Source organism: Citrobacter amalonaticus, assembly GCF_018323885.1.
Lineage (GTDB): Bacteria > Pseudomonadota > Gammaproteobacteria > Enterobacterales > Enterobacteriaceae > Citrobacter_A > Citrobacter_A amalonaticus.
Genome location: NZ_AP024585.1, coordinates 4,549,289 through 4,606,959 on the forward strand (window position 1 = coordinate 4,549,289; position 57,671 = coordinate 4,606,959).

General features: G+C 53.7%; 51 protein-coding genes, 2 tRNA genes, 3 rRNA genes and 1 pseudogene (2 of these 57 running past the window's edge). 14 read left to right on the forward strand and 43 right to left on the reverse strand.

Going from position 1 to position 57,671, the window contains the following annotated elements; genetic code table 11:
* Both yihI and KI228_RS24540 read right to left on the reverse strand, forming a co-directional pair.
* Window positions 1–145 carry the beginning of a Der GTPase-activating protein YihI gene (yihI, locus tag KI228_RS21475; protein WP_061069443.1) on the reverse strand. It extends 365 nt beyond the left edge of the window, so only the first 145 of its 510 coding nucleotides appear in the window; the start codon lies at window positions 143–145; the stop codon falls past the left edge of the window.
* Window positions 146–248: 103 nt separating this feature from the next.
* Window positions 249–510, reverse strand: a pseudogene (locus KI228_RS24540) (hypothetical protein).
* A 213-nt stretch (window positions 511–723) separates the two neighbouring features.
* Between KI228_RS24540 and yihA the strand changes: the two are divergent.
* Window positions 724–1,356 carry a ribosome biogenesis GTP-binding protein YihA/YsxC gene (gene yihA, locus KI228_RS21480; RefSeq protein WP_042998843.1) on the forward strand — a complete coding sequence of 211 codons (633 nt, stop codon included), beginning with the start codon at window positions 724–726 and terminating at the stop codon, window positions 1,354–1,356.
* 119 nt (window positions 1,357–1,475) lie between these two features.
* Here yihA and spfP read toward each other — a convergent pair whose 3' ends face one another.
* Window positions 1,476–1,523 (reverse strand): small protein SpfP, encoded by a 48-nt coding sequence (spfP, locus tag KI228_RS24680; protein WP_071892919.1) that lies wholly within the window; start codon window positions 1,521–1,523, stop codon window positions 1,476–1,478.
* 166 nt (window positions 1,524–1,689) lie between these two features.
* Entirely contained in the window at window positions 1,690–4,476 is a 2,787-nt protein-coding gene (polA, locus tag KI228_RS21485; protein WP_042998842.1) for a DNA polymerase I, read from the reverse strand.
* Window positions 4,477–4,840: 364 nt separating this feature from the next.
* Between polA and yihG the strand changes: the two genes are divergently transcribed.
* Entirely contained in the window at window positions 4,841–5,776 is a 936-nt protein-coding gene (gene yihG / locus KI228_RS21490) for a 1-acylglycerol-3-phosphate O-acyltransferase, YihG family (protein WP_043001789.1), read from the forward strand.
* Between the two features lie 12 nt (window positions 5,777–5,788).
* On the opposite strand, the gene dsbA is transcribed toward yihG, so the two are convergent.
* From dsbA to KI228_RS21505, 3 genes are all read right to left on the reverse strand, one after another.
* The gene (dsbA, locus tag KI228_RS21495; RefSeq protein ID WP_042325410.1) at window positions 5,789–6,412 is read right to left on the reverse strand and encodes a thiol:disulfide interchange protein DsbA; all 624 of its coding nucleotides are present in this window, start codon (window positions 6,410–6,412) and stop codon (window positions 5,789–5,791) included.
* A 14-nt stretch (window positions 6,413–6,426) separates the two neighbouring features.
* Window positions 6,427–7,413, reverse strand: coding sequence for a serine/threonine protein kinase (locus tag KI228_RS21500; RefSeq protein WP_044265132.1), 987 nt, complete (start codon window positions 7,411–7,413; stop codon window positions 6,427–6,429).
* A gap of 76 nt (window positions 7,414–7,489) precedes the next feature.
* Complete coding sequence (locus tag KI228_RS21505) at window positions 7,490–7,759, reverse strand: YihD family protein (RefSeq protein ID WP_042325406.1); 270 nt, start codon at window positions 7,757–7,759, stop codon at window positions 7,490–7,492.
* A 69-nt stretch (window positions 7,760–7,828) separates the two neighbouring features.
* On the opposite strand from KI228_RS21505, the gene mobA reads away from it, so the two are divergent.
* Window positions 7,829–8,413 carry a molybdenum cofactor guanylyltransferase MobA gene (mobA, locus tag KI228_RS21510; protein ID WP_071888352.1) on the forward strand — a complete coding sequence of 195 codons (585 nt, stop codon included), beginning with the start codon at window positions 7,829–7,831 and terminating at the stop codon, window positions 8,411–8,413.
* Window positions 8,410–8,913: a molybdopterin-guanine dinucleotide biosynthesis protein MobB gene (gene mobB, locus KI228_RS21515; RefSeq protein ID WP_071888351.1), complete on the forward strand. Its 504-nt coding sequence runs from the start codon at window positions 8,410–8,412 to the stop codon at window positions 8,911–8,913. The genes mobA and mobB overlap by 4 nt, the downstream gene beginning before the upstream one ends.
* 102 nt (window positions 8,914–9,015) lie before the next feature.
* On the opposite strand, the gene rrf is transcribed toward mobB, so the two are convergent.
* From rrf to pepQ, 9 genes are all read right to left on the reverse strand, one after another.
* A 5S ribosomal RNA gene (rrf, locus tag KI228_RS21520) occupies window positions 9,016–9,131 on the reverse strand.
* Window positions 9,132–9,228: 97 nt separating this feature from the next.
* Window positions 9,229–12,135: ribosomal RNA gene (locus KI228_RS21525) — 23S ribosomal RNA — on the reverse strand.
* Between the two features lie 181 nt (window positions 12,136–12,316).
* Window positions 12,317–12,392 (reverse strand) — tRNA-Ala (locus KI228_RS21530).
* A 114-nt stretch (window positions 12,393–12,506) separates the two neighbouring features.
* Window positions 12,507–12,583: transfer RNA gene (locus KI228_RS21535), tRNA-Ile, on the reverse strand.
* A gap of 69 nt (window positions 12,584–12,652) precedes the next feature.
* Window positions 12,653–14,194 (reverse strand): 16S ribosomal RNA (locus tag KI228_RS21540).
* Together the 16S, 23S and 5S rRNA genes with 2 tRNA genes alongside form the textbook arrangement of a ribosomal RNA operon.
* A 391-nt stretch (window positions 14,195–14,585) precedes the next feature.
* Window positions 14,586–15,131 (reverse strand): menaquinone-dependent protoporphyrinogen IX dehydrogenase, encoded by a 546-nt coding sequence (hemG, locus tag KI228_RS21545; RefSeq protein WP_042998838.1) that lies wholly within the window; start codon window positions 15,129–15,131, stop codon window positions 14,586–14,588.
* A gap of 11 nt (window positions 15,132–15,142) precedes the next feature.
* Entirely contained in the window at window positions 15,143–16,594 is a 1,452-nt protein-coding gene (gene trkH, locus KI228_RS21550) for a Trk system potassium transporter TrkH (RefSeq protein ID WP_141227675.1), read from the reverse strand.
* Window positions 16,595–16,632: 38 nt separating this feature from the next.
* The gene (locus KI228_RS21555; protein WP_042998836.1) at window positions 16,633–17,247 is read right to left on the reverse strand and encodes an IMPACT family protein; all 615 of its coding nucleotides are present in this window, start codon (window positions 17,245–17,247) and stop codon (window positions 16,633–16,635) included.
* A complete protein-coding gene (gene pepQ / locus KI228_RS21560) occupies window positions 17,247–18,578 on the reverse strand; it encodes a Xaa-Pro dipeptidase (RefSeq protein WP_042998835.1) in 1,332 nt (443 codons plus the stop codon). The genes KI228_RS21555 and pepQ overlap by 1 nt, the downstream gene beginning before the upstream one ends.
* A 190-nt stretch (window positions 18,579–18,768) precedes the next feature.
* Here pepQ and fadB point away from each other — a divergent pair, with 190 nt between their 5' ends.
* Window positions 18,769–20,958: a fatty acid oxidation complex subunit alpha FadB gene (fadB, locus tag KI228_RS21565; RefSeq protein ID WP_044258318.1), complete on the forward strand. Its 2,190-nt coding sequence runs from the start codon at window positions 18,769–18,771 to the stop codon at window positions 20,956–20,958.
* A gap of 9 nt (window positions 20,959–20,967) precedes the next feature.
* Complete coding sequence (gene fadA / locus KI228_RS21570; RefSeq protein ID WP_046402115.1) at window positions 20,968–22,131, forward strand: acetyl-CoA C-acyltransferase FadA; 1,164 nt, start codon at window positions 20,968–20,970, stop codon at window positions 22,129–22,131.
* A 169-nt stretch (window positions 22,132–22,300) separates the two neighbouring features.
* On the opposite strand, the gene fre is transcribed toward fadA, so the two are convergent.
* Window positions 22,301–23,002, reverse strand: a complete 702-nt coding sequence (fre, locus tag KI228_RS21575; RefSeq protein WP_044258316.1) for an NAD(P)H-flavin reductase — start codon at window positions 23,000–23,002, stop codon at window positions 22,301–22,303.
* A gap of 38 nt (window positions 23,003–23,040) precedes the next feature.
* Window positions 23,041–24,534 (reverse strand): 4-hydroxy-3-polyprenylbenzoate decarboxylase, encoded by a 1,494-nt coding sequence (ubiD, locus tag KI228_RS21580; protein ID WP_071888349.1) that lies wholly within the window; start codon window positions 24,532–24,534, stop codon window positions 23,041–23,043.
* A gap of 168 nt (window positions 24,535–24,702) precedes the next feature.
* Between ubiD and rfaH the strand changes: the two genes are divergently transcribed.
* Entirely contained in the window at window positions 24,703–25,191 is a 489-nt protein-coding gene (gene rfaH, locus KI228_RS21585) for a transcription/translation regulatory transformer protein RfaH (RefSeq protein WP_042998831.1), read from the forward strand.
* A gap of 7 nt (window positions 25,192–25,198) precedes the next feature.
* Here rfaH and tatD read toward each other — a convergent pair whose 3' ends face one another.
* The 9 genes from tatD to udp form a co-directional block, all read right to left on the reverse strand.
* The gene (gene tatD, locus KI228_RS21590) at window positions 25,199–25,981 is read right to left on the reverse strand and encodes a 3'-5' ssDNA/RNA exonuclease TatD (protein ID WP_061069439.1); all 783 of its coding nucleotides are present in this window, start codon (window positions 25,979–25,981) and stop codon (window positions 25,199–25,201) included.
* Window positions 25,982–26,022: 41 nt separating this feature from the next.
* Window positions 26,023–26,814 carry a Sec-independent protein translocase subunit TatC gene (tatC, locus tag KI228_RS21595; RefSeq protein ID WP_042998829.1) on the reverse strand — a complete coding sequence of 264 codons (792 nt, stop codon included), beginning with the start codon at window positions 26,812–26,814 and terminating at the stop codon, window positions 26,023–26,025.
* 2 nt (window positions 26,815–26,816) lie between these two features.
* Window positions 26,817–27,347 carry a Sec-independent protein translocase protein TatB gene (tatB, locus tag KI228_RS21600; protein WP_042998828.1) on the reverse strand — a complete coding sequence of 177 codons (531 nt, stop codon included), beginning with the start codon at window positions 27,345–27,347 and terminating at the stop codon, window positions 26,817–26,819.
* Between the two features lie 3 nt (window positions 27,348–27,350).
* Entirely contained in the window at window positions 27,351–27,620 is a 270-nt protein-coding gene (gene tatA, locus KI228_RS21605; protein WP_042998827.1) for a Sec-independent protein translocase subunit TatA, read from the reverse strand.
* A gap of 78 nt (window positions 27,621–27,698) precedes the next feature.
* Window positions 27,699–29,339: a ubiquinone biosynthesis regulatory protein kinase UbiB gene (gene ubiB, locus KI228_RS21610; RefSeq protein ID WP_061069438.1), complete on the reverse strand. Its 1,641-nt coding sequence runs from the start codon at window positions 29,337–29,339 to the stop codon at window positions 27,699–27,701.
* Window positions 29,336–29,941, reverse strand: coding sequence for a ubiquinone biosynthesis protein UbiJ (gene ubiJ, locus KI228_RS21615; RefSeq protein ID WP_042998825.1), 606 nt, complete (start codon window positions 29,939–29,941; stop codon window positions 29,336–29,338). The genes ubiB and ubiJ overlap by 4 nt, the downstream gene beginning before the upstream one ends.
* A gap of 13 nt (window positions 29,942–29,954) precedes the next feature.
* Entirely contained in the window at window positions 29,955–30,710 is a 756-nt protein-coding gene (ubiE, locus tag KI228_RS21620) for a bifunctional demethylmenaquinone methyltransferase/2-methoxy-6-polyprenyl-1,4-benzoquinol methylase UbiE (RefSeq protein WP_042326162.1), read from the reverse strand.
* 94 nt (window positions 30,711–30,804) lie between these two features.
* Window positions 30,805–32,232 carry a DNA recombination protein RmuC gene (rmuC, locus tag KI228_RS21625; RefSeq protein WP_044267347.1) on the reverse strand — a complete coding sequence of 476 codons (1,428 nt, stop codon included), beginning with the start codon at window positions 32,230–32,232 and terminating at the stop codon, window positions 30,805–30,807.
* Window positions 32,233–32,385: 153 nt separating this feature from the next.
* The gene (udp, locus tag KI228_RS21630) at window positions 32,386–33,147 is read right to left on the reverse strand and encodes a uridine phosphorylase (protein WP_042998824.1); all 762 of its coding nucleotides are present in this window, start codon (window positions 33,145–33,147) and stop codon (window positions 32,386–32,388) included.
* Between the two features lie 260 nt (window positions 33,148–33,407).
* Here udp and KI228_RS21635 point away from each other — a divergent pair, with 260 nt between their 5' ends.
* Complete coding sequence (locus KI228_RS21635) at window positions 33,408–34,217, forward strand: dienelactone hydrolase family protein (RefSeq protein WP_061069437.1); 810 nt, start codon at window positions 33,408–33,410, stop codon at window positions 34,215–34,217.
* Window positions 34,218–34,283: 66 nt separating this feature from the next.
* On the opposite strand, the gene metE is transcribed toward KI228_RS21635, so the two are convergent.
* Window positions 34,284–36,545 carry a 5-methyltetrahydropteroyltriglutamate--homocysteine S-methyltransferase gene (gene metE / locus KI228_RS21640; protein WP_141227676.1) on the reverse strand — a complete coding sequence of 754 codons (2,262 nt, stop codon included), beginning with the start codon at window positions 36,543–36,545 and terminating at the stop codon, window positions 34,284–34,286.
* A 235-nt stretch (window positions 36,546–36,780) separates the two neighbouring features.
* On the opposite strand from metE, the gene metR reads away from it, so the two are divergent.
* Window positions 36,781–37,734 (forward strand): HTH-type transcriptional regulator MetR, encoded by a 954-nt coding sequence (metR, locus tag KI228_RS21645; protein WP_042998821.1) that lies wholly within the window; start codon window positions 36,781–36,783, stop codon window positions 37,732–37,734.
* On the opposite strand, the gene bioP is transcribed toward metR, so the two are convergent.
* The 3 genes from bioP to pldB form a co-directional block, all read right to left on the reverse strand.
* Window positions 37,622–38,521: a biotin transporter gene (gene bioP, locus KI228_RS21650; protein WP_044327195.1), complete on the reverse strand. Its 900-nt coding sequence runs from the start codon at window positions 38,519–38,521 to the stop codon at window positions 37,622–37,624. The genes metR and bioP overlap by 113 nt on opposite strands.
* A gap of 80 nt (window positions 38,522–38,601) precedes the next feature.
* Window positions 38,602–39,402, reverse strand: a complete 801-nt coding sequence (yigL, locus tag KI228_RS21655; protein ID WP_042998819.1) for a sugar/pyridoxal phosphate phosphatase YigL — start codon at window positions 39,400–39,402, stop codon at window positions 38,602–38,604.
* Window positions 39,403–39,410: 8 nt separating this feature from the next.
* Complete coding sequence (gene pldB / locus KI228_RS21660) at window positions 39,411–40,433, reverse strand: lysophospholipase L2 (protein WP_042998818.1); 1,023 nt, start codon at window positions 40,431–40,433, stop codon at window positions 39,411–39,413.
* 236 nt (window positions 40,434–40,669) lie between these two features.
* On the opposite strand from pldB, the gene rhtB reads away from it, so the two are divergent.
* Entirely contained in the window at window positions 40,670–41,290 is a 621-nt protein-coding gene (gene rhtB / locus KI228_RS21665) for a homoserine/homoserine lactone efflux protein (protein ID WP_042998817.1), read from the forward strand.
* A gap of 42 nt (window positions 41,291–41,332) precedes the next feature.
* Here rhtB and rhtC read toward each other — a convergent pair whose 3' ends face one another.
* From rhtC to pldA, 3 genes are all read right to left on the reverse strand, one after another.
* Window positions 41,333–41,953 (reverse strand): threonine export protein RhtC, encoded by a 621-nt coding sequence (rhtC, locus tag KI228_RS21670; protein ID WP_042998816.1) that lies wholly within the window; start codon window positions 41,951–41,953, stop codon window positions 41,333–41,335.
* Between the two features lie 66 nt (window positions 41,954–42,019).
* Window positions 42,020–43,849 carry an ATP-dependent DNA helicase RecQ gene (gene recQ, locus KI228_RS21675; protein WP_042998815.1) on the reverse strand — a complete coding sequence of 610 codons (1,830 nt, stop codon included), beginning with the start codon at window positions 43,847–43,849 and terminating at the stop codon, window positions 42,020–42,022.
* Between the two features lie 84 nt (window positions 43,850–43,933).
* A complete protein-coding gene (gene pldA / locus KI228_RS21680; RefSeq protein WP_042998814.1) occupies window positions 43,934–44,803 on the reverse strand; it encodes a phospholipase A in 870 nt (289 codons plus the stop codon).
* A 164-nt stretch (window positions 44,804–44,967) separates the two neighbouring features.
* Between pldA and yigI the strand changes: the two genes are divergently transcribed.
* Window positions 44,968–45,435 (forward strand): acyl-CoA thioesterase YigI, encoded by a 468-nt coding sequence (gene yigI / locus KI228_RS21685; RefSeq protein ID WP_042998813.1) that lies wholly within the window; start codon window positions 44,968–44,970, stop codon window positions 45,433–45,435.
* A 43-nt stretch (window positions 45,436–45,478) separates the two neighbouring features.
* Window positions 45,479–46,372, forward strand: coding sequence for an EamA family transporter RarD (gene rarD, locus KI228_RS21690; protein ID WP_042998812.1), 894 nt, complete (start codon window positions 45,479–45,481; stop codon window positions 46,370–46,372).
* Between the two features lie 91 nt (window positions 46,373–46,463).
* On the opposite strand, the gene corA is transcribed toward rarD, so the two are convergent.
* The 8 genes from corA to lptM form a co-directional block, all read right to left on the reverse strand.
* Window positions 46,464–47,414 (reverse strand): magnesium/cobalt transporter CorA, encoded by a 951-nt coding sequence (corA, locus tag KI228_RS21695; RefSeq protein WP_042326126.1) that lies wholly within the window; start codon window positions 47,412–47,414, stop codon window positions 46,464–46,466.
* A 154-nt stretch (window positions 47,415–47,568) separates the two neighbouring features.
* Window positions 47,569–47,625: a YsgD/CorL family protein gene (ysgD, locus tag KI228_RS21700; RefSeq protein WP_212723238.1), complete on the reverse strand. Its 57-nt coding sequence runs from the start codon at window positions 47,623–47,625 to the stop codon at window positions 47,569–47,571.
* A gap of 148 nt (window positions 47,626–47,773) precedes the next feature.
* Window positions 47,774–49,936 carry a DNA helicase II gene (gene uvrD, locus KI228_RS21705; RefSeq protein WP_044258300.1) on the reverse strand — a complete coding sequence of 721 codons (2,163 nt, stop codon included), beginning with the start codon at window positions 49,934–49,936 and terminating at the stop codon, window positions 47,774–47,776.
* 86 nt (window positions 49,937–50,022) lie between these two features.
* Entirely contained in the window at window positions 50,023–50,739 is a 717-nt protein-coding gene (gene yigB, locus KI228_RS21710; protein WP_042998810.1) for a 5-amino-6-(5-phospho-D-ribitylamino)uracil phosphatase YigB, read from the reverse strand.
* Window positions 50,739–51,635 carry a tyrosine recombinase XerC gene (gene xerC / locus KI228_RS21715; protein ID WP_141227677.1) on the reverse strand — a complete coding sequence of 299 codons (897 nt, stop codon included), beginning with the start codon at window positions 51,633–51,635 and terminating at the stop codon, window positions 50,739–50,741. Before xerC ends, yigB begins: the two co-directional genes overlap by 1 nt.
* Window positions 51,632–52,339 carry a DUF484 domain-containing protein gene (locus KI228_RS21720; protein ID WP_042998808.1) on the reverse strand — a complete coding sequence of 236 codons (708 nt, stop codon included), beginning with the start codon at window positions 52,337–52,339 and terminating at the stop codon, window positions 51,632–51,634. The genes xerC and KI228_RS21720 overlap by 4 nt, the downstream gene beginning before the upstream one ends.
* Entirely contained in the window at window positions 52,336–53,160 is an 825-nt protein-coding gene (dapF, locus tag KI228_RS21725) for a diaminopimelate epimerase (RefSeq protein ID WP_042998807.1), read from the reverse strand. The genes KI228_RS21720 and dapF overlap by 4 nt, the downstream gene beginning before the upstream one ends.
* Window positions 53,161–53,196: 36 nt before the next feature.
* Complete coding sequence (lptM, locus tag KI228_RS21730; RefSeq protein WP_042326113.1) at window positions 53,197–53,400, reverse strand: LPS translocon maturation chaperone LptM; 204 nt, start codon at window positions 53,398–53,400, stop codon at window positions 53,197–53,199.
* A 138-nt stretch (window positions 53,401–53,538) separates the two neighbouring features.
* Between lptM and cyaY the strand changes: the two genes are divergently transcribed.
* A complete protein-coding gene (cyaY, locus tag KI228_RS21735; RefSeq protein ID WP_061069433.1) occupies window positions 53,539–53,859 on the forward strand; it encodes an iron donor protein CyaY in 321 nt (106 codons plus the stop codon).
* Between the two features lie 33 nt (window positions 53,860–53,892).
* Here the strand turns inward: cyaY and cyaA are convergent, their stop codons facing one another.
* Entirely contained in the window at window positions 53,893–56,439 is a 2,547-nt protein-coding gene (cyaA, locus tag KI228_RS21740; protein WP_042998805.1) for a class I adenylate cyclase, read from the reverse strand.
* A gap of 390 nt (window positions 56,440–56,829) precedes the next feature.
* On the opposite strand from cyaA, the gene hemC reads away from it, so the two are divergent.
* Window positions 56,830–57,671: the 5' portion of a hydroxymethylbilane synthase gene (gene hemC, locus KI228_RS21745; protein ID WP_042998804.1), read on the forward strand. The gene runs 100 nt beyond the window's last position; only the first 842 of its 942 coding nucleotides appear in the window; the start codon lies at window positions 56,830–56,832; its stop codon lies off the right edge, out of view.

The window sequence follows — 57,671 nt, forward strand, 5'->3', positions numbered from 1 at the left end:
CACCACCGGTCGCACGGCTACCCGCCGCGTGTCCACGGTGTTTTTTCTGACGCTTGCGGTCACGAGCTTCCTGATTCAGCTCTTCGCGGGTTTTACGGCGTGCCTTTGCAGGGCCTTTGCCGCGTGGTGTAGAAGTGGATTTCATAGTGATTCGTCTTTGGCTGTTTTATTCAGTATATAATTGCGCCGGAATCTAGCAGAAATAAAGAAAAAAGGCGACAGATTGCTCTGTCGCCTTTTCACCTTACTCACAACCCTGAACGGGTCCTACATTCCCTGTCGGCTATCAACGCACCCTGTTTTTCCGTCAGCCTGGAACATTCCGTGTCTTTTCCGTTTCCGTATACCAACGTCTCCGAACGCCTGTCATCCTGACAATCCTGTGTCTTCGCCTCCTGGCGCTCCTGACCCTCATCCTGAGTCGTCTTCCTGTACAGCTATCCTCGCTATGGGGGTTACTCTACTCTTTTGGAGTAAAGTAACAAGTCGTTGGCCGCACAGTTCAGCCATTTTCAGAATATTACATACCTTTTAATAGTATGATTTAGTTGATTTATTTAATTATTTTCTCTGCAATTACTCTGAAATTTCGTATAAGAACAATCGGCAATGTCTCACAATATGCAGGGTTTTTACTCACAACAGACCCATGTCGAAAAATCAGTCTTTTGCTCCTGTTCAGGTATAATCGCGGCAAAGCTTTGACTGACGGAGACGACCGCTTTGATTAACCTGAATTATCAACAGACGCACTTTGTGATGAGCGCGCCTGATATTCGCCATTTACCTTCCGATACGGGGATTGAAGTGGCATTTGCTGGCCGTTCCAACGCAGGTAAGTCCAGCGCGCTGAATACGCTGACCAATCAGAAGAGCCTGGCGCGGACTTCGAAAACGCCTGGCCGCACTCAATTGATTAACCTGTTTGAAGTGGTCGACGGCAAACGCCTTGTTGACCTGCCCGGCTATGGTTACGCCGAAGTGCCGGAAGAGATGAAGCGCAAGTGGCAACGCGCGCTGGGTGAATATCTGGAAAAACGCCAGAGCCTGCAGGGACTGGTGGTGCTGATGGATATTCGCCACCCGCTAAAAGATCTCGACCAGCAGATGGTCCAGTGGGCCGTCGAGAGCAACATCCAGGTTCTGGTGCTGCTGACGAAAGCGGACAAACTGGCGAGCGGGGCGCGTAAGGCCCAACTGAATATGGTCCGTGAAGCAGTATTAGCCTTTAACGGCGATGTGCAGGTTGAGACCTTCTCATCGCTGAAAAAGCAGGGCGTGGATAAATTACGGCAGAAGCTGGACAGTTGGTTTAACGAACTGGCGCCGGTGGAAGAGGATCAGGGCGGGGAGTAATTCATCGCGACGCCGGATAGCGACGCGGTGCGTCTTATCCGGTTTGGCACGCCGACCCTATCTTTCTTTCGCCCATAAAAAACGCCCCAGTCAGAAACTGACTGGGGCGGCTAAAATATTCAGCCAAATCCGATTACGTGAAGTAAAAGGTCTGAAAGATAGAACATCTTACCTCTGTACCCTACGCGAATAACTTTACTCTTTTTTGAGCAGCTCAGAAAGCACTTTTTGTAATTTTTTTTCATTCTTTACATAGGGAATTCCAATACCCATCACAAAAATCGCGCACTTATGTTGCTTAATTACGAAAAAAGCGCGTTATCTCGCGAGCACTTAGTGCGCCTGATCCCAGTTTTCACCACTTCCAACTTCCACCAGCAGCGGTACATCAATGCGTGTGCAGTTCTCCATCAACTGATGGATCTTTTTCGCTACCGTGTCCAGGTCGTCTTTGTGTACTTCAAACACCAGTTCATCGTGTACCTGCATGATCATACGCACGCGCGGTTTTTCCATTTCCAGCCAGCCATCGACCGCAATCATCGCCCGTTTGATAATATCGGCAGCGGTTCCTTGCATCGGGGCGTTAATCGCCGCACGCTCCGCACCCGCTCGACGCGCGCCGTTGCTGGATTTAATATCCGGCAGATAGAGACGACGGCCTTCCAGCGTTTCAACGTAGCCCTGCTCTTTCGCCTGAGCGCGAGTGCGTTCCATATACTCCAGCACGCCGGGATAACGTTCAAAATAGAGGTCCATGTATTTCTGCGCTTCTTTACGCGGAATGTTCAACTGGCGCGCCAGACCGAACGCACTCATACCGTAGATCAGACCAAAGTTGATCGCTTTCGCGCTGCGACGCTGTTCGCTGGTCACGGTCTCCAGCGGCAGACCAAACACTTCGGCGGCGGTGGCACGGTGAATGTCCTTCCCTTCGGCAAACGCCGTCAGCAGCCCTTTGTCGCGTGAAAGGTGCGCCATAATACGCAATTCAATCTGCGAATAGTCCGCAGAAACAATCAGGTAATCCTTCGGCGGGATAAATGCCTGGCGGATACGACGCCCTTCTTCATTACGTACCGGAATGTTTTGCAGGTTCGGATCGGTCGATGACAAACGGCCCGTCGCGGTCACGGCCTGATGATAAGAGGTGTGCACACGCCCGGTTTTCGGGTTAATCATCAGCGGGAGTTTGTCGGTGTAGGTCGATTTCAGCTTCGCCAGACCGCGATACTCAAGAATCACTTTAGGTAGCGGGTAATCCAGCGCCAGTTCTTCCAGCACTTCTTCAGAGGTTGACGGCGCGCCGCCTGGGGTTTTCTTCAGCGGCTTAATGCCCTGTTTTTCGAATAGGATCGTCTGCAACTGCTTGGTTGAAGAAAGGTTAAATACTTCTCCTGCAATCTCATGGGCTTTCTGTTCCAGCTCCGCCAGACGGAGCGTGATCTCCTCGGAGTGCTTGTGCAGCACCGCGGGGTCGATCTTCACACCGTTACGCTCTACACGAGATAACACCGGTACCAGTGGCATTTCGATGTTTTCAAAGACGTTCAGCGGCCCTTTGTGCTGCTGCAGCTCTGGCCACATTTTCAGATGCAGCTGTAAGGTGACATCGGCATCTTCTGCCGCGTAACGTCCCGCCTCTTCCAGCGCAATCTGATTAAAGGTTAGTTGGTTCTTCCCTTTACCCGCAATCTCTTCAAAAGTGATGGTTTTATGTTTCAGCCAGCGATCGGACAAACTGTCCATATCGTGACGTCCGGCAACGCTGTTCAGAATGTACGACTCGAGCATGGTATCAAAAGCGATGCCGCGCAGTTCGATACCATAATTCGCCAGAATGCCGCGATCGTACTTGAGATTTTGCCCGACCTTACGCGCGTTTTCATCTTCCAGGAGCGGCTTGAGCATCGCCAGCGCACGGTCGCGGGAGATTTGATCCGGCGCATCCAGATAGTCATGCGCCACTGGCACATAAGCCGCCACTCCCGGCTCAATAGCGAATGAGAGCCCTACCAGGTTGGCGGAGATGTTATCCAGACTGTCGGTTTCGGTATCGAAGGCAAACACTGGCGCTTTTTTCAGCTTCGCAATCCACGTTTCCAGCGTCGCTTCATCGAGAATGGTCACGTAATTCTCATAAGAAAGTACGACAGCGGCTTCTTCCGGGGCTTCATCAATGACAATCGTTTCCTGCGGTTTTACCGCCGGTTTTGCCCCTTTTGCTTGTAACCACTTGCCCGCTTCGACATCAGCGGTCCAGCGCTTGAATTCATACTTTTTAAACAGCCCAACCAGTTCGTCAGCCTGGGGTTGTTGCACTTCCAGTTGTTCGCAGGTCAGTTCCAGCTCAACGTCTGTTTTGATCGTCGCCAGTTTATAGGAGAGGTATGCCACCTCTTTGTTTTGCTCAAGTTTACCCGCCATAGTTTTCGCACCACGGAACGTCAACCCGGCAATTTTATCGGACTCAGCATAAAGAGTATCCAGGCCGCCCAGCCCCTGTAGCAATGCCTGCGCGGTCTTTTCCCCGACCCCCGGTACGCCCGGAATGTTATCGGAGGAATCGCCCATTAGCGCCAGGAAATCGATGATCAGTTCCGGCGGCACGCCGTATTTTGTCACCACCTCATCCGGACCAAGAATGGTGTTAGTCATAGTATTGATGAGTGTGATATTTGGCGTGACCAGTTGGGCCATGTCTTTATCGCCAGTACTGATCAGCACCGGGCGCCCCATTTTTTCTGCCTCACGCGCCAGGGTACCAATAACATCGTCCGCCTCCACGCCAGATACAGCCAGCAGCGGTAGCCCCATCGCCTTCACCATGGCATGCAGCGGTTCGATCTGCGCCCGCAGATCGTCCGGCATCGGCGGGCGATGCGATTTGTAATGCTCGAATAATTCGTCACGGAAGGTTTTACCCTTGGCATCAAATACCACTGCGGCATGCGTTGGCTGATATTGCATGATCAGGCTGCGCAGCATATTGAGGACACCGTACATCGCGCCTGTCGGTTCGCCTGCGCTGTTGGTCAGCGGCGGAAACGCATGGTATGCGCGATAGAGATAAGAGGAGCCATCTACAAGGATAAGTGGGTTTTCTGGGATCTGAACCATAATGTCCGTGCCTGTTTATCAGATTATGGATAAAGGATGCCACAGACAGGATGAAAACATGAGTTTTTCACCACATTTGTCGTAATTCTTTTGCAGATCTTCTGGATCGCTCGCAAAGCCGCCTGTGGATAACTTTGTGAATAATTAATTTTCATCGCATTAATTTCAAAACGATGCGTTAACCATCATTTATAATATTCTTTAAATTCAATTAATTATAAAAACGACAGAATAAACCCTTTATGTTTTCATTGAATTACTGAATGTGGATAGATATGGCGTGTTTTTCTCTGTCGCGAAGAACCGTCATTTGAGTCATTTTCTGATAAAATCAGCCCCCTTGCGCGACTTTAGCGTACTGTTTATGGCTAATCCTTTGAATAATTTAATCATGGCGAGATTACTCGCTACAGTCACCCTGTTGCTGAGCATTGCATTGACCATTGTGGTCACAATTTTGTGCTCCGTACCGATCATTCTGGCCGGACTGGTAAAGCTCCTGCTGCCCGTTCCGTTCGTCTGGCGCAAGGTATCTCTGTTTTGTAATTTCATGATGTATTGCTGGTGTGAAGGCCTCGCCCTGCTGTTGCATCTCAATCCATGGCTGAAATGGGATGTGCAGGGCCTGGAAGGACTGAGCAAGAAAAACTGGTATCTGCTGGTGTGTAATCATCACAGCTGGGCGGACATCGTGGTACTGTGCGTACTCTTTCGCAAGCACATTCCTATGAACAAGTACTTCCTTAAGCAACAGTTGGCCTGGGTACCTTTTATCGGCCTCGCCTGCTGGGCACTGGATATGCCATTTATGAAGCGCTATTCGCGCGCTTATCTCCTGCGCCACCCGGAACGCCGCGGTAAAGATGTCGAGACTACCCGTCGGTCCTGCGAGAAATTCCGCGCGCATCCCACCACGATCGTTAATTTCGTCGAGGGCTCCCGCTTTACCGAAGAAAAACGTCAGCAGACCCGCTCGCCATATCAACACCTGTTGCCACCAAAGGCGGCGGGCATTGCGATGGCGCTGAATGTGTTAGGTTCGCAGTTCGATAAATTACTTAATGTTACGCTGTGCTATCCGGAAAACGACCGTACGCCCTTCTTCGATATGCTGAGCGGAAAACTAACGCGCATAGTGGTTCGCGTGGACATGCAACCCATTCAGGAAGAACTGCACGGCGACTACGTTAACGATAAAGGATTTAAGCGTCGTTTCCAGCTATGGCTGAATACGCTATGGAGCGAAAAAGACGTGTTAATAGAAGAGATTAAAGCGACAACTAAAAACGCCGGTCACTGACCGGCGCTGCTTTTATTTCTTACCGACCAGGTATTTCACCGTGTCAGCATATTGCTGAACAAAGATATCCATGCTGCTGGTATCCATGCCCTGCGGATTCACCTGATATTTACCGTTAACAAACATCGCCGGCACGCCCTGCAGTTGCAGATCGGCAGCAGCTTTTTCCTGCTGCGCAACCAGTGATTTCACGACAAAGCTGTTCCACGCGGCATCGTAATCTTCGCCTTTAATACCGGCATCCACGAACACTTTACGGATATCTGCAACGCTCTGCACGGTCTGGGTTTTCTGTACCCCTTCAAACATCGGCACAGTCACTTTATCTTCTACGCCCAGTGCCATCGCGACGGCCCACGCTTGCGTCAGATCCTTGCCCAACGGGCCCAGGAACTCAACGTGGTATTTGGTCATTTTGACGCCTTCAGGAAGTTTTTTCTTCACATTCTCAGAAACATGAAGGACTTCTTCAAACTGGTAGCAGTGTGGGCAATAGAATGAGAAGAACTCCAGCACCTGCGGTTCACCGGCAACGGGCTTTTCCAGGGTGGTATACTGCTTACCATCCTCGAATTGCGCTGCCGATGCGCTAAAAGCTAAAACCATACCAGCCAGCGCCAGCCAAATCTTTTTCATGATTACGTCTCCGATTAATACATGGGTGTTAATTGTAAGGGGGGTTCTTGCAGGACTTTTGCCTGCTCGATAAATGTCGCGGTCTGTCGTTGCCAGTAATCTTCCCCAGTTAACCACGGGAAGTTTTTAGGAAACGCAGGATCGTCCCAACGACGCATCAGCCAGGCAAGATAATAAACCAAACGCATAGCACGTAAAGGTTCAATCAGTTCAATTTCAGATGTTTCGAACTCACTAACTTCTTCATAAGCTTCAATAATCGTTTCAAGCTGCATACGTTGCTCAGCTTTATCACCATTAAGAAGCATCCACAGATCCTGAATGGCAGGACCGTTGCGGGAATCATCTAAATCGACAAACAGCGGCCCCTCGCGCCAGAGGATATTTCCAGCGTGGCAGTCGCCATGTAGACGAAGGCTGTCAAAATTTGTATGCCACCGCTCAGTGACGGCCGCAATCAGCGTATCCGTCGCTTTCAGAAATGCGGCCTTTTGTGCGGACGGAATGAGTTGGGCATGCTCGAAGAGTTTACGCGGCTCGACGAGGTATTCGTCCAGCCCGATGGTCGGTCGCCAGGTAAATGGCTGCTTACGGCCGGTCTGATGAAGACGCCCCAGATAACGGCCCACCGCTTCCATTTGATCGATATTGTCCGCTTCGAACTGTCGACCGCCTACACTTGGAAAAATCGCGTAGTGGAACCCCTGATGCGATAATAGCGTCTGACCATTAAAAGCCAACGGCGCAGCAACCGGGACTTCATCCTCAAGCAGCTCAATCGCAAACTGATGCTCTTCCAGGATCTGATCAACTGACCAGCGCTCAGGGCGATAAAATTTAACGACAAAACGCCGACGGTCTTCATCCTGGAACTGATAGACACGGTTTTCATAGCTATTAAGCGGGGTAAGACCAGAATCCACCCGGATCCCCTGCTCAAACAGCGCATCCATGATGGTATCCGGGTGTAATGTCTGGAAATTGAAAGTGTTGTTATTCATCCCATCATCCGGAAAATACGTCGAATGATTCAGGATATCATTTCATAACAGCTTCGGTGGCCCCGCTTACAAGCTTTTACTCTTTAATTACGCCACGAGCGCGCAACAGCGCCGTCTTGAAATCTTCCTCGTAATCTTTCTGAATACCGGGAATAACCGCGTCTTTTGCAGAGTCGCGCATTTTCAGGTGATAGATCAGAATGTCGTCGGTTAAATCCGCCAGTTCACCGTCAAAACCTGACTCTTTCGCCAGTTTCTGCAAAAATTGCATCAGGTTAAGGTCGGGCTCTTTTTGCCAGGCTGGCTGGAGGAGTTCAATAACTTCATTCAGGCGTTTACATTTCATGGTCATGCTCCTTACTCTTGAGACAGACACGTTAGCAGGGTCAATCCCACAATAAAAGAGGCGATATCAGTGAATCAGGATAGTGCAATAACAGGGGTTGTACTGGCTGGCGGAAAGGCCAGGCGAATGGGGGGCATTGATAAAGGCTTGCTTGAGCTTAAAGGGAAACCGCTGTGGAAACATGTCGCCGATACGCTGTTATCCCAACTGGAAACGGTGGTTGTGAATGCCAATCGGCATCAGGAAATTTATCGCTCGGGTGGCCTGAAAGTCATTTCAGATGTGATGGCGGATTTTCCCGGCCCGTTGGCGGGCATGCTTTCTGTTTTCCAACAGGAGGCGGGCGACTGGTTTCTGTTCTGCCCCTGTGATACCCCTTTTATCCCGCAAACGCTGGCTGCCCGCTTACGTGCCCGGTGCAATCATGCACCGGTGGTATGGGTGCATGATGGAGAGCGCGATCATCCCACCATTGCGCTGGTTCACCGTTCAGTCCAGCCATTTTTGCAGCGCTATTTACAGTCTGGCGAGCGACGGGTCATGGTTTTTATGCGTCAGGCAGGTGGGCATGCCGTTGACTTCAGCGACCGCAAGGAAGCGTTTGTGAATGTGAATACCCTTGAGGAGCTTGATAAATGGCAGGAAAAACCATGATCCCTCTACTGGCTATCGCCGCGTGGAGCGGAACGGGAAAAACGACGCTGCTCAGGAAGCTAATCCCGGCGCTGTGCGCCGCCGGGATCCGCCCCGGACTTATCAAACATACGCATCATGATATGGATGTGGATAAGCCAGGCAAAGACAGCTACGAGCTACGCAAAGCAGGAGCGGCGCAAACGCTGGTCGCCAGTCAGCAACGTTGGGCATTAATGACTGAGACACCTGAAGAACCCGAACTGAATCTGGCGTACCTGGTCAGCAGGATGGATTATGCCACGCTGGATCTGGTGCTGGTTGAGGGATTTAAGCATGAGGCCGTGCCTAAGATCCTGCTGTTCAGAAGCGATGCCGGGCATGATTTCAGCGAATTAACGCTGGATGAGCATGTGATTGCGGTAGCCAGTGATGTTGTATTGCCGCTTGAAGTTCCGGTGCTGGATTTAAATGATGTGGATGTGATTGCGAAGTTTATTGTGGAGTGGAGTGCGATCTGACGACTTGCCGGGTGGCGGTTTCGCCTTACCCGGCCTACAAAATTCGGTGATCCAGAAAAGCAAAAAGCCCATCCGTCAGGATGGGCTCTTCACTTGTTTGATGCCTGGCAGTTCCCTACTCTCGCATGGGGAGACCCCACACTACCATCGGCGCTACGGCGTTTCACTTCTGAGTTCGGCATGGAGTCAGGTGGGACCACCGCGCTACAGCCGCCAGGCAAATTCTGTTTATTAACCCGCCTTTCGCCGGTTAATCTAATCTGTAATCACGCTGAAAATTTTCTCTCTATTCCGCCAAAACAGCTTCGGCGTTGTAAGGTTAAGCCTCACGGTTCATTAGTACCGGTTAGCTCAACGCATCGCTGCGCTTACACACCCGGCCTATCAACGTCGTCGTCTTCAACGTTCCTTCAGGACCCTTAAAGGGTCAGGGAGAACTCATCTCGGGGCAAGTTTCGTGCTTAGATGCTTTCAGCACTTATCTCTTCCGCATTTAGCTACCGGGCAGTGCCATTGGCATGACAACCCGAACACCAGTGATGCGTCCACTCCGGTCCTCTCGTACTAGGAGCAGCCCCCCTCAATTCTCCAGCGCCCACGGCAGATAGGGACCGAACTGTCTCACGACGTTCTAAACCCAGCTCGCGTACCACTTTAAATGGCGAACAGCCATACCCTTGGGACCTACTTCAGCCCCAGGATGTGATGAGCCGACATCGAGGTGCCAAACACCGCCGTCGATATGAACTCTTGGGCGGTATCAGCCTGTTATCCCCGGAGTACCTTTTATCCGTTGAGCGATGGCCCTTCCATTCAGAACCACCGGATCACTAAGACCTGCTTTCGCACCTGCTCGCGCCGTCACGCTCGCAGTCAAGCTAGCTTATGCCTTTGCACTAACCTCCTGATGTCCGACCAGGATTAGCTAACCTTCGTGCTCCTCCGTTACTCTTTAGGAGGAGACCGCCCCAGTCAAACTACCCACCAGACACTGTCCGCAACCCGGATTACGGGCCCACGTTAGAACACCAGCCATTAAAGGGTGGTATTTCAAGGACGGCTCCACACGAACTGGCGTCCGCGCTTCAAAGCCTCCCACCTATCCTACACATCAAGGACCAGTGTTCAGTGTCAAGCTATAGTAAAGGTTCACGGGGTCTTTCCGTCTTGCCGCGGGTACACTGCATCTTCACAGCGAGTTCAATTTCACTGAGTCTCGGGTGGAGACAGCCTGGCCATCATTACGCCATTCGTGCAGGTCGGAACTTACCCGACAAGGAATTTCGCTACCTTAGGACCGTTATAGTTACGGCCGCCGTTTACCGGGGCTTCGATCAAGAGCTTCTCCTTACGGATAACCCCATCAATTAACCTTCCGGCACCGGGCAGGCGTCACACCGTATACGTCCACTTTCGTGTTTGCACAGTGCTGTGTTTTTAATAAACAGTTGCAGCCAGCTGGTATCTTCGACTGATTTCAGCTCCACGAGTAAATCGCTTCACCTACATATCAGCGTGCCTTCTCCCGAAGTTACGGCACCATTTTGCCTAGTTCCTTCACCCGAGTTCTCTCAAGCGCCTTGGTATTCTCTACCTGACCACCTGTGTCGGTTTGGGGTACGATCTGATGTTACCTGATGCTTAGAGGCTTTTCCTGGAAGCAGGGCATTTGTCACTTCAGCACCGTAGTGCCTCGTCATCACGCCTCAGTGTTAAAGTGAACCGGATTTACCTGGAACACACACCTACACGCTTAAACCGGGACAACCGTCGCCCGGCCAACATAGCCTTCTCCGTCCCCCCTTCGCAGTAACACCTGGTACAGGAATATTAACCTGTTTCCCATCGACTACGCCTTTCGGCCTCGCCTTAGGGGTCGACTCACCCTGCCCCGATTAACGTTGGACAGGAACCCTTGGTCTTCCGGCGAGCGGGCTTTTCACCCGCTTTATCGTTACTTATGTCAGCATTCGCACTTCTGATACCTCCAGCATGCCTCACAGCACACCTTCACAGGCTTACAGAACGCTCCCCTACCCAACAACACTTAGTGTCGCTGCCGCAGCTTCGGTGCATGGTTTAGCCCCGTTACATCTTCCGCGCAGGCCGACTCGACCAGTGAGCTATTACGCTTTCTTTAAATGATGGCTGCTTCTAAGCCAACATCCTGGCTGTCTGAGCCTTCCCACATCGTTTCCCACTTAACCATGACTTTGGGACCTTAGCTGGCGGTCTGGGTTGTTTCCCTCTTCACGACGGACGTTAGCACCCGCCGTGTGTCTCCCGTGATAACATTCTCCGGTATTCGCAGTTTGCATCGGGTTGGTAAGCCGGGATGGCCCCCTAGCCGAAACAGTGCTCTACCCCCGGAGATGAATTCACGAGGCGCTACCTAAATAGCTTTCGGGGAGAACCAGCTATCTCCCGGTTTGATTGGCCTTTCACCCCCAGCCACAAGTCATCCGCTAATTTTTCAACATTAGTCGGTTCGGTCCTCCAGTTAGTGTTACCCAACCTTCAACCTGCCCATGGCTAGATCACCGGGTTTCGGGTCTATACCCTGCAACTTAACGCCCAGTTAAGACTCGGTTTCCCTTCGGCTCCCCTATTCGGTTAACCTTGCTACAGAATATAAGTCGCTGACCCATTATACAAAAGGTACGCAGTCACCCCATTAAAGAGGCTCCCACTGCTTGTACGTACACGGTTTCAGGTTCTTTTTCACTCCCCTCGCCGGGGTTCTTTTCGCCTTTCCCTCACGGTACTGGTTCACTATCGGTCAGTCAGGAGTATTTAGCCTTGGAGGATGGTCCCCCCATATTCAGACAGGATACCACGTGTCCCGCCCTACTCATCGAGCTCACAACACATGCAATTTTGTGTACGGGGCTGTCACCCTGTATCGCCGGCCTTTCCAGACCGTTCCACTACCACACATGCTGATTCAGGCTCTGGGCTGCTCCCCGTTCGCTCGCCGCTACTGGGGGAATCTCGGTTGATTTCTTTTCCTCGGGGTACTTAGATGTTTCAGTTCCCCCGGTTCGCCTCGTTAACCTATGGATTCAGTTAACGATAGTGCAACGAATTGCACTGGGTTTCCCCATTCGGACATCGCCGGTTATAACGGTTCATATCACCTTACCGACGCTTTTCGCAGATTAGCACGTCCTTCATCGCCTCTGACTGCCAGGGCATCCACCGTGTACGCTTAGTCGCTTAACCTCACAACCCGAAGATGTTTCTTTCGATTCATCATCGTGTTGCGAAAATTTGAGAGACTCGAACACACCATTAACAGTGTGTCGTTTCAATTTTCAGCTTGATCCAGATTTTTAAAGAGCAAAACTTCGCAGCGCACCCTTTCAGGTACACTCTGAAGTTTTCTTGATTACGTTCTACAGTATGGTGGAGCTATGCGGGATCGAACCGCAGACCTCCTGCGTGCAAAGCAGGCGCTCTCCCAGCTGAGCTATAGCCCCATACAATGTAGTCAGAACCTCTGTACCGATAATTTTTCCTGAGACAAGGCGTGGAATGGCGAAGCATACTTAAAGTATGCGAGTCGTTTCACAACGCAGTATTCAGGGAAAATTTGGTAGGCCTGAGTGGACTTGAACCACCGACCTCACCCTTATCAGGGGTGCGCTCTAACCACCTGAGCTACAAGCCTGTAGAGGTTTTACTGCTCGTTTTTCATCAGACAATCTGTGTGGGCACTACAAAGGCAGGTTCTTTAAGGTAAGGAGGTGATCCAACCGCAGGTTCCCCTACGGTTACCTTGTTACGACTTCACCCCAGTCATGAATCACAAAGTGGTAAGCGCCCTCCCGAAGGTTAAGCTACCTACTTCTTTTGCAACCCACTCCCATGGTGTGACGGGCGGTGTGTACAAGGCCCGGGAACGTATTCACCGTGGCATTCTGATCCACGATTACTAGCGATTCCGACTTCATGGAGTCGAGTTGCAGACTCCAATCCGGACTACGACATACTTTATGAGGTCCGCTTGCTCTCGCGAGGTCGCTTCTCTTTGTATATGCCATTGTAGCACGTGTGTAGCCCTGGTCGTAAGGGCCATGATGACTTGACGTCATCCCCACCTTCCTCCAGTTTATCACTGGCAGTCTCCTTTGAGTTCCCGGCCGGACCGCTGGCAACAAAGGATAAGGGTTGCGCTCGTTGCGGGACTTAACCCAACATTTCACAACACGAGCTGACGACAGCCATGCAGCACCTGTCTCACAGTTCCCGAAGGCACCAAGGCATCTCTGCCAAGTTCTGTGGATGTCAAGACCAGGTAAGGTTCTTCGCGTTGCATCGAATTAAACCACATGCTCCACCGCTTGTGCGGGCCCCCGTCAATTCATTTGAGTTTTAACCTTGCGGCCGTACTCCCCAGGCGGTCTATTTAACGCGTTAGCTCCGGAAGCCACGCCTCAAGGGCACAACCTCCAAATAGACATCGTTTACGGCGTGGACTACCAGGGTATCTAATCCTGTTTGCTCCCCACGCTTTCGCACCTGAGCGTCAGTCTTCGTCCAGGGGGCCGCCTTCGCCACCGGTATTCCTCCAGATCTCTACGCATTTCACCGCTACACCTGGAATTCTACCCCCCTCTACGAGACTCAAGCCTGCCAGTTTCGAATGCAGTTCCCAGGTTGAGCCCGGGGATTTCACATCCGACTTGACAGACCGCCTGCGTGCGCTTTACGCCCAGTAATTCCGATTAACGCTTGCACCCTCCGTATTACCGCGGCTGCTGGCACGGAGTTAGCCGGTGCTTCTTCTGCGGGTAACGTCAATGGCTAAGGTTATTAACCTTAACCCCTTCCTCCCCGCTGAAAGTACTTTACAACCCGAAGGCCTTCTTCATACACGCGGCATGGCTGCATCAGGCTTGCGCCCATTGTGCAATATTCCCCACTGCTGCCTCCCGTAGGAGTCTGGACCGTGTCTCAGTTCCAGTGTGGCTGGTCATCCTCTCAGACCAGCTAGGGATCGTCGCCTTGGTGAGCCGTTACCTCACCAACTAGCTAATCCCATCTGGGCACATCCGATGGCAAGAGGCCCGAAGGTCCCCCTCTTTGGTCTTGCGACATTATGCGGTATTAGCTACCGTTTCCAGTAGTTATCCCCCTCCATCGGGCAGTTTCCCAGACATTACTCACCCGTCCGCCACTCGTCAGCAAAGCAGCAAGCTGCTTCCTGTTACCGTTCGACTTGCATGTGTTAGGCCTGCCGCCAGCGTTCAATCTGAGCCATGATCAAACTCTTCAATTTAAGTTTGATGCTCTTAGAATTAAACGTCGTAATGAATTACGTGTTCACTCTTTGAGACTTGGTATTCATTTTTCGTCTTGCGACGTTAAGAATCCATGTCACTCTGAGTGCCCACACAGATTGTCTGATAAATTGTTAAAGAGCAGTGCCGCTTCGCTTTTTCTCAGCGGCGCGGGGTGTGCATAATACGCTTTCCCGCTTCAGAGTCAAGCATTTATTTCGCTTTTCTCTGTCGGTGTTCATCACTGGTTTTCACCGGAGAACCCTGCTGACCCGGCGGCTTGCGTGCCGTTGTTCCGTGTCAGTGGAGGCGCATTATAGGGAGTTATTTCGGGCTGACAAGGGGAAATTTAAAATAATTTTCCGAGTGCGCATTTTTTATTCTTTGCGTTTATTTAACCACCGAATCGGGGGTTAACTGAGCGATTTCGCGGGCAAAACTCGCCACTTGCTCCCAGTCGGTATAGATAACTTCTTTGCGCGTATCCGTTTCGCCGCCCGACATTTTCATAATGAGTTGAATCATCATGCGATCATACCAGCGATAGCGTGGGTACAGCAGCGCCCCGGCGATAACCGCAGAACGGTCTGGCCGCCACTGTGAGTTCATTAAAAACTTGCGCGCGTAGCTGTTGGTCTGCGGCGTCCGCTTTTCCGGTTTACGCGCCACCAGGTTGACGGAGTAAAACGCGCTTGGCATGTGATTCAGTCGCGTCGCATGTTTCTTCACAAACTCGAGAAATGCAGAATGATAGTGTCCATAACGAATGGATGCGCCAATGACCACACGGTCATAGCGTTCCCAGTCAGGCTCTTCGGTACGATGCAGGTTGACGACATCCGTACAAACGCCAAGCTCTTTGAGTTCTGACGCCAGATAAGCGGCGATTTCCCGGGTCTGTCCATCGCGAGATGAGAAAAGAATCAGTGTTTTCACGTGTTACTCCATTATTCACGCCAGAAGGTCGGGGTAAAAAGTACCAGCAAAGTGAAGACTTCCAGACGACCGAACAGCATATTGGCAATCAGGATCCATTTTGCCATTGGATTCATACTGGCAAAGTTGTCCGCCACGACGCCCAGTCCGGGCCCAAGGTTGTTCAACGTCGCCACCACGGAAGCAAAGGCCGAGAAATCGTCCACACCAGTCGCGATAATCGCCAGCATACTGACAATAAAAACCAGCGCATACGCCGAGAAAAATCCCCAGACCGCTTCAAGAATACGCTCCGGCAGCGCGCGATTCCCCAGTTTGATGCTATAGACCGCATTGGGATGCACCAGGCGCTTCAGCTCGCGGTTCCCCTGTTTGAACAGCAAGAGGATACGGATAACCTTCAGTCCCCCGCCCGTTGACCCTGCACAGCCGCCGATAAACGCAGAACATAGCAGCAATACCGGCAGGAAAAGCGGCCAGCGCGCAATACTGTCGGTGGTAAATCCGGCCGTAGTCGCCATCGACACCACCTGGAAAAAGGCCTGATTGAGCGTCGTCAGTGCGGAGTTATAGATGTTATGGAACCAGAGCACTAATGTGCAGATGACCACCAGTGTCAGTTGGACGCCAATGAACATGCGAAATTCGGGGTCACGCCAGTAAACCTTCAGGCTGCGGCCACTCAGTAACGAGAAGTGCAGACCATAGTTACAGCCGGAGATTAATAAGAAGATAGCGATGATAGTGTTAATCGTTGGGCTGTCAAAATAACCCACGCTGGCATCATGGGTAGAAAACCCGCCGATCGCGATAGTAGCGAAACTGTGTCCGATGGCGTCAAACGCTGGCATGCCGGCAAACCACAGCGCCAGCGCGCAGGCGACCGTCAGCAGGACGTAGATCAGCCACAGCGTTTTTGCCGTTTCGGCAATACGCGGGCGCATCTTGTTATCTTTCAGCGGCCCTGGCATTTCAGCGCGATAGAGTTGCATCCCACCGACGCCGAGTATCGGCAAGATCGCGACGGCCAGCACAATGATTCCCATCCCACCGAACCATTGCAGCATCTGGCGATAAAAGAGGATCGCATGCGGCAGCGAATCCAGCCCCACCAGCGTGGTAGCGCCGGTCGTGGTCAGTCCGGAGAATGATTCGAAAAACGCATCGGTAATCGTGAGGTTCGGGCTTTCAGAAAAAATGAAGGGTAACGCACCCACGCTACCCAGCACGGTCCAGAACAGTACCACGATCAGAAACCCTTCACGGGATTTCAGTTCGCCTTTCTCACGACGATTCGGCCACCACAACATGGAGCCAATCACCAGTGCGACAAAAAAGGTTTGCGTAAATGCACGTCCCGCCCCATCACGATAGATAAGCGCTACCAGCCCCGGGAGGATCATCGTGCCCGAAAATAAGATAACCAGTAGTCCTACAATTCGGGTAATGGCGCGAAAATGCATCTCTGCCGCTTCCTTAGTTCTTCAAAATGAGGTGGGGATTATTCTTCAATCGCTAACAATTGCAATGAACCACGACTAAAATCCGCCAGCTTTGCTGAAAATTCATCCACTTTCGCATAAGGAAGCGCCACCCGTAACCGAACGAATGCCTGGTAATCACTGGTGACGATTTTGCCGCCATATTGACCCAGAAGTGCTTCAACGCCAGCCAACTGCGCGTACTCACACTGCAAAGTATATTCGGTTAATGGCGTCTTGCGCTGTGTCGTTAACTGACGCAATGCCTGGTTTACGCCACCGCCGTAGGCTTTAACCAGTCCGCCGGTGCCGAGTAAGATCCCGCCGTAATAGCGCACCACAACGGCGGTAATTTCCCCAACGCCGCTGCCCATCAACTGCGCGAGCATCGGCTTGCCTGCCGTTCCCGCCGGTTCACCATCATCTGAAAAGCCCAATTGCTGCGAATCATCCGGCGCTCCCGCCACCCACGCCACGCAATGGTGACGGGCGTCCGGGTGCTCCGCTCTGACTGATTCCACAAACGCTTTTGCCGCCTCTACGCCATCGGTATGCGCCAACAACGTAATGAAGCGGCTTTTTTTGATCTCTTCGACAACGGTGACCGGCGCCGCAGGGATTAACCAACTGTCCATTACGCCAGTTTCAGATCCCGCGTCATGTTTTCAACGTTGTTCTCGTGGATCACCACGTTATCTTCAATACGAATACCACCAAACGGTTTCAGCGCTTCAATTTTCTGCCAGTTGAAGTGTTTGCTGAACTGCCCTTCACGCCACGGCGCGAGCAGCGATTCGATGAAGTAAAAGCCCGGTTCAATGGTCAACACCATGCCCGGCTGGAGCACACGGGTGCAGCGCAGATACGGATATTTGGACGGCGCGGCGAGATGCGTACCGGTGTCATCCTGCATAAAGCCCGCGACATCATGCACCTGCAGGCCCAGCGGATGGCCGATCCCGTGCGGCATAAACGGTCCGGTGAGATCGTTTTCGACCATCGCCTCTTCGCTCATGTCGGTGACGAGCTGATGCTTACGCAGCAGTTTTGCAATACGCTGATGGAACTGAACATGATAATCCACATAGCTGACACCCGCTTTCATGGTGGCAATCAGCGCCAGCTGTTCGTCATTCACATCTTTCACTAACTGCGCATACTCATTGTCGCTTTTCGCCGACCAGGTACGGGTCAGGTCTGCGGCATAACCGTTGTACTCCGCACCGGCATCCAGCAAGAAGCTGCGGATTTCAGACGGTGCCTGATGATCCAGCTTCGTATAATGCAAAACCGACGCATGCTCGTTCAGCGCCACGATATTGCTGTACGGCACATCGGTATCGCGGTGACCGGTCGCAGTCAGATAGGCCAGGTTGATATCGAACTCGCTCATCCCCGAACGGAAGGCTTCTTCCGCCGCACGGTGTCCATTCACCGCCATTTTCTGCGCTTCGCGCATGCAGGCCAGTTCGTAGTCCGTTTTGTAGGCGCGGTAATAGTGCAGATAGTCGATCACCCCTTTCGGGTTGATATTGCTGGCGGCGATCTCCAGTTGCAACGCACGCTCTGGAACCGGGCCGATATAACCAATATTGCCGCGCGCGGCAGGCAATTGACTGCCAATGCCATCCGCCTTCGGCAGGGCAATCACCTCAACTTCTTCAGTCCAGAAGGAGGTCGGCAGCGGTTCAACGTTGTGCCAGTAATCGACCGGCAAGTAAAACCACAGTTTGGGTTTGTTCACCCCATCAACCAGCAACCAGCAGTTGGGAACCTGAGTCACCGGCACCCAGGCTTTAAACTGCGGATTAACCTTAAACGGGTAAGGATGATCGTCGAGAAAAACGTTAACCAGCTCGCCGGAGTGAATAAGCAGCGCATCAAGCTTAAAGCGTTCCAACGCATCACGCGTCCGTTCTTGTAAGGTAACGATATGATTTTTATAGAGTGCGGCCAGTGATTCCATTTTCTATCCTTCTGTTTTTTTCGACCTCAAGTCTCCGCATCTTAGCACATCGATTCACGAGAGCGTGATTTCTACCAGGTGTGATCGGATCGGCATTTTTTTAATCAGTCATTTGCATTTTATTAACATAAAATACACACTTCGCTTCATCTGGTATGACCAGATCACCTTGCGGATTCAGGAGACTGACATGCTTTACAAAGGCGACAACCTGTACCTCGACTGGCTGGAAGATGGCATCGCCGAACTGGTGTTCGATGCCCCAGGCTCAGTGAACAAACTCGACACGGCAACCGTCGCCAGCCTCGGCCAGGCGCTGGACGTACTGGAAAAACAAACAGATTTAAAAGGGCTGCTGCTGCGTTCGAATAAAGCAGCCTTTATCGTCGGTGCCGATATCACCGAATTCCTTTCGCTGTTTCTCGTTCCCGAAGAACAGCTCAGCCAGTGGTTGCATTTCGCCAACAGCGTCTTTAACCGTCTGGAAGATCTGCCGGTCCCCACGCTTTCTGCGGTTAACGGCTATGCGTTAGGTGGCGGCTGCGAATGCGTACTGGCGACCGATTACCGCCTGGCGACGCCGGATCTGCGTATCGGTCTGCCAGAAACAAAGCTGGGCATCATGCCAGGCTTTGGCGGTTCCGTACGTATGCCGCGCATGTTAGGCGCGGACAGCGCACTGGAGATCATTGCTGCCGGTAAAGACGTTGGTGCTGAACAGGCGCTGAAAATCGGTCTGGTCGATGGCGTCGTGAAAGCGGAAAAACTGATTGAAGGCGCAAAAGCAGTTTTACGTCAGGCCATCAGCGGCGATCTGGACTGGAAAGCGAAGCGTCAGCCGAAGCTGGAACCGCTGAAGCTCAGCAAAATTGAAGCTGCCATGAGCTTTACCATTGCCAAAGGCATGGTCGCGCAAACGGCAGGCAAACATTACCCGGCCCCGATGACTGCGGTGAAAACCATTGAAGCCGCCGCGCGTTTTGGCCGTGAAGAAGCGCTTAATCTGGAAAACAAAAGTTTTGTTCCGCTGGCGCACACCAATGAAGCCCGCGCGTTGGTCGGTATCTTCCTTAACGACCAATATGTGAAAGGCAAAGCGAAGAAGCTGACCAAAGACGTTGAGACGCCAAAACAGGCTGCTGTGCTGGGCGCAGGCATTATGGGCGGCGGTATCGCGTATCAGTCGGCGTGGAAAGGCGTGCCGGTTATCATGAAAGATATCAACGACAAATCCCTGACCCTCGGAATGACCGAAGCGGCTAAGCTGCTGAACAAACAGCTTGAGCGCGGCAAAATTGACGGTCTGAAGATGGCGGGCGTGATTTCGACCATTCACCCTACGCTGGACTATGCCGGTTTTGATCGCGTGGACATCGTGGTCGAAGCCGTGGTTGAAAATCCGAAAGTCAAAAAAGCGGTGCTGTCCGAAACGGAAGACAAGGTTCGCCCGGATACCGTGCTGGCCTCTAACACCTCCACCATTCCCATCAGTGAACTGGCAAGCGTGCTGAAACGCCCGGAAAATTTCTGCGGGATGCATTTCTTTAACCCGGTTCACCGGATGCCGCTGGTTGAGATCATTCGTGGCGAGAAAAGCGCCGATGAAACCATCGCGAAAGTGGTCGCCTGGGCAAGCAAAATGGGCAAAACACCGATTGTGGTGAACGACTGCCCTGGCTTCTTTGTAAACCGCGTCCTGTTCCCTTACTTCGCGGGATTCAGCCAGTTGCTGCGCGACGGAGCGGACTTCCGCAAAGTCGACAAGGTCATGGAAAAACAGTTCGGCTGGCCGATGGGCCCGGCATACCTGCTTGATGTTGTCGGCATTGATACAGCGCATCACGCGCAGGCCGTGATGTCCGCAGGCTTCCCGCAGCGGATGCAAAAAGATTATCGCGACGCGATCGATGCGCTGTTTGACGCCAGTCGTTTTGGTCAGAAAAACGGTCTGGGCTTCTGGCGCTATAAAGAAGACAACAAAGGTAAGCCGAAGAAAGAAGAGGATGCCACCGTTGATGACCTGCTGGCTGACGTCAGTAACGCGAAGCGTGATTTCAGCGAAGACGAAATTATCGCCCGTATGATGATCCCGATGGTCAACGAAGTGGTGCGCTGTCTCGAAGAAGGCATTATCGCCAGTCCGGCAGAGGCCGATATGGCACTGGTTTACGGTCTGGGCTTCCCTCCGTTCCACGGCGGCGCGTTCCGCTGGCTGGATACGCTCGGCAGCGCGAAGTATCTTGATATGGCGCAACAGTATCAGCACCTCGGTCCGTTATACGACGTTCCGGAAGGTCTGCGTAATAAAGCGCGTCATAACGAACCGTATTATCCCCCGGTTGAGCCTGCCCGTCCGGTCGGCGACCTGAAAACGGCTTAAGGAGTCACAATGGAACAGGTTGTAATTGTTGATGCGATCCGTACCCCGATGGGCCGTTCGAAAGGGGGCGCGTTTCGCAACGTGCGTGCGGAAGATCTCTCCGCACATTTGATGCGCAGTCTGCTGGCGCGTAATCCGGCGCTTGAAGCGGCGGCGCTTGATGACATCTACTGGGGTTGCGTGCAGCAGACGCTGGAGCAGGGCTTTAACATCGCCCGTAACGCGGCGCTGCTGGCGGAAGTTCCACACTCCGTTCCGGCGGTGACCGTCAACCGTCTGTGCGGCTCTTCCATGCAGGCATTGCATGACGCCGCACGAATGATCATGACCGGTGATGCGCAGGCCTGTCTGGTGGGTGGCGTGGAGCATATGGGCCATGTGCCGATGAGCCACGGCGTCGATTTTCACCCAGGTCTGAGCCGTAACGTCGCCAAAGCGGCGGGCATGATGGGACTAACGGCGGAGATGCTCTCACGCATGCACGGCATCAGCCGTGAAATGCAGGATGCCTTTGCCGCACGTTCACACGCCCGCGCCTGGGCCGCCACGCAGTCCGGCGCGTTTAAGAATGAAATTATCCCAACCGGTGGGCATGACGCCGATGGCGTGCTGAAGCAGTTTAACTACGACGAAGTGATCCGTCCGGAAACCACGGTTGAAGCGTTATCTACCCTGCGTCCGGCGTTTGACCCGGTCAGCGGCACGGTCACCGCAGGAACCTCTTCTGCACTCTCCGATGGTGCCGCCGCCATGCTGGTGATGAGCGCGAGTCGTGCACGCGAGTTAGGTCTGAAACCACGCGCCCGCGTGCGCTCAATGGCGGTGGTCGGTTGTGATCCTTCCATCATGGGATACGGTCCGGTTCCGGCGTCGAAACTGGCGCTGAAAAAAGCGGGGCTTTCGGCCAGTGATATCGGTTTGTTTGAGATGAACGAAGCGTTTGCTGCGCAGATCCTGCCGTGTATTAAAGATCTGGGGTTAATGGAGCAGATTGACGAGAAGATCAACCTTAACGGCGGCGCGATCGCGCTCGGTCACCCGTTGGGTTGTTCTGGCGCGCGTATCAGCACCACGTTGTTGAACCTGATGGAACGCAAAGATGTCCAGTTCGGCCTGGCGACGATGTGTATTGGGTTGGGTCAGGGTATCGCGACCGTGTTTGAGCGGGTGTAAAGATATTCACTCATTGTCGGCCGGGTAAGCGAAGCGCCCCCGGCTCGATTGCCGGATGGCGACGCTAAAGCATCTCATCCGGCCTACAACGAAAACGTCACGGTATAACCATTTAGTTGCCGTTCTTCCCGCCTGTCAGGGGCGGGTTTTTTCTTCTTCGTTTCTCTTCTTAGATAAATGAGAACGCATCGCCAAACAGGCGATCTTCACGTGCGCTGCGCTCATTACAGAACAGGTCACGCGCGATTTTCGCCATCTCAAAACGTCCGGCAATGTAGATGTCATGATCGGCCAGCGTTCCGTGATCCTGCATCACCGCCGTTAAGACCGTCCCTGTACGTCCACGCCAGCCGGCTTCCGGTTGTTCCACCACGGCTTCGACGCGCAGATTGGGATGGTTGACAGAGAGCGCTTCAAGTTCAGAGAGATCGTAGAGATGCTTCTCTTCACGTCCCCCCCAGTAAATCGTGACCTCACGATTAGGATTATGCGCCAGAGCCGTCAGCAGAATGGAACGGGCGTAGGAAAAACCCGTACCACCAGCAATCAGGATCAGCGGACGCTCTTCATCGTCACGCAGCCATGCGTCGCCGTGCGGGATATCTATCGTTATCTCATGATCTTTCAGGATGCGATCCATCACTGCTTTGGCATAGAGATTAATTTCTGACGCGCCAATGTGGAGCTCAATAAAACCCTGCTCATCCGGCGTAGAGGCCATCGAGAACGGGCGTTTATCCCGCTCATCCATCACGACCATCAAATATTGACCGGCACGAAAGGAAAATGCCGCGTCGGGTACTAAACGAACACGGTATACGGTATCAGTGATAGCTTCTACCGAGGTCACTTTACAGCTTAAGGTTGTCATGCGCTCCCTCTATGGGTCTGTAGGGCAAAACGAGCGCCTCAGGCGCCTTTACCGTCATTAAAGATGGCCAGTTCATCCCAAATCGCATCAATGCGGGCGGTCACGTCGGGGTCTTTTTTAATTGGACGTCCCCACTCGCGTTGGGTTTCACCTGGCCATTTGTTCGTGGCATCCAGCCCCATTTTTGAACCCAGACCGGAGACCGGCGAGGCAAAATCCAGATAATCAATTGGCGTATTTTCTACCAGCACCGTGTCCCTGGCCGGGTCCATACGGGTGGTAATCGCCCAAATCACATCGTTCCAGTCGCGTGCATTGACGTCATCATCACAGACGATAACAAATTTGGTGTACATAAACTGGCGTAAAAATGACCAGACACCCATCATGACGCGTTTCGCATGCCCCGCGTACTGTTTTTTAATCGTGACGACGGCAAGGCGATAAGAGCACCCTTCCGGCGGCAGGTAAAAATCGACGATTTCCGGGAACTGTTTTTGCAGAATCGGCACAAACACTTCATTTAGCGCAACGCCAAGTACGGCAGGCTCATCCGGCGGACGACCGGTGTAGGTCGAATGGTAAATCGCATCTTCACGCTGGGTAATATGCGTGACGGTAAAGACCGGGAAGCTATCCACTTCATTGTAATACCCCGTATGGTCGCCATACGGGCCTTCCGGCGCCATTTCACCCGGATCGATATACCCTTCCAACACAATTTCCGCACTGGCAGGCACTTCAAGATCGTTAGACAGGCATTTAACCACTTCGGTTTTCGTACCGCGCAGCAGACCGGCAAAGGCGTACTCTGAGAGTGTGTCTGGTACCGGCGTCACCGCGCCAAGAATGGTGGCAGGATCGGCGCCTAAGGCGACAGACACCGGGAAACGTTCACCCGGATGCGCCGCACTCCACTCCTGATAATCAAGCGCGCCGCCACGATGCGACAGCCAGCGCATGATCAATTTATTTTTGCCAATCAACTGCTGGCGATAAATCCCCAGATTCTGCCGCTCTTTATGCGGGCCACGCGTGACGGTCAGCCCCCAGGTGATGAGCGGCGCTGCATCTTCTGGCCAGCAGGTCATAATGGGAATTCGGTTTAAATCGACGTCATCGCCAGAGATGATTTTTTGCTGACAAGGCGCACCGCGCAGTCGCTTCGTCGGCATATTCAGCACCTGTTTGAACTGCGGCAGTTTATCAAACAGATCGCGGAAGCCCTTCGGCGGCTCCGGTTCTTTCAAAAAGGCCAGTAATTTACCCACTTCCCGCAGCGCAGAGACATCATCCTGCCCCATGCCCATCGCGACACGCTTTGGCGTACCAAACAGGTTACACAACACCGGCATTGAATAGCCTTTGGGGTTTTCAAACAGCAGCGCAGGGCCACCGGCACGTAACGTGCGGTCGGCAATTTCTGTGATTTCCAGATATGGATCCACTTCAAGCGTAATGCGTTTGAGTTCACCCTGTTGTTCAAGCAGCGTCAGGAAGTCGCGTAAATCGTGATATTTCATGGCGTCCATTGTGGCCTCTTCGTAAGCGCCTCATTATACGGCGTTCATCATCGTGATGCTGTATTTTTGTTAAATTAGCGTGAACTCTGGCAGCCCACCGCCATCACCGGGATTATAATTAACTTCACGCCTTACATTTGCTATGCTTGCGCCCCGAATAAGCGGATAAGAGCCATTATGCAATCCTGGTATTTACTGTACTGCAAACGCGGGCAACTTCAGCGTGCTCAGGAACACCTCGAAAGACAGGCAGTGAGCTGCCTGACACCGATGATCACCCTGGAAAAAATGGTGCGTGGAAAACGTACTGCAGTCAGCGAACCCCTGTTCCCTAACTATCTGTTCGTGGAATTTGACCCGGAAGTGATTCATACCACGACGATCAATGCCACGCGCGGCGTCAGCCATTTTGTCCGCTTTGGCGCATCACCGGCAATTGTCCCTGCTACGGTGATTCACCAGCTCTCCGTCTATAAGCCAGAAGGCATTGTCGACCCTGAAACGCCTTACCCCGGCGACCGAGTGGTCATCACGGAAGGGGCTTTTGAAGGCCTGCAGGCGATCTTCACTGAACCGGACGGTGAAGCGCGTTCCATGCTGCTGCTCAACCTGTTGAATAAAGAGGTGAAGCAGAGCGTGAAAAACACCGGTTTCCGTAAGCTTTAACGGCGACTTAAAACGACATTCCAAACAGTGTCCTGACGTTCGCATCCGTTGTGGCGGAAAGCCACTGCGGATCGTCTCCGCGCCAGTGGGCGATACGCTCAAGAATATGTGGCAGATATGCCGGTTCGTTACGTCGCGATGCGGGTTTCGGCGAGAGATCGCGCGGCAACAGATACGGCGCATCGGTTTCAATCAGCAACTGTTCGGCCGGAATAAACGGTAGCAATTCGCGCAGTTCCAGCCCACGACGCTCATCACAGACCCAGCCTGTAATGCCGATATGTAATCCTCTGTCGATACAGTCCTGCATTTCTTCACGCGTGCCGGTAAAGCAGTGCAGCACCGCACCCGGGAGTTTGTCCAGCCACGGATCCAGCAGCGTCAGAAATCGTGCATGCGCATCACGACAATGCATAAAAACCGGCATCTGTAACTCAGCAGCGATACGCAACTGCGCATCAAACGCCCGCTCTTGTTCCTGCGGAGTGGAAAAATTACGATTGAAATCAAGGCCACATTCGCCAATCGCCACGACCTCAGGCATTGACGCCAGCGACACAATCGCCTCCTCTGTGGCAGGCTGCCATTGGCTACTGTCGTGCGGGTGAACACCGGCCGTTGACCAACAGTGAGGATAAATGTGCGCCAGTCGTTGCGCCTGTTGGCTTTCATGCAGGTTTGTGCCGGTGAGAAGCAGGCCCTTCACGCCAGCGGCCCTCGCGCGAGCCACAACCTCATCACGGTCTTTTAAAAACTGCGAGCTGGTTAAATTAACGCCGATATCAAACATGCTTCGCTCCATATGACAACCGCCCTGGCGGGCGGTTGAATTTACTCTTCTGTCTTCTCGGCTTTCTCAGCTTCGGCTTCTGATTCCGCCTCGTTATCTTCATCCCGTGTCTGTCGCTTACCGACATAGAAACGTGAGAAGAAAACGCCGACCTCAAACAGGAAGTACATCGGAATCGCCAGTAACGTCTGCGAAAAAACATCCGGCGGCGTCAGCAACATCCCTACCACAAACGCGCCAACTAACACATAAGGCCGTTTTTTACGCAAATCTTCCGGTGTCGTCACCCCCATCCAGCAAAGCAGCACGATGGCAACGGGCACCTCAAACGAGACCCCGAACGCCATAAACAGCGCCATGACAAAGCTCAGATAGCTGGCAATATCCGTCGAGACCTGCACACCTTCCGGCGCGGTATTGGCAAGGAAGCCAAACGCCAGCGGGAACACGACAAAGTAGGCAAACGCCATGCCGATATAGAACAGTAACGAGCTGGAGATCAGTAACGGTACCACCATGCGGCGTTCATGCTTATACAGCGCTGGCGCGATAAACGCCCAGACCTGATAAAGGATCACCGGTGCTGACAGGATCAGCGACACCATGAAGGTTAATTTGATCGGGGTGAAGAACGGTGATGCGACATCCGTCGCGATCATGGTTGCGCCCTGCGGCAACTGTTTGATAAGCGGCGAGGAAACCAGGTGATAGATGTCATTGGCAAAATAGACCAATGCCAGAAAAATCACGATAACCGCAATAATGCAGTTAAGCAGACGTTTACGCAGCTCAATCAGGTGCGTGATAAGCGGTTGAGTATCTTCTACAGCCATGTTTACGGTTTATCACTCGACGTAGGGGAGGAGCCAGCAACAGGGGCAGCGGTTTTCGGTTCAGCGTCCTTCACGTTGACGGCAGGAGACGTCTCCCCGACAATCTCAGGAGCCTGTTCCGGTGCGCTGGCCTGGACTTCAGCAGTAGCGGGCGTGACCCCTTCATGCTGTTCTTCGTTCCCTTTCACCACCGGGTTATGGATGGTGTGCGCTTCGTCGCTCGCTTTTTCGGGCTCGTTCGCGCTATAGGAACGTTTCATTGACTCCGCCGCCTGGCGCAGTTCATCCATTGAGGCTTTCAGCTCGGGAGTCAGATTTTCCAGGCTCGCTTTCTCAACCTTTTTCAGGCTGTCCTGAAACTCCTGGAGCTTAAGCTCCTGGGTCAGTTCATTCTGAACGGTGGTCGCAAGGGATCGCAATGCGCGTACCCAGCCAGCTATCGTTTTGACGGCTACCGGCAATCGCTGCGGCCCCAGTACGACGAGGCCGATAATAAACACCAGTAACAGTTCGCTAAAGCCGATATCAAACACGAATTACACCTGCTCTTTATCGTGGCTTTTCGCGTCTTCTTTTTTCGCCGTTTCTTTAGCAGCGTCTGCCGGTTTGTCAGTAATAGACTTCGCGGTAAAGTCAGCGTCCTGACTGGCTTTATCCTGTTTAGCATCATCATCACTCATGGCTTTTTTGAAGCCTTTGATGGATGCGCCAAGATCGGAACCGATGGAGCCGAGCTTCTTGGTGCCAAACAACAGTACAACGATGACGGCAATGATCACCAACTGCCAAATACTGATACCACCCATACATGTTCCTCTGTGATAGATGATGAATTAATAAGGCCGTAGTATACGTTACCCGGCCTGCCTTGAGCGATGAAAAAATCAGCGAGTTTTGCGCCAGCCGACAATCCAGGCGACCAGACCGCCTGCCATCAACCAGCCGGGCATATAGCCCCATTCAGGACGATTAATCAACAGGAATGTCCCACTCAATAGTAACGTGGCTCCAATTCCCAATAAGTAACGGGATTGGCCCTGACGCACATGATTCTCCTGAAGCTCGCGCGCAATCTTATCAACACTGTGCTGTAAATATTTGCCCTGGCGCAAACTGTCGTACACCAGTTCAGGGAGTTCTGGCATTTTTTCGACCCAGAACGGCGCTTTTTCCTTAAATGCCCTGACCAGCGCCGGAATACCGACCTGATCTTTAATCCATGATTCCAGAAAAGGCTTCGCCGTTTTCCAGAGATCCAACTGCGGATACAGCTGACGTCCTACGCCCTCAACATACAGTAATGTCTTCTGCAACAATACCAGTTGAGGCTGCACTTCCATGTTAAATCGACGCGCCGTATTGAAAAGGTTTAACAAAACGTGACCAAACGAGATTTCTGCTAGCGGTTTCTCGAAGATAGGCTCGCATACGGTACGAATCGCAAACTCAAACTCTTCAACGTTGGTATCCGGCGGAACCCAGCCTGAATCAACATGCAGTTCCGCAACCTTGCGGTAATCACGATTAAAGAACGCGATAAAGTTCTCCGCCAGGTAACGCTTATCTTCCTTGTTTAAGGAGCCGACAATGCCGCAATCAATGCCAATATATTTCGGGTTTTCGGGGTGTTCATAACTGACAAAGATGTTTCCGGGATGCATATCCGCGTGGAAAAAGCTGTCGCGAAACACCTGAGTGAAGAAAACCTGCACGCCGCGCTCCGCCAGCAACTTCATGTTGGTGCCGTTTTTCTCCAGCGTCATCACATCGGAAACCGGGATGCCATAGATGCGTTCCATCACCATCATATTCTCACTGCAGTAGTCAGAATAAACTTCCGGGATGTAGAGCATGGGGCTGTCTTCAAAGTTCCGCCGTAGCTGAATGGCGTTGGCCGATTCGCGCAACAGGTTCAGCTCATCAATCAGTGTTTTTTCATATTCCCGCACCACTTCCGTCGGGCGCAGACGGCGACCGTCCGGTAGCAAGCGCGGCACCCAGCGGGCAAGACGATAAATCAGTCGTAGATCCGCTTTGATAACCGGCAGGATGTCAGGACGTATGACTTTGATGACGACCTCTTTGCCGTTCGATTTCAGTCTCGCCGTATGCACCTGAGCAATTGACGCCGACGCCAGCGGCTGAATCTCGAATTCATCAAACCAGGCTTCAACGGGCAGTCCGCCCATCGCTTCTTCGATTTGCGCTTTCGCCAGCTTGCCATCGAAGGGGGCGACTTTGTCCTGTAACAACGCCAGTTGATCGGCGATATGCGGAGGGAAGAGATCGCGGCGAGTTGAGAGCATTTGACCAAACTTGATCCACACCGGCCCTAACTCCTGCAGAGCCAGTCTCAGTCGCTCTCCCAATAATTTGTCTTTATGCCGGTTTGGCATCCAGAACAGGCAGTAACGCCATAACCGCAGCGGCAGCGTGATCCGCATTTTGGGGATGAGTTCATCAAGTCCGTAACTTAAAAAAGTGCGAATGATGAAATACAGGCGCCGTACTTCACCTGGCGTCATTTAGCCTCCAGTTTTTCCAGCCGCCGGGTCAGCGCATCGACAGCGCGTTCCACCGCTGCCGTTTCTTCCGCGAACCAGGCAACCTCTAACGGTCCGGGTGCCATTCGCCACTCTTCCGTAATGGCTTCGGCAACATAACGTTGCTGACGTTGGATCCCGTGACGGAGAAATTTTGCCCCGCCGCGCAGGGCTTTGCTGATCCCTTCCGCCGCGATGTCGCCGGTATAAGGCGCCAGCAGTTCAGCAGGATCGAATTCCGCCAGGTCGGCAAGGGCAACGAAATTTTGCACAACCTGAATATCACCCTGCACTTCCAGTTCGCCACTGCGAATCAGCGCAGCCAGTTGCTGGCGGTCACGTAATTTTGGCAATACGCTGGCATGAGTGATCACCGTACAATCGGCCTCGCCAGCCCACTCGCCCAGCACGTCAACCTGGCGTTCGCTGAACAGCAGAATTAATGATGTCGAAAAGCCTTTTAGCTCTACACGCAGCACTTTTCCCAGCAGACGCGCTCGCGCCGTTTTCAACGCCGGCGAACGATACAGGAATGAATTAAGCAAACTTTCCATTCCTGCAGTCACTAAGGGTTTAAAAGGCATCCCCGTTCTCCTGTCAGAACTTATAGCCGCGATGTAGCGCAACCACACCCGCTGTCAGGTTGTAATAGTCGACACTTTCGAACCCGGCGTCCTGCATCATCGCTTTCAAGGTGTCCTGATCGGGATGCATACGGATGGATTCCGCCAGATAACGATAGCTATCGGCATCATTGGCGACCATTGAACCGATACGCGGCAGGATATGGAACGAGTAGGCGTCGTACGCTTTGCTCAGTGGCTCGATAATCGGTTTAGAGAATTCCAGCACCAGCAGACGACCACCTGGCTTCAGGACACGGAACATCGAGCGCAGGGCTTTGTCTTTGTCCGTGACGTTACGCAAACCGAAGGAAATAGTGATGCAGTCAAACGTATTGTCCGGGAACGGCAGCGCTTCCGCATTGGCCTGAACATATTCTACGTTGCCAATCACGCCGATATTGCGCAGCTTTTCACGACCCATTTTGAGCATTGAGTCATTGATGTCAGCCAGAATCACCTTGCCGGTCTCCCCGACCAGACGGGAGAATTTAGCCGTCAGATCGCCGGTTCCCCCGGCTAAATCCAGTACTGTCTGACCACGGCGGACGCCGCTACAGTCGATGGTGAAGCGCTTCCACAAACGATGGATGCCAAAAGACATCAAATCATTCATAACATCATATTTTGATGCCACAGAATGAAAAACGTGGGCCACCATGTCCGCTTTATGCTCTTTAGCGACAGTCTGAAAACCAAAGTGCGTCGTTTCTTGTGAATTATCCACCATCTCAGTGCCTGCTCATCAAAAAATTGTTCGAGAAGTGTAACAGATTGGGGCGCATTGCCCTACCCTTCTGCCCGTCCGGGTTACTCCGAACGGACTAATTCGATTGCTGCTTTATCCCGTCATCGTCGGAATAAGATGCATCTTCCTGCTCTTCAGGTACCGATCGCAACCGATACTCTTCATCCTGCGTTGTGGCCTGTTCCGCCAGTTCAGGGTTAATCTCGCGCTTAATTTCTACCCCTAAGCCGCGAAACGCTTCGGCCTGTGCCAGCACGTTGCCGCGCCCCGACGACAGCTTTTTCATCGCCTGACGATAGTTATCCTGCGCTTTGTCCAGACTCTGTCCGATGGAGGACATATCGTCGACAAACAGCCGCATCTTGTCATAGAGCTTACTCGCACGGTCCGCAATCTGTTGCGCATTACGGCTTTGATGTTCGTAACGCCAAAGATTCGCAATGGTTCGCAACGCCACCAGTAATGTCGTGGGACTGACCAGCATAATATTATTTTTAAGCGCTTCAGTAATCAGTTCGGGCTGTCGGTCGAGCGCTAACAGAAACGCGGGCTCCACCGGAATAAACATCAGCACGTAATCCAGCGTGCGCAGCCCCGGAAGCTGCTGGTAGTCCTTACGTCCCAACAGGCGAATATGGTTACGCACCGAAGCAATGTGTTCCTGAAGCGCACTTTCGCGGGTGTAATCGTCTTCCGCATTAAAATAGCGCTCATAGGCCACCAGCGTCATTTTGGCGTCGATCACCACATCTTTTCCCTGCGGTAAACGTACAATTACGTCGGGCTGCATGCGGGAACGAACGTCATTCTCGATACTGACCTGCGTTTCGTACTCATAACCTTCACGCAGTCCGGATGCTTCCAGCACACGGGTGAGTACGACTTCGCCCCAGTTCCCCTGCGTTTTATTATCGCCTTTTAGTGCACGCGTCAGGTTGACCGCTTCCTGGGCCATTTGTGCATTAAGCTGTTGGAGATTGCGAATTTCATGCGCCAGGGTGTGACGTTCTCGCGCTTCCTGACCAAAGCTGTCCTGAACCTGGCGACGGAAACCGTCCAGTTGTTCACGCAGCGGCGTCAGCAGACCATTCAGGCTCTGTCGGTTTTGCTCATCAACCCGGCGATTGCTTTGCTCAAAGATTCGGTTTGCCAGGTTTTCAAACTGTTCGCTCAGACGCTGCTCGCTGTTGATCATCTGGCGAATTTTATCTTCCGCATGCTGCTGTGTGGCTTCCATTCGCGTGGTCACTTCACGCAGATCCGCTTCCAGCGAGGTGTTAATGCTGCGCAGGCTACGTAATTCGTTATTGAGCAACTCGCACTCATCACGCCAGTGTTCACTTTGGGCAAGCTGTTGTTTGGCAGCACTTAATGCCGCAACCATCTCTTCACGTTCAGCGAATTGTTCGGCTTTCTGTTGTGCATGCTGATAGCTGGCTATCAGCCAGCCAAGCGCAATGCCCACCAGCGCAATAACCGCATAAATGATGATTGAGATATCCAAAATGCCTCCCGACGCCATACATCACCCGCACAAAATAGAATTGTGCTGTATAAACGTCCAGTTTTAAAGAACTTTCCTGCGAGGCGGTACGCAAATAATCGCGTAAAAGCAAAAGGCCGAACGCGTCGGCCTTTTTTACGGAAGAGAAGAGAATTAGATGAGACGACGTGCCGCTTCCACCACGATTTTCACCGCATGGCTTTCGGTTTGTTTCATCGTCTCCGCATTCGGGATCTCTTGCTGGGTGCGGTTGACGATTACCCCCGCAACCATCCCGGCGCGCAGGCCCTGGCTTGCACACATGGTCAGCAGCGTGGCGGACTCCATTTCGTAGTTCATCACGCCCATTGACTGCCACTCTTCCATGGAGCCTTTGAAACGACGTACTACGCGACCGGAGAAAGTGTCGTAACGTTCCTGGCCTGGGTAGAAGGTGTCAGAAGATGCAGTTACGCCCACGTGAGTTGTAGCACCGATGGATTTTGCCGCTTCAACCAGCGCGGTGGTGCATTCAAAGTCAGCGACTGCCGGATACTCCATCGGCGCAAAGTGCAGGCTCGCACCATCCAGACGAACGGACGCCGTGGTGACCAGAACATCGCCGACATTGATATGCGGCTGAATGGCCCCCGTGGTGCCAATACGCAGGAAAGTACGAATGCCCAACTGAGCCAATTCTTCCACCGCTATAGAAGTTGATGGGCCGCCGATACCGGTCGAGCAGACGATGACGGCTTTACCGTCCAGCTCTGCGCGCCAGGTAGTGAATTCACGGTGAGATGCCAGTTTAACCGGCTTCTCCATCAGCGCGGCGATCTTTTCTACACGTTCCGGATCGCCAGGGACGATAGCCAGCGTAGCCCCTTGTAAATCGTTCTTGGTGAGGCCGAGATGAAAAACGTCAGACCTGGACATATAAAACTCCTCTGTGATTCGGTTTTTGTCAGAAGAAGCAAAAAGACACTTTACCGAAGGACTTAAGATATTTTCGTGACCGCTATCACCATGATGCAATTCATTTGCATGAATTTACCTACAAAAAGTGATAAACATCACATCAATAGCCCAACTTTCTCTTTCTTTGCACAAAAAGCGAGCCGTTTGAGGCAGTGTGAATGGTTAAAGGCTGTCTATAGTTAATAGTGCGCTATTTTTCTAAGGGTACGGAGAATACCATGACATCAACACCACAAACCGGTTTTGCACCTGCAGCATCCCCTATTGCCTCTACCTCAGTGCATACCCCGGACGACGCCATCGTCGCGGGTTTTACGTCAATCCCTTCTCAGGGGGACGAGATGCCGGCGTTTCACGCCCGGCCGAAAAAGAGCGATGGCCCACTGCCTGTGGTCATTGTAGTGCAGGAAATCTTTGGCGTGCATGAACATATCCGCGACATCTGCCGTCGTCTGGCGCTGGACGGCTATTTGGCTATCGCGCCAGAACTCTACTTCCGCGAAGGCGATCCCAATGATTTCGCCGATATTCCCACGCTATTGAGCGGTCTGGTGGCGAAAGTGCCGGATTCTCAGGTTCTGGCCGATCTGGATCACGTCGCCAGTTGGGCGTCCCGCAACGGTGGCGATGTTCATCGTCTGATGATCACTGGCTTTTGTTGGGGCGGACGTATTACGTGGCTGTACGCGGCGCATAACCCGCAACTGAAAGCCGCTGTAGCCTGGTATGGGAAGTTGGTTGGCGATAAGTCGTTGAATTCGCCGAAACATCCTGTCGATGTGGCGACCGATCTGAACGCCCCGGTGCTGGGTCTGTACGGCGGTCAGGATAACAGTATTTCACAGGAGAGCGTGGAGACCATGCGCCAGGCCTTACGCGCCGCTAACGCCAATACGGAGATTGTTGTCTATCCTGATGCCGGTCATGCCTTCAATGCCGACTACCGCTCGAGCTATCACGAAGAATCTGCCAAAGACGGCTGGCAAAGAATGCTGGCGTGGTTTGCACAGTACGGAAGTAAGAAATAACGCAGGTCTGAACCGCCCCCCGACAACAGGCCCGGTGGCGACTTCGCCTTACCGGGCCCAGGAAGATCACGCCTGACGCAGATTCTGCGCGGCTTTCACCATGCTCGCCAGCGCGGCGCGGGTTTCCGGCCAACCGCGGGTTTTCAGGCCACAGTCCGGGTTCACCCACAGGCGTTCAGCCGGGATACGTTGTGCCGCTTTTTGCAACAGCGCCTCAATCCACTCTACGCTCGGGACATTCGGCGAGTGAATGTCATACACGCCCGGTCCGATTTCGTTCGGATAGTCGAACTCTTCGAACGACTCCAGAAGCTCCATGTCGGAACGTGAGGTCTCAATGGTGATCACGTCAGCATCCAGCGCGGCAATAGAATCCATGATGTCGTTAAACTCGCAGTAACACATGTGGGTGTGGATCTGGGTATCATCTTTCGCCACCGCCGCGTTGATACGGAACGCTTCCACGCCCCACGCCAGATAAGCCGCCCAGTCGCTACGACGCAACGGCAGCCCTTCGCGTAGTGCGGGTTCATCAATCTGAATGATGCCAATGCCTGCCGCTTCCAGATCCGCCACCTCATCACGCAGTGCCAGCGCGATCTGTTTGGCGATGGTTTCGCGGGTGACGTCTTCACGCGGGAAGGACCAGCAGAGAATGGTCACCGGGCCGGTCAGCATGCCTTTTACCGGTTTGTCAGTCAGCGACTGAGCATACTTCGCCCATTCTACGGTGATCGCTTCCGGACGGCTGACGTCGCCGATCACCACCGGAGGTTTCACGCAGCGAGAGCCGTAACTCTGCACCCAGCCATTCTGGGTGAAAACAAAACCATCGAGGTGCTCACCGAAATATTCCACCATGTCGTTACGCTCGGCTTCACCGTGGACCAGCACGTCCAGGCCTAAGCGTTCCTGCTCAACAATCGCCTGCTTAATATGCTCCGCGATGCCAGTGCGATAGTTGTTAGCATCAAGCTGCCCTTTTTTGAAGTCCAGACGCAGGCCGCGGATTTCAGTAGTCTGCGGGAAAGAACCGATAGTGGTCGTCGGCCATGCAGGCAGGTTGAAGCGCGCACGCTGAGCCTCAGCGCGCACTTCGTACGGGTTCGCCCGCTGGCTGTCCTGCGCGGTGATGGCCGCCAGACGTTTTTCCACTGCTGCATTGTGCACACGGGTCGAGTGGCGACGCGCCTGAATCGGTGCGCTCCATTCGGCGATGGCGGCGGTATCGCCGCTGTTCAGCGCATCGCGCAGCAGCGTCAGTTCACCACACTTTTGCAGGGCGAAGGCAAACCAGCTCTTCACTTCCGCATCCAGACGCGTTTCAACGCTCAGGTCGATCGGGCTGTGCAGCAATGAGCAGGACGAGGCCACCCACAGATCGCGAAGGCCTACGATATCTTTAATCTGGGCATATTTTTCTGTCAGATCGGCACGCCAGACGTTGCGTCCATTGACCAGACCGGCAGACAGCAGCCAGTCAGTCGGCAGGCGTTTGTGCAGCGCTGTCACGTCATCTTTACCGTGGACCAGGTCAACGTGGAGTCCTTGTACCGGCAGCGCGGCAATGGTATCAAGGTTAGGCGTCACACCTTCAAAGTAGATGGTCAGCAGCAGTTTCACCTGCCCGGAAAGCGCATCGTAGGCCGGTTTGAAGGCGTTCAGCCACGTCTGGGGCAGTTCCAGCACCAGCGCGGGTTCGTCGATCTGCACCCACTCGATGCCGCGTTTTGCCAGTTCCGCCAGCACCTGCTGGTAAACCGGCAGAATGTCTTTCAGCAGGCTCAGGCGATCGAACGACTCGCCCTTTACTTTGCCCAGCCACAGGTAAGTGACCGGGCCGAGCAGCACAGGTTTCACCTTGTGACCCAGCGCCAGCGCTTCGTCTACTTCATCCAGCAGTTGTGTCCAGGTCAGTTTGAACTGCTGACCCTTAACGAACTCCGGCACCATATAGTGATAGTTGGTGTTAAACCATTTGGTCATTTCTGCCGCCGCAGCCGGTTCGCCGGTCGGCGCACGACCGCGACCAATGCGGAACAGGGTGTCGATATCGACGGAACCATCTTTGTTCTGATGACGCGCCGGGACGTTACCGAGCAGCAGGCTGGTGGTCAGAACATGGTCGTACCAGGCAAAATCGCCGACCGGCAGTAGATCGATACCGGCCTGCTTTTGCTGATCCCAGTGACGCGCCCGCAGTTCACGGCCCACCGCCAGCAGTTCTTCACGGGTCACATTACCCGCCCAGTAGCCCTCTTGCGCTTTTTTCAGCTCGCGACGCAGGCCAACACGAGGGAAACCGAGGGTGTGATTCAGTATTGTCATTTTACTTCCTCTAATTATATGTAAATCCTATGGATTTTTAATTCAGGGAAGGTGGCAAGTTTGCTCATCCCCGGGAGCTTACATCAGTAAGTAACCAGGGCGGGGAAACGCAGCCAACGCACCATAAATTTAAAATACGAAGGATTTTGGACGTCTAGATGTTTACACATCCATATTTGACAGTTACTGTATATTCCTCAAGCGCAATTTGTTCATGCCGAAGTGAAGGACTTTCATGATCGAGATTAAACACCTGAAAACGCTCCAGGCGTTGCGGAATACCGGGTCACTGGCAGCCGCCGCGGCGACGCTGCATCAGACCCAATCCGCCCTGTCTCACCAGTTCAGCGATCTGGAACAGCGCCTTGGCTTTCGGCTATTCATACGTAAAAGTCAGCCGCTGCGTTTCACCCCACAGGGTGAGATCCTGTTGCAACTGGCCAGTCAGGTTCTGCCACAAATTAACCGCGCGTTGCAGGCCTGCAACGAACCACAACAAACCCGTCTGCGTATCGCCATTGAGTGCCATAGCTGTATTCAGTGGTTGACCCCGGCGCTGGAAAACTTCCGCGCCAAATGGCCGCAGGTGGAGATGGATTTTAAATCCGGCGTGACGTTTGACCCCCAACCGGCGCTCCAGCAGGACGAGCTCGATCTGGTGATGACCTCTGACATTCTGCCGCGCAGCGGGCTGCATTATTCTCCGATGTTTGATTTTGAAGTTCGCCTGGTGCTGGCACCCGAGCATCCGCTGACCAGCAAAACGCAGATCACCCCGGAAGATTTAGCCAGCGAAACGCTGCTGATCTATCCGGTACAACGCAGTCGACTGGACGTCTGGCGTCATTTTCTTCAGCCCGCAGGGGTCAGCCCGTCACTGAAAAGCGTGGATAATACTCTGCTGTTAATTCAGATGGTGGCGGCAAACATGGGCATTGCTGCCCTGCCGCACTGGGTCGTGGAGAGTTTTGAACGCCAGGGCCTGGTGGTGACCAGAACCCTGGGAGAGGGCTTATGGAGCCGCCTGTACGCCGCCGTGCGTGACGGCGAGCAGCGCCAGCCGGTGACTGAGGCGTTTATTCGATCGGCGCGCAATCACGCCTGCGATCATCTGCCGTTTGTTCGGAGCGCGGAGCGACCCACTTTCGATGCACCCACAGTGAAGCCAATATCACCATCGCACCTGTAATAAAACTTGGCCAGTGAGGCTGTTGGTGCCAGATAGCCAGGTTGACCAGCAGCCCTGCGGGCACATGCATATTGTTCATAATACCCAGCGTCCCCGCATCAACCTGTGTCGCGCCGTAGTTCCACATAAAGTAGCCGATGCCTGAAGCGGCCACGCCCAGGAACACCAGAATTCCCCACTGGAGCGTGGTTTCCGGCATTTTCTGCGCATTGCCCAACATGAACCAGGCAACTACCGCCACCAGAAACGCGCCGATGTAAAACCATGCAAAGGCGTTATGCTGGGGCATCGGGCGCGCCTCCATCAGGCGTTTATAGCCCACCATCCCGATGGCAAAACTGATGTTGGAAAGCTGTACCAGCAGCAGACCAGTCCAGAAGTGATCGGTCACCTGGTCATAACGAATAATCCCTGCGCCAATCACCGCCAGCAGCGCGCTAAACGCATACCCCCAGCGCAGCCGCCGTTTACTCATCAGATCGTAAATCAGCGTGATATAGAGCGGCGTCAACACGGTAAACAGCAGCAGTTCAGAGACAGTCAGATAGAGATAAGCGTGGAAACTCAGCATATACATGATGCCAAGCTGCATGGCTCCCACCAGCATATAAAGCCCGATAGTTTTCAGGCTGTGCCCGCGCGTACGCAGGAAAGGCAGGAATACCAGCGCCGCCAGACCGACCCGAACCAACACGGCAAAGTAGCTATCGACGTGCCCGGCAAGGTATTCCCCGAACAGGCTGAAGGAGAAAGCCCACAGGATCGTGGTAATGATCAGTAACGCCACAATGGATATCTCGTAGAATATGGAGTATCCATTGTAGCGGAGAGTTAAGTTGACAACTGATTAATTAATCAGCATTCATCTTAGCGTAAGAAGAGATCGCGCAGATAATGCGGCACCGCATCGTCGATATTAGAGCCGATCACTTCCAGTTCCGGATGCAGATCCTTCAGGCGTTGATGCGCCCCGGCCATAATGCAGCCTTTGCCTGCCATTGACAGCATTTCAGCGTCGTTCATCCCGTCGCCAAAGGCGATGCAGTCTTTGAGGCTGTAACCCATCGCGTTGGCGACCGCCTCCAGCGCATGGCCTTTCGACACGCCGCCCGCCATCACTTCCAGACAGGTGAGCGTGGAGAAGCTCACGTTCACCCGATCGCCCCAGCGTGCATTAATAGCCTGTTCCAGCGGCAGCAGGACGTCATGAGAATGACTGGTGAAGAACACTTTGCTGACGCCTTCCGGCTCCAGTAAACCCGGTTCAAACAGCGAGTAATGGAACACCGCCTCTTTGAAAAATCGCATTTCATCCGGACGATGGCGGTTCATAAACCATTCGTCATCGCGATAGACGTTAGTGATGATATCCGGGTTCGCGTTCACCACCCCAAACAGATCGCTGGCAATATCGCGGTCCAGATTATGGGTAAACACCAGATTGCCATCCATATCATGCACACGCGCGCCGTTGGAGGTAATCATATAGCACTTAATCTCCAGATTATCGCGAATCTGCCCCACATCGACATGATGTCGACCGGTCGCAAAGACAAAGTTAACGCCGCGTGCGGTCAGCAGCTTCAATGTCTCTTTCGCGTAGGGGGATAGGGTATGGTCGGGAGAAAGCAGTGTGCCATCTAAATCAGACGCAACAATCTGATACATATAAAAATTCAACCTCTGAGCAAAGCGGTTTCCGCTGATGAGTTATGCTTGTTGAAAAAATCAACGATAGCCTGAAGCGCAACTGAGCGCATAGCGTCCTTTTCAAAAAGGATCTCATGGTAAGCGCCTTTAATGACCAGCGGATGCCCCCCTTCGACAGGATGGCCCGCTGCGGCGCGGAGTTCACAAAAACGTTCGTGCATGCGGTTATCCACCACACGCTCTTCTTCAGCCTGAATCAGCAGAGTTGGCGTGGCGTCATCGCCCGCGCCTGCCAGCACCTGTTCAGCCGCCAGGATGCCTTCCCGTACCCAGTGAAAGGTTGGGCCGCCGACGCGCAGCTGCGGCTCATCGGCATAAAAACGTAAATTACGCCGATAGCGTTGTCGACTGTGCGTTAATAAATTCATGCCAAAGGGCAATGCCCGCCAGCGTCCGGTGCCGATCGCATACCCTTCCCGGATACGCTGATGACCTTCGGCCCAGTCGAGGATATGGCGTACCATCCAGTCCGGCAAACGCATCACAATACCAAACATTGGCGCGCAGAGCGCGATCGCATCGCACTGATGCGGATGGCGCTGCAAAAACAGCGTCGCAATCGCCCCGCCCATCGAGTGTGCCAGAATATAACGTTTACGCCACGGTCCCGGCTGCACTTCTTGTCCCCAGAACGCCGATAAATCATCAACATAGTCGTTGAAATTGTCGACATGTCCGCGATTAGGATCCGATAGCATACGCCCGGAACGCCCCTGACCGCGATGGTCAATAATGAGGACATCAAAGCCCAGATGAAACAGGTCATACGCCAGCTCAGCGTACTTTACATAGCTTTCAATTCGCCCCGGACAGATGACAATGACACGATCGTTATGCGCTGCGCGAAACCGGACAAACCGCACCGGCACACGACCGACGCCGGTCAATTCCGCTTCCTCACGCTGACGCCAGAAGTCTGTCAGCGGCCCCATGGAAAAAGCCGCAAACGCGTTTTCTCTCGTTTCCCAGTCTTTTTGCTGCTGAAACATCGGGTATCCAGCCTCGTTTACCAGGTAAAAATCGTTTTTTTAATCATGTCTGACACAACACCGCAACAGTAGCGTATTGTGGCATATACCCGTCATACTTCAAGCTGCAGATGCGTTGGCTTTCCTCGCTCATCCCCGTCATGTACTCCCTGTACGCGCCTGGGATTTCGCTGCGTCGCCGCCTTTGTGCAACTCGAATTATTTAGTGTATTTAAAGTGCAATCAGGGAGTTTCTCATGACTTTTGAATGGTGGTTCGCTTACCTGCTGACATCCATAATTTTGAGCCTTTCGCCCGGTTCCGGCGCCATCAATACCATGACGACTTCCCTTAATCACGGCTATCGCGGCGCAGTGGCGTCGATTGCCGGGTTACAGGCCGGACTGGGCATTCATATCGTGCTGGTCGGCGTCGGTCTGGGCACGCTGTTTTCACGCTCCGTCATCGCCTTTGAGGTGCTGAAATGGGCGGGCGCGGCCTATCTGATTTGGTTAGGTATCCAGCAATGGCGCGCCGCCGGTGCGATTGATCTGAATGCTATGGCCCAGACCCAGTCGCGCGGTCGCCTGTTTAAACGCGCCGTATTCGTGAACCTGACAAACCCTAAAAGCATCGTCTTCCTGGCGGCCCTTTTCCCACAGTTCGTGATGCCAAAAGAACCCCAACTGATGCAGTACATCGTGCTCGGTGTAACCACTATTGCAGTCGACATCGTGGTGATGATCGGCTACGCCACGCTGGCGCAGCGTATCGCGTTGTGGATCAAAGGACCGAAACAGATGAAAGCGTTGAATAAAATCTTCGGTTCGCTGTTTATGCTGGTGGGTGCACTGCTGGCGTCGGCGCGCCACGCCTGACCGGTTGCCGGATAGCAACTGGCACGTATCCGGCACAAAGACTTAGCGCGAAATGATCAGATGGATACCGAACCCCGCGAACAACGCCCCGGCAAAACCGTCGATCCATTTCGCCATACGCTGGTAGCCACGACGCATTTTCGGCAGCGCAAACAGGCTGGCAACCACGGTAAACCACGCGAAAGTCTCAACGATAATCAGCACGAAAATCCCCCAACGCGCAGCAGTACCGACGCTGTCGCCGACAAACAGAGAAAAGACCGAACCGAAGTAGATGATGGCTTTCGGGTTAGCCAGGTTCGTCAGTAACCCTTTCAGGAAACTGCGACCGCTTTGCGCCAGCTCAACCTGCGGCGTGGGTGCCGCGACATCCTGCTTTTTCAACGCGCCACGCAGCATCTGGTAGCCCATCCAGCACAGATACAGGCCGCCGCCGACCATGATAATAGTGTGTAACCAGGCCATTTTTTCAATGATCAGATGCAGGCCGAGCAGCGCGATGCCCGCCCAGACCATGACGCCACAGGTAATGCCCAGCACGCCCATCATCGCCTCTTTACGCGAGCGGCTGACCGCCGTCTGCGAGACAAAAAAGAAATCCGGCCCTGGGCTCATCAGTGCCACAATGTGCACCATCGCCACGGTGAGAAATAACATTAACATGATGAAAATACTCGCGGGGGAAACAGTTCAGTGAGTCACCATCCTGGCACTTTTTTGCCCGGCTGACTACTCTTCGTCGTCACCATCAACGTGCGCGCGGATCAACGCCATAAACGCTTTACCGAAGCGTTCCAGTTTGCGCATTCCCACCCCGTTGACGCTGAGCATTTCGCTCGCGGAAACCGGCATCTGTTCCGCCATCTCAATCAGCGTGGCGTCGTTGAAGACGACGTACGGCGGGATATTCTCTTCATCAGCAATAGCTTTACGCAGCTTGCGCAGTTTGGCGAACAGTTTGCGATCGTAATTGCCGCCGAAAGATTTCTGCATGACGCGCGGTTTCAGGGCGACAATACGCGGCACTGCGAGTTGCAGGGTGACCTCGCCGCGCAGCAGCGGACGTGAAGCATCGGTGAGCTGTAGCGCGGAATGCTGGGCGATATTTTGCGTAACGAAGCCCAGGTGAATCAACTGGCGGATCACGCTCACCCAGTGCTCGTGACTCTGTTCGCGCCCCATACCGTACACCTTGAGCTTGTCGTGGCCGAGTTCGCGAATACGCTGGCTGTTAGCCCCGCGTATCACTTCCACCACGTAACCCATCCCAAAACGCTGGTTTACCCGACCAATGGTCGAGAGCGCAATCTGTGCGTCCTTCACGCCATCATACTGTTTTGGCGGATCAAGACAGATATCGCAGTTGCCGCACGGTTCCTGACGCCCTTCACCGAAGTAGTTAAGCAGCACCAGACGACGACAGGTTTGCGCCTCGGCAAACGCGCCCATCGCGTTCAACTTGTGCCGTTCGATATCCTGTAGCTGTCCCTGCGGTTTTTCTTCCAGACAGCGGCGCAGCCACGCCATATCCGCCGGATCGTAAAACAGCATCGCCTCCGCGGGCAGGCCGTCTCGCCCGGCACGACCGGTCTCCTGGTAGTAGGACTCAATGTTGCGGGGAATATCGAAATGCACCACAAAACGCACGTTAGGTTTGTTGATGCCCATGCCAAAAGCGACGGTCGCCACCACGATTTGCAGGTCGTCGCGCTGGAATTTCTCCTGCACGTCGGCGCGGATGTGATTTTCCAGCCCTGCATGGTATGCCGCGGCGCTAATGCCCCGGCTTTGCAGACGCGCGGCGGTGTCCTCCACTTTCGCACGACTGTTACAGTAAATAATCCCGGATTTACCACGCTGTTCCTGCACGTAACGCATCAGTTGATCGAGCGGTTTAAACTTCTCCATCAGCATGTAGCGAATGTTCGGACGGTCAAAACTGCTGATCTGGATTAAGGGATCGTTCAGTCCCAGCAGACGAACAATATCCAGCCGTGTGGTTTCATCAGCGGTCGCGGTCAGCGCGACAAATGGCAGTGTAGGAAAACGCTGTCTGAGCTGGCCGAGTGCGGCATATTCCGGGCGGAAATCATGTCCCCACTGCGAGATACAGTGCGCTTCGTCCACGGCCAGTAACACCGGATTCCAGTGCGCCAGGTGCTCAAGGAAGTTATCCAGCATCAGGCGTTCAGGAGCGATATACAGCAGACGGATTTGTCCGGTACGACACCCCGTCATCACTTCAAGCTGCTGCTCACGGGTTTGCGTCGAATTCAGACAAGCGGCCGCCACGCCGTTCGCCAGCAGTTGGTCGACCTGATCTTTCATCAGGGAAATCAGCGGCGAAACCACCACGGTCAGGCCGTTGAGCAGTAAGGCAGGGATTTGATAGCAGAGGGATTTTCCGCCCCCGGTCGGCATCACGACCAGGCAGTCGCGCCCCGAAACGACGGTGTCGATGATCGCTTCCTGACCCGGGCGAAACTGCTGGTAGCCAAAGGTTTCTTGCAAAACCTGCTTAGCTCCAGATTCCAGATTCAACACTTCCGCCTGCGCCACATTAACCCCGTTCGCTTAAATCAAAACAGGCGCTATTTTCAGCGCCTGAGGGAGAAACTGCAATGTTTAAAACACAATCATCGATCAGAAGATATCGTTGAGCATCACACCCACACCGACGCGCGTCTGATTAAAGTTATAGTCGATCAGCGATTCGCCATACCCGCTATATACCTGGGTATAGAGACGAATATGCTTCGTCATCGGATAACTCAGCCCCAGCTCCGCGCCGCCGTAACCGGTATTCCAGTTGTACTGGCCCTTCGCGCTCAGGACCGCATCGCCCAGGTGATAGCCGACCTTAAGCTGGTAATAGCCCATGTATTTGGTGATATCCGGGTTATCGTCGGTACTGCCGATGACGTACCACGGTTTAACCTCTACCAGCCAGTTGCCATTTTCCGCCATCAGACGCGTGTAAAGACGGTTCCAGCTACGTGATGTCGGATCGGAACGCCCGTTCGAATCATGGTTGTACCCCATTTCCACGTCGCGCAGCGTCCATCCGGCAACGCGGTAATCGGTAGCAAAACCCAGGAACAGCTGCGGTTCATAGTTGGTTTCACGAAATGGTGACGACTCTTTTGTATTGGATAACTGCCACCAGGACTTCTGCGTATAAGAGGCGCCCAGAACCGAATTCGGCCCCATAATCCCACGCCAGATCGGAAACGCCAGGCTCAGCTGGAACTTCACTTCATCTTTGCGGGCATTTTCTGACCAGTTGTAGGAACTGATCGCTTCTTTGTTCATGTCGCTGGTATTGGTGTAGATCAGATAGTTCGTATCGTAGGGATAGAGCGTAAAAGGATTATCATGCTCCTGCAGCATATTGGCGATAATACTGCCCCGCACCGCCGGTGCATCATGAACCTCTTTCACCGTCGCCTCTTGCGCATACGCCGCCAGCGGCAGCAGTGCTGCTGGTAGCAACCAAGCCAGAATCGCCCGCATTCTTGTTGTTCTCCTGAACGAAAGATTTTTGATTTGTCTATTATTCTGCCAACCATTTTACATATTTACACACATCCTCGTTAGTTATCCCGTCTTAAAGTGGAAAACAACATTTAAGAAGCATAACATCAACATTTCATTAACCAATGGAGTGTTGGAATCGTATGTCTGCCGTACTGACTGCTGAACAAGTCCTGAAGCTTGTGGGCGAAATGTTTGTCTACCACATGCCGTTCAACCGGGCGCTGGGCCTGGAACTGGAACGCTATGAGAAAGAGTTTGCCCAACTGGCGTTTAATAATCAGCCGATGATGGTGGGAAACTGGGCGCAAAGCATACTGCATGGCGGGGTGATCGCCTCTGCGCTGGACGTGGCTGCCGGGCTGGTGTGTGTCGGCAGTACTCTGACGCGCCATGAAACCATCAGTGAAGACGAACTGCGCCAGCGGCTGTCTCGCATGGGGACCATCGATCTGCGCGTAGACTACCTGCGTCCGGGTCGGGGCAATCGCTTTACCGCCACCAGCAGTCTGCTGCGCGCCGGAAATAAAGTCGCCGTCGCGCGTGTGGAATTACACAACGAAGAGCAGCTTTATATTGCCAGCGCCACCGCCACTTATATGGTGGGGTAAAAACAGGTAAACTGTTGTTATATTTCAGACATGAGTTTTCCCGATGGATGCAAAACAAACGCGGCTGGGCGTGTTACTCGCGCTTGCCGCCTATTTTATTTGGGGGATCGCTCCGGCGTACTTCAAGCTAATTTATTATGTTCCCGCAGATGAAATTCTGACCCATCGCGTGATCTGGTCGTTTTTCTTTATGGTGGCGCTGATCAGCATTAGCCGACAGTGGTCGAGCGTAAAAGCGCTGCTGAAAACACCGAAAAAGATCTTCCTGTTGGCGCTCTCGGCGGTACTCGTGGGGGGCAACTGGCTGTTGTTTATCTGGGCGGTAAACAACCACCATATGCTGGAAGCCAGCCTGGGTTATTTTATCAACCCGCTGGTGAACATTGTGCTGGGAATGCTTTTCCTCGGTGAACGCTTCCGTCGGATGCAGTGGCTGGCGGTAATTCTGGCGACCTGTGGCGTTCTGGTGCAGCTCTGGACCTTCGGTTCACTGCCCGTCATCGCGCTGGGACTGGCGTTCAGCTTTGCCTTTTACGGTCTGGTACGCAAAAAAATCGCCGTTGAAGCGCAAACCGGGATGCTGGTGGAAACTTTGTGGCTGTTGCCTGTTGCCGCCATCTACCTGTTCGGTATCGCCGACAGCTCAACCAGCCATATGGGGCAGAACCCGATGTCGCTCAACCTGCTGCTGATTGCCGCCGGGGTGGTGACCACGGTTCCGCTGCTGTGCTTTACCGGTGCGGCGACGCGCCTGCGCCTTTCTACGCTGGGTTTCTTCCAGTACATCGGCCCGACGCTGATGTTCCTGCTGGCCGTCACGTTCTACGGTGAAGTGCCGGGCGCGGATAAAATGGTGACATTTGCCTTTATCTGGGTCGCGCTGGCGATCTTCGTGACGGATGCGATTTATACGCAGAGACGGGGACGTCGGAGTTAGGGGGGTTGCCGGATGGCGGCTGTGCCTTATCCGGCCTATGATGATGTACTTTCTGTAAGCCGGATAAGCGAAGCGCCATCCGGCATAACCATTACAGCCAGTTCTTCCGTTTAAAGTACAGATACGGTGCCAGACCGGCGAGCAGCATAAAGATAATCGCGCCCGGGTAGCCAAAGCTCCACTTCAGTTCAGGCATAAACTCAAAGTTCATCCCATAGCTGGATGCCACCAGCGTCGGCGGCAGGAAAACCACGGAAACCACCGAGAAGATCTTGATGATGCGGTTCTGCTCGATGTTGATAAAGCCCATCGCCGCCTGCATCAGGAAGTTCACTTTCTGAAACAGGGATTCATTGTGCGGCAGCAGGGATTCGATATCTCGCAGGATCTCGCGCGCCTGTTCCAGTTGTCCGCCCGGTAAACGCGCCTTGCGGACCAGGAAGTTCAGCGCACGCTGGGTATCCATCAGACACAGGCGGACTTTCCAGCCGATATCTTCCAGTTCTGCCAGCGTCGAGAGGGCTTCATCGTACTCATCGCCCTGGTGCCCTTCCATAATCACCCGACTCAGCTCTTCCAGATCGCTGTAGATGTTTTCGATTTCATCCGCCAGCTGTTCGATTTTGGTTTCGAACAGATCCAGCAGCAGTTCATAGGCGTTACCGTCAACCATGGCCTGGCTGCGGGCGCGCATACGATACAAACGAAACGCGGGCAGCTCACGTTCACGCAGGGTAAACAGGCGGCCATCGCGGATGGTGAATGCCACGGTGGAGTTACCCGCGTGGTCTTCTGCATCTTCGAAGAAGAAAAAGGAGTGGATGTGCAGACCGTCTTCGTCTTCGAAGAAACGGGCGGATGCTTCGATGTCTTCCAGTTCAGGACGGGTCGCCAGGCTCTGGCCCAGCTCAGATTGTACGCGCAGTCGCTCGTCGTCGTCGGGCTCGACCAGGTCGACCCAGACGGCATCAATCAGGGTTTGTGACTCTTCGACTTCCAGCCGGGTGAGTCGGTTATTTTCCAGTTGAAATGCGCTCAGCATGACCGGGACTCCCAATGCTTAAAAATATCGGACAGTTCGGTGGGCACACAGAAACAAATTGGGTTTCAGACCATTAAACAGCCTGACTCAGCGCGACGGGAAAAAAGAGAAGGTCGCTGACAACCGCTAAGGCTATCAGCAAAAAGGGATAGCCTTAGGAGTTGATCCTGGATGACAGGATAATGAGCCAGTATCTACTGGGTGTGTCCAAGGCGAATGTCCTCTTAGCGTAATCGTGCGCGCATGTTACGCCAGCAAAAATTTGCCGTCAACACGCAACGAAACGCGAAAAAGTAATAATTTCCCCTTATGCAGAAAGGTTAGCAGAGGGGGAAATTAAAGTGATAGTTATCTATAAGTTAGACCGTTTCTAACTTCGCATACGCAGCAACGAGCCATTTAATTCCCTGTCCCTGGAAAGCCACCTGCAACCGGCTGTGTTCGCCGCTGCCCTCCAGATTCACAATGGTGCCCTCGCCGAACTTAGCATGGCGCACACGCTGGCCCAGCTTGTAACCGGTGTCGTTTTCCGCCATCGGCGTCCCCATCCGCTGATGGCTCACCGGACGGCTGATCGTTGCACGCAGACGGACCTCTTCAACGCACGCTTCCGGCAACTCACCGATGAAGCGCGACGGACGGTGATACACCTCTTTGCCATACAAGCGACGCGTTTCGGCATAGGTTAGGGTCAGTTTCTGCATCGCACGGGTCACGCCGACATAGGCCAGACGACGCTCTTCTTCAAGGCGTCCGCCCTCATCCAGTGACATCTGGCTGGGGAACATCCCCTCTTCCATCCCGACGATAAACACCTGCGGGAACTCCAGCCCTTTCGCCGAGTGCAGCGTCATGAGCTGTACCGCATCCTGCCAGGTATCCGCCTGCCCTTCGCCCGCTTCCAGCGCCGCATGGGAGAGAAAGGCCTGCAACGGCATCAGATCTTCGTCTTCGTCGTTGTAGCTGAACTGGCGCGTCGCCGTCACCAGTTCCTCTAAGTTCTCGATGCGGGTCTGACCTTTCTCGCCTTTCTCCTGCTCGTACATCATGCGCAGGCCGGAATCTTTAATCACCCGGTCAGTCTGCACGTGCAGCGGCATATCTGCCGTTTCCTGCGCCAGTGCGTCAATGAGTTCCATAAAGCGTTGCAGCGCACTGGCGGCACGACCGGCCAGCGCTTTTTCCTGCAACAGTTCGCGGCACGCCTGCCACAACGTGAGCTGGCGATCGCGTGACGTCTGGCGCACCACGTCCAGCGTCCGATCGCCAATCCCGCGCGTCGGGGTATTCACCACGCGTTCAAAGGCGGCGTCATCATTGCGGTTCGCAATCAGGCGCAGATAAGAGAGTGCATCTTTGATTTCCTGACGCTCGAAGAAGCGCATGCCGCCGTATATGCGGTACGGCATACTGGCCTGTAGCAGCGCCTCTTCCAGCACACGCGACTGGGCGTTACTGCGGTAGAGAATAGCACACTGTTCCAGCGCGCCACCGTTGTCCTGCCAAGTTTTGATCCGGTTGACGACAAAGCGCGCTTCATCCAGCTCGTTAAACGCGCAGTAGAGTGAAATGGGCTCGCCTTCGACGCCATCGGTCCACAGCTTTTTACCCAGACGCCCATTGTTGTTCTCGATCAGGGCGTTCGCCGCGCTGAGAATATTACTGGTTGAGCGGTAGTTCTGCTCAAGACGGATGGTTTGCGCACCGGGGAAGTCGTTCAGGAAGCGCTGGATGTTTTCTACCTGCGCGCCGCGCCAGCCGTAGATCGACTGGTCGTCATCGCCCACGATCATCACTTTGCCGGTATCGCCAGCCAGCAGACGGATCCAGGCATACTGGATGTTGTTGGTATCCTGGAATTCGTCCACCAGGATATTCGTGAAACGTTCGCGGTAGTGCTGAAGAATATGCGGTTTGTTGAGCCACAGCTCATGCGCGCGCAGCAGTAGTTCGGCAAAATCCACCAGCCCCGCACGATCGCACGCTTCCTGATAGGCCTGATACACCTTCTGCCAGGTCTGCTCAATCGGGTTACCGAAACTCTGAATATGATGTGGGCGTAGACCTTCGTCTTTCTGTCCGTTGATGTACCACATCGCCTGACGCGCCGGCCACTGCTTCTCGTCGAGGTTCATCGCCTTAATCAGACGCTTGAGCAGACGCAACTGGTCTTCGCTGTCGAGGATCTGAAAATCCTGCGGCAAATTCGCATCCATGTGATGCGCGCGCAACAGTCGGTGCGCCAGACCGTGGAAAGTGCCGACCCACATGCCGCCCTGGCTGGTGCCCATAATCTGGCCGATACGATGACGCATCTCCGCCGCCGCTTTATTGGTAAAGGTTACCGCCATAATCGAATACGGCGAGTTATTTTCTACCGTCAGCAGCCAGGCGATACGGTGTACCAGTACGCGTGTCTTACCGCTCCCTGCCCCCGCGAGAACCAGCATGTTGCTACGTGGCGCGGCCACCGCTTCGCGCTGTTTATCATTGAGGCTGTCGAGCAGATAAGAAACGTCCATTGGCACCGCCGCATTAAAAGAAGTAGGGCGGATAAGCGTCGCGCCATCCGCCAAAAAGCTGTGTATTTATACAGAACTGCTGGTGATTATATCAGCGAGGTCAGAGATGCCAACTGTGAAATCTCAATATGTGGTAGTAAGCGGCTGTCAAAAGTGTGCATCAGGTCGGCATTTTCCGGTTTAATCCAACAGGCCTGCAACCCACTGCGGATCGCCCCGGCAACGTCGGTCGTCAGATCGTCGCCCACGTGCAGGATCTCGCCGATCGGCACAGTTAACTTTTCCGCCGCCAGAAAGTACATATCACTGAACGGCTTTGAGCGTCCGTCCGGACCGGCGCGCAGCACAAATTCGAAATAGTCGCCGAGGCCGAACAGCTCCGGCTGCGCGTTGCCGTTGGTGATCGCCACCAGCGGCCACTTTCTCGCTAACGCTTTCAGCGTGTCGTGCGTCTCTTGCGGGACATCGACCTGACTGCGCCACTTCGCAAAGTTCATCATCGCGGCATTCGCCCCCGCAACCGCCTCCTGCGCGGAGAGTCCGGCGTTTAGCATGGCACGCTCGACGGCGCGATGACGCCAGCGGGTGACATCGTGGTAAATTTCCGGCTCCGCTTCCCGTACCGCCTGACGCAAGCGTTGCAGATCAGTATTTTGCAGCGTGCGTAGCGCCGGATGGTAGTTTTGCACAAAGGCGAGCGCTTCCTGTTCGGTGCGCTGGATAACCGGACGGTTATCGTAAAGAGTGTCATCGAGATCGAACGTGATCGCCGAGATGGGTCCTGGAGACCGGTAAAAACGCATTATTTCCCCCGTTTGGCGCGTGGATGCGCCGCATCGTACACCGAGGCCAGGTGTTGAAAATCAAGATGAGTATAGATTTGCGTGGTCGAGAGGTTGGCGTGTCCCAGCAGTTCCTGTACGCCTCGCAGGTCACCGCTCGATTCCAGCATATGCGTGGCAAACGAGTGGCGCAGCTTATGCGGATGCACGTGGCTGTTTAACCCCTGCTTAATGCCCCACTCGGCAAAACGCTTTTGCACGCTGCGCGCGGAAATACGGTTGCCCAGCTTCGACAGGAACAGCGCGTCTTCCTCGCTGCCAAACAACCCGCGCAGATCCAGCCAGTGCTCAATCCACGCCACCGCATTGCGACCAATGGGCAGGCGACGCTCTTTGCTGCCTTTCCCCATCACCCACACTTCACCGGTGTCGAGATCCAGATGTTTGATGTCCAGCCCCACCAGCTCCGACAAACGCAGACCCGCACCGTACATCACCTCCAGCATCGCGCGGTCGCGCACGGCGAGCGGATCGTTAAGGTCGATATCCAGCAGACGGTTCACATCATCAACATCGATATTTTTCGGCAAATGGCGCGGCGCTTTGGGTGCCTGTACCCCTTTCGCCGGATTGGCTTTCAGCTTGCCTTCGCTAACCATCCAGTCGAAGAAGCTGCGCAGAGCAGAGAGGCGTAGCGCGAGACTCGCAGGGCCAAGCCCTTTACGGCGGCTGCGCACCGCGAAACTGCGCACCATTGCAGCGTCACATTGTTGCCAGCTTTGCAGTCCGGTTTCGCCGGCTAAAGCGATGATGGCATCAAGCTGACGCTGATAGTTTTTCAGCGTGATGGGGCTAAGCTGGCGTTCTACGCCCAGATAGCGCAGAAATCGGGTGACATCGGTGGCAAAGTCCGTCATACGCGCTCAATCCAGCGCTCCAGCAGATCCGGCATCATTAGCGCGATTTCATGCAGGAGTTGCGTTCCCTGGCCTGCCTGATAGTGATGCGTGTCGCGGCTGCTGAACAAAATGACGCCCAAATCGCCGTCACGTCCCAGCATCGACATCGCCACCGAACCAATCGCCTTCGCTTCCGGCAACACCACCAGCAATTCCGGACCGTTTAAGGTGCCCAGATAGTGCTGCTCCTGCCCCAGCCGCTGAATACGCAGCGGTTCGAAGGCCTGGCGGCTTAACGCCAGATGGGTATAGCTTGACGGCGCGCCGAGACGCCAGCGATCGGGAAACAGGCGCACCGTGGCACCGGCAAGGCCCAGTTCACGCGCCCAGCGATGAAAGCGCATCAGCATATCGTCCAGGCTGGTCGCGGCAACCAGACGTCCCTGCAAATGCAACAGGCGATAAAACAGGCTTTCGTTGGCATTCGCCTGCGCCATCAACAGCGACATATTTTCTTCAAGGACGTTAATGTGATTACGCGCGCGGGCCATGTGCCACTCAACGAGCGAGACGGTGCCCCGCACCGGGTGCGGCACCCGCATCGCTTCCACGGCATGCGCATTGCGGATAAAAAACTCAGGGTTTTTCTGCAGATAGTCGACGACCGCCCGGTCATCGAGTTCCGTAAGCGTTTCCTGTAGTTCTTCCCCTGGCTGCTTCATAGATGGATAAACCCGTCATAGACATGTGCCGCCGGGCCAGTCATGTATAACGGATGACCCGGACCTTTCCAGGCGATATCAAGGCGACCGCCCGGTAATTCCACGCGGACCTCTTCCGCCAGCAAACCTTGCTGAATGCCGACGGCGACGGCCGCGCACGCGCCGCTCCCACAGGCCTGTGTCTCTCCCGCGCCGCGCTCATAAACGCGTAGGCGAATATGCTCGCGTTTCATGATCTGCATAAAACCGATATTGGCCCGTTCAGGAAAACGTTCGTGACTTTCCAGAACCGGTCCTAGCGTTTCCACCGCCGCCGTATCAACATCGTCGACCTGAATCACACAGTGCGGATTACCCATTGAAACGACACCGCACAATATTGTCTGTTCCGCCGCTCGCATAATATAGGTCTTTTCCGCTTTGTTAGCGCGAAAAGGCACCTGCGATGGCTCAAAATTGGGTTCACCCATGTTGACGCGCACCAACTCATCGTCCGTCACGCTCAACACCATCCGCCCATTCGCCGTACTGACGCGAATATCACGTTTGTTGGTTAACCCTTTGAGGCGCACAAAACGGGCAAAACAGCGCGCGCCATTACCACATTGCGACACTTCACTGCCGTCGGCATTAAAAATGCGGTAATGAAAATCCAGCTCAGGATCGTACGGAGGTTCAACCACCAGCAGTTGATCAAACCCCACCCCCAGATGCCTGTCAGATAAGCGACGGATCAATTCTGGCGAAAAAAAGACATTCTGCGTTACCGCGTCGACGACCATAAAATCGTTGCCAAGGCCATGCATTTTAGAGAATTGCATTATTCACTCCGTTCACGCGGGTACAGAAACACACCGTCAGTAGTTCACCTGGGAAGGCCCATCTCCCGTGGCACGATCGTTTTGATCGGGCGTGGTGGATTGCGTTTGTGTATCAACCGGTTTAGTCGGCGGCGGTGCATTTTTATCAGCCGGAGGGAAATAGAGCGGCCCTTTAAGGCCACAACCCGTCAGGCTGAACAGAGTGAGAAGAACAGCGAGTGCCTGAAAGACGTTTTTCATTATGGATTGCCTGTAAGTTCATACTTTCTGTTTTCTATCATCGCAGGAGAAGGCGTAAAAGCAAGAGTTTGCCTGTAATCTGCAACGCGATTTGTTTCAGGTTATACTGCCGCCATCACGAAAAAACGGGAAACGACAATGAACGACAGTGAATTTCATCGCCTGGCCGATACCTTGTGGATGACCATCGAAGAGCGTCTTGACGACTGGGATGGCGACAGCGATATCGACTGCGAAATCAATGACGGCGTACTGACCATTAGCTTTGAAAACGGCAGCAAAATCATTATTAACCGTCAGGAACCGCTGCATCAGGTGTGGCTGGCGACCAAACAGGGCGGCTACCATTTTGACCTGAAAGGGGATGAATGGGTTTGCGACCGGAGCGGAGAAACCTTCTGGGATCTGCTGGAACAGGCGGCAACGCATCAGGCGGGCGAAGAAGTCAGCTTCCGTTAAGTCTTATTTGCCGGATAACATCCGGCAAAACTATCACGAGAAATACTGCTGCAACTGCGGCGTGTCGTTATCCTGATTGGCTGGCGGAACGTTGCCGAGTGATTGTGCGCGGAACGGGATCACCTGTGCGCGCCCGTCCGTATTCACAATCTGATAGAACTGCGGCAGGTTGAAGTTGATGAAACTGGAGCCGTATGTAAAGCGGTCGTGCGACGAGGAGTAGAAGCGGCTGACGTCGCGCACCAGCTCTTCTTTGCTGCCTTCGCAGTGATGATACACTTCCGCCCGGTTACTCTCGTCCAGAATGTAGATGTTAAAGCCCTTCTCATCACCGGTCTCTTCAAAGAAGAACTGAATGATCCCTTCGCTGGCGAAGCCATCCACGACCGACGGCAGTTTCACCTGATTGGTTTCCACCTGAACTGACAGGCCGTGCAATTTGTTATGCGAAATTGCGCCGTAGAACTCAATGGCGTTTTCCAGCTTCTGTACCGACACATTCAGGCGTTCAAAGAACAGGCCCCATGTCTGACCGGAAACGCGCAGTGCCTTAAAGCGCCCTGTCTCCTGACGAGTACTGGAGAGACGCAGCTCGATGCACTCTGAAACCAGTTGCTGCACGCGGGTACGAATCAAACCACGCAGATGCTGGCTGTAGCAGAACACTTCCACGCTGTCCGGCGGCGCGGCGTCCTGGTGCATTTTGCCCAGAATCGTTTTCAGTGCTTCGATCATCGCCTGTTCGCCGTTGAAATGCAGCGTACGCACTTCATTCCACGAGTTGCGGTACAGCAGATCTACGCTGCCCACCAGGCAATTTTGCTCTTCGCCAAAGCTGAAAACATCCAGCTTACGGAAGTCAAAATGGACCACCTGATTGCGGAATGCCGCCGTCGGGTCATATTCGAGGTTAACGATGATCGCCAGATGGCGAATTTCACACGGGCTGTAGAGCGCTTTCGGCGTCGGCGCAGGCAAACGTAGCGGGAAATGGTGCGACACATCGGCCACCATCTCCTGCAATTTCGGCAGATCGACAATGCCGTTGCCCTTAATAAACAGATGCGTGCGCGACGTCAGCAGACCGTTAAACCACGCCCAGGCCACCAGCTTATTCAGATAGCGGTTATATTCCAGCGGCTGATGGCTGATGATGGAATCCATGTTTGGCGCACGGTTGTAGAGATACCAACCTGAACGGTTGGCGCGACCTGGCGGAACGTGGATAAAGGTTAAGTTCGGTTCAGAGAGGTCCGGCGAAATCTGTGGGTTCACCAGCGTAACTTTACCGGGTAACGCTTCAAACGCGGCGTACAGCTTACGGGTCAGAACGCCAATATCCTGCGGGCTGGCGCTGACGCTGAGATTATTACGACGCGCAAAGCGGATCAGATTACGGTAGCTCTGCATCATAGCATCGAGCAGTTCGTTGTGCGCTTCACGTACCTGATCAATCTTCCAGTTCGCCCGGTTGTCGAGCATGGCCAGACGATTTTCGTCCCATCCCCACTCGCTTACTAACTGACTGAGCACTTCACGACGCCAGCCGACGCAGGCGCGTTCGCGGCTCAGTTTTTCGCAAACTTTTAAGTAGAAACATCGGCGCACTAAATCCAGGCGCGTCGGATCTTCAATCGCCGTGAGGTATTCCGTCACGCGTTCCAGCATCATGCAGTACGGGTCAAGACCAAACGAGACGATCTCGCCGTCATGCAGGCGCTGTTTAATGTCTTTCGCCAACAGGCGTGGATTGGGGTATTCCCAGGAGTAGGCTTCCAGCAACAGCGTTTTCAGCACCGCCTTGTACGGTGAATCGATACTTTTATACAGTTGCCAGAGGCTGGCGCCAAAGTACTCTTCAGCGGAGAGCGAGCTTAATCCGCCCAGGTCCAGCCATTCGTTTGGCGTGAGCACACCCTGAGCGTAGAGCGTCATAACGTAGTCGTCGTAATGCTCTTCTTCATCGCCCGGCACCATATTCCACAGAATACGCTTACCGGCGAGACGCACCGCGGTACGGTAGAATTCATCCAGCAGCAGGATATGCTGCGTCGAGCCACAGTCTTCACCACCCAGACTGCCGCTTTCATTATGGCGGAAACGGTTTTCATCAATCAGGAAGAAGCTGACTTCCACCCCCAGCGAAGCGGCCCAGCTTTCCAGCAGACTGCATTTACGCTGCAGCAGTTGTCGTTCTTCACTGTCCAGCCAGGACTGGTGGCACACCCAGATATCAAGATCCGACGAACAGCTTTGTCCGACAGAGGAGGTGCTGCCCATGGAATAAACGCCGGTAATCGGCAATTCACCTTTTGGCGGATCCTGCGGCGCCAGACCGCGATACAGTTCCAGTTCGTTCAGATAGTGGCGTTGGGTTTCATCAGGCGTGTAAAAGCAAATGCCTCTGGGAACGTTACCATCGAGGTATCCCGGCATCAGCGGATGGTGATAGTGCAATAATGTCGGCAGAAGACTGTACACCTGCTGGAAAGCAGGTCCCATGGCAGCAAGCGCGCGATCCACACGCAGTTGATTAATGGCATCCAGTCTCTGTTTCAGAGTCTCAATATAGAGGTACAAGACGTATCGCCTGATGTTGCTACCCGTCATGCCGTCGATTGTCGCAGCGCGATCCGCTTACCAACAACCTTCACCATTCGGGATAAACCAAATGACAAAAATAACCGTTACCTTTTACGACCTTTTTTTTGTGCGTTCAGTCGAAAAAATGGCCTAAAACGTGATCAATTTAACACCTTGCTCATTGACCGTAAAGAAAGATGCGCTACATACAAGTGTAGCACCAATCGCTTCGCGTAAATTCTGAAGTACGCCCGGACGGTTTCTCGTCATTAAATACTGCCAGCCGCAACACAGCGTCTTATCCTTGACTTACCTTTGACCGTAACACTGACATCCCACTTGTAAGGATGTTAGGATGAACCACGGACGATAATGACGGTAACAAGCATGTTAGACAATGTTTTAAGAATTGCCACACGCCAAAGCCCCCTCGCGCTCTGGCAGGCACATTATGTCAAAGACGCTCTGATGGCGAGCCATCCCGGCCTGGTCGTGGAGCTGGTGCCTATGGTGACGCGTGGTGATGTCATTCTTGATACCCCACTGGCGAAAGTAGGCGGCAAAGGTCTGTTCGTAAAAGAGCTGGAAGTTGCGCTGCTCGAAAAACGTGCCGACATCGCGGTGCACTCAATGAAAGATGTTCCGGTTGAATTTCCGGAAGGTCTGGGACTGGTTACTATCTGTGAGCGCGACGATCCGCGCGACGCCTTTGTCTCGAACACATATAACACCCTTGATGAACTGCCTGCCGGCAGCATCGTGGGCACCTCCAGTTTGCGTCGCCAGTGTCAGCTGGCAGAACGCCGTCCGGATCTCGTCATCCGTTCACTGCGCGGCAACGTTGGAACCCGCCTGAGCAAGCTGGATAACGGCGACTATGATGCCATTATCCTGGCCGTTGCCGGTTTAAAACGCTTAGGACTGGAATCGCGTATCCGCACGGCGCTACCACCAGAAGTGTCGCTGCCTGCCGTGGGGCAAGGCGCAGTTGGCATCGAATGCCGCCTCGACGATAGCCGGACTCAGGCGCTGCTGGCCCCGCTGAATGATGAAATGACCGCCCTTCGCGTCAAAGCCGAGCGCGCCATGAACACCCGCCTGGAAGGGGGCTGTCAGGTGCCAATTGGCAGCTATGCTGAAATCATTGATGGTGAGATTTGGCTACGCGCGCTGGTCGGTGCGCCAGACGGTTCACAAATGGTACGCGGAGAGCGCCGTGGCTCGCCCGA

Bases quoted from the DNA above. Each gene is read 5' to 3' on its own strand.
- ubiJ (WP_042998825.1), bottom strand. From the start codon at position 29,941: ATGCCTTTTAAACCCTTAGTGACTGCAGGAATGGAAAGTTTGCTTAAT.
- rhtB (WP_042998817.1), top strand. From the start codon at position 40,670: ATGACTTTTGAATGGTGGTTCGCTTACCTGCTGACATCCATAATTTTG.
- dapF (WP_042998807.1), bottom strand. From the start codon at position 53,160: ATGCAATTCTCTAAAATGCATGGCCTTGGCAACGATTTTATGGTCGTC.
- yigL (WP_042998819.1), bottom strand. From the start codon at position 39,402: ATGTATCAGATTGTTGCGTCTGATTTAGATGGCACACTGCTTTCTCCC.
- yigI (WP_042998813.1), top strand. From the start codon at position 44,968: ATGTCTGCCGTACTGACTGCTGAACAAGTCCTGAAGCTTGTGGGCGAA.
- metE (WP_141227676.1), bottom strand. From the start codon at position 36,545: ATGACAATACTGAATCACACCCTCGGTTTCCCTCGTGTTGGCCTGCGT.
- fre (WP_044258316.1), bottom strand. From the start codon at position 23,002: ATGACAACCTTAAGCTGTAAAGTGACCTCGGTAGAAGCTATCACTGAT.
- KI228_RS21555 (WP_042998836.1), bottom strand. From the start codon at position 17,247: ATGGACAGTTGGTTAATCCCTGCGGCGCCGGTCACCGTTGTCGAAGAG.
- mobB (WP_071888351.1), top strand. From the start codon at position 8,410: ATGATCCCTCTACTGGCTATCGCCGCGTGGAGCGGAACGGGAAAAACG.
- tatA (WP_042998827.1), bottom strand. From the start codon at position 27,620: ATGGGTGGTATCAGTATTTGGCAGTTGGTGATCATTGCCGTCATCGTT.
- xerC (WP_141227677.1), bottom strand. From the start codon at position 51,635: ATGACGGACTTTGCCACCGATGTCACCCGATTTCTGCGCTATCTGGGC.
- KI228_RS21720 (WP_042998808.1), bottom strand. From the start codon at position 52,339: ATGAAGCAGCCAGGGGAAGAACTACAGGAAACGCTTACGGAACTCGAT.
- udp (WP_042998824.1), bottom strand. From the start codon at position 33,147: ATGTCCAGGTCTGACGTTTTTCATCTCGGCCTCACCAAGAACGATTTA.
- pldB (WP_042998818.1), bottom strand. From the start codon at position 40,433: ATGTTTCAGCAGCAAAAAGACTGGGAAACGAGAGAAAACGCGTTTGCG.
- metR (WP_042998821.1), top strand. From the start codon at position 36,781: ATGATCGAGATTAAACACCTGAAAACGCTCCAGGCGTTGCGGAATACC.
- pepQ (WP_042998835.1), bottom strand. From the start codon at position 18,578: ATGGAATCACTGGCCGCACTCTATAAAAATCATATCGTTACCTTACAA.
- tatD (WP_061069439.1), bottom strand. From the start codon at position 25,981: ATGTTTGATATCGGCGTTAATTTAACCAGCTCGCAGTTTTTAAAAGAC.
- KI228_RS21500 (WP_044265132.1), bottom strand. From the start codon at position 7,413: ATGAATAACAACACTTTCAATTTCCAGACATTACACCCGGATACCATC.
- dsbA (WP_042325410.1), bottom strand. From the start codon at position 6,412: ATGAAAAAGATTTGGCTGGCGCTGGCTGGTATGGTTTTAGCTTTTAGC.
- tatC (WP_042998829.1), bottom strand. From the start codon at position 26,814: ATGGCTGTAGAAGATACTCAACCGCTTATCACGCACCTGATTGAGCTG.
- ubiB (WP_061069438.1), bottom strand. From the start codon at position 29,339: ATGACGCCAGGTGAAGTACGGCGCCTGTATTTCATCATTCGCACTTTT.
- lptM (WP_042326113.1), bottom strand. From the start codon at position 53,400: ATGAAAAACGTCTTTCAGGCACTCGCTGTTCTTCTCACTCTGTTCAGC.
- rarD (WP_042998812.1), top strand. From the start codon at position 45,479: ATGGATGCAAAACAAACGCGGCTGGGCGTGTTACTCGCGCTTGCCGCC.
- yihG (WP_043001789.1), top strand. From the start codon at position 4,841: ATGGCTAATCCTTTGAATAATTTAATCATGGCGAGATTACTCGCTACA.
- trkH (WP_141227675.1), bottom strand. From the start codon at position 16,594: ATGCATTTTCGCGCCATTACCCGAATTGTAGGACTACTGGTTATCTTA.
- rfaH (WP_042998831.1), top strand. From the start codon at position 24,703: ATGCAATCCTGGTATTTACTGTACTGCAAACGCGGGCAACTTCAGCGT.
- uvrD (WP_044258300.1), bottom strand. From the start codon at position 49,936: ATGGACGTTTCTTATCTGCTCGACAGCCTCAATGATAAACAGCGCGAA.
- fadA (WP_046402115.1), top strand. From the start codon at position 20,968: ATGGAACAGGTTGTAATTGTTGATGCGATCCGTACCCCGATGGGCCGT.
- polA (WP_042998842.1), bottom strand. From the start codon at position 4,476: ATGGTTCAGATCCCAGAAAACCCACTTATCCTTGTAGATGGCTCCTCT.
- yigB (WP_042998810.1), bottom strand. From the start codon at position 50,739: ATGCGTTTTTACCGGTCTCCAGGACCCATCTCGGCGATCACGTTCGAT.
- KI228_RS21505 (WP_042325406.1), bottom strand. From the start codon at position 7,759: ATGAAATGTAAACGCCTGAATGAAGTTATTGAACTCCTCCAGCCAGCC.
- ubiE (WP_042326162.1), bottom strand. From the start codon at position 30,710: ATGGTGGATAATTCACAAGAAACGACGCACTTTGGTTTTCAGACTGTC.
- cyaY (WP_061069433.1), top strand. From the start codon at position 53,539: ATGAACGACAGTGAATTTCATCGCCTGGCCGATACCTTGTGGATGACC.
- rhtC (WP_042998816.1), bottom strand. From the start codon at position 41,953: ATGTTAATGTTATTTCTCACCGTGGCGATGGTGCACATTGTGGCACTG.
- corA (WP_042326126.1), bottom strand. From the start codon at position 47,414: ATGCTGAGCGCATTTCAACTGGAAAATAACCGACTCACCCGGCTGGAA.
- fadB (WP_044258318.1), top strand. From the start codon at position 18,769: ATGCTTTACAAAGGCGACAACCTGTACCTCGACTGGCTGGAAGATGGC.
- KI228_RS21635 (WP_061069437.1), top strand. From the start codon at position 33,408: ATGACATCAACACCACAAACCGGTTTTGCACCTGCAGCATCCCCTATT.
- ubiD (WP_071888349.1), bottom strand. From the start codon at position 24,534: ATGGACGCCATGAAATATCACGATTTACGCGACTTCCTGACGCTGCTT.
- pldA (WP_042998814.1), bottom strand. From the start codon at position 44,803: ATGCGGGCGATTCTGGCTTGGTTGCTACCAGCAGCACTGCTGCCGCTG.